Here is a 57,671-nt window from a genome sequence, read left to right as displayed (position 1 = left end):
TTTAACAAAAAAAATATAAAAATGAACTATTTTTTATAATTATTATTTTTCACAAATTGCACAGCATTAGATTTGAATTAAATAAATTTCTTATTGTATACATTAATACAAATAGCTATTTTTGTATAGAATTTAAAGCAAATTCACAGGTTTTCAGATCATTATACTTTCGTAGAAATATGAAAGCAAATTTTATGATATAAAATAATGATTAATAAACCTTTACACAGTTTTCATATTCCCGTGATGGGATTATCTTACACGATAGACACTCCGATTCGTGTCGCACAATACGGAATTTCCTCAGTAATATCAATCATTGATGACGAAATTGTAGAAAAAATGAAAAATTTCTACAGCAAAAAATTTAATCTCAACTATTTTGGAATTTCCGTTAAAACCAACGACTACAGATCCAAAAGAATTACAGATTATCTCGATATGATGGACGACATTGTTAATGAAAAATTTGAATCTTTCAAAGAAGAAATCTCTAAAAATACAGTTGCTCTAAAAAACTTCATAGCGATGCTTCCCAATACATCTGAGCTGAAGATCGGATTGCAGAATATTCTGAATCAAGGTGATTATATAGCTTCAAATATCAGAAATTTTATCGAAAAAAACCTTGTAGCAGGAAGTATAGATGTCAATATTATGACTAAAGTTGATAAAGATAATTATAAAGATAACGAGCAACTTCCGGTAATTTATAATGATGCTCATGCTTCGTTACGTGGTTTTGCCCAAAGTAAAATATCTTCTTCAGTGGTGCTTTCTGCAGGTATGAATCCCCGTTTGTATAGCTATATTGAAGAATTCGAGGACTTTTTTCCTGATTCTAATAATTTTATTAAAAAGAAAATAATTTTAAAGGTTAGTGATTTCCGTTCTGCCATGATTCAGGGAAATTTTTTAGCTAAAAAAGGAATTTGGGTTTCAGAATATCGAATTGAATCTGGCTTAAATTGCGGTGGTCACGCTTTCGCAACGGACGGTTTGTTGCTCGGTCCGATTATGGAAGAATTTAAGGCGAAGAAAAACGAATTAATTTCATCTGCACATCAATTGATGATCAATTCATTAAAACAAAAAGGAAAATATATTCCAAAAAAACCTTTAAAAATGAAAATAAGCGTTCAGGGTGGAGTAGGAACTTCTGAAGAACACAATTTTCTTTTAGAAACTTATCAGGTTGATAGTGTTGGTTGGGGTTCGCCATTTCTACTGGTTCCTGAAGCGACTTCTATGGATGCTGAAACCCGAAATCTTTTAGCAAAATCAAAACAAAATGATTTTTATCTGAGTGCAATTTCTCCGTTGGGAGTTCCTTTTAATACAGTAAAAGGAACTTCAAGTGAAATTTTAAAACATCAAAAAGAAGCCAGAAATAAATACGGAAGTTCCTGCCCGAAAAAACTATTGGCATTAAATAAAGAATATTCTCCACAGGGAATTTGCACAGCTTCCAAAAAATATCAAAAAATAAAATTGGATGAGCTTGAAAGTTTAAAAAGTGAATTTACTGAGGAACAATTTCAATCTAAAAAAAATATAATTACCGATAAAGCCTGTCTTTGTGTGGGTTTGGTAAATTCAGCTTATTTGGAAAACGGAATTGAAATCAAAGGAGAAAAACAAGGTGTTGTAATTTGTCCCGGACCAAATTTAGCGTATTTTGATAAAGAATTATCGCTTTCAGAGATGGTTAGTCATATATACGGAAATGGAAATGTACTTTCGGAAGCTGACCGACCGAATATGTTTCTTAATGAACTAAAAATGTACGTCGATTATTTACAAGAAGAGATTTCAAATTTTTCGGGAGATCGGGTTAATCCGCAAATCAAAAAATGGAATACTTTCAAAGCTAATCTTTTGGAAGGAATAAATTATTATCAGGAACTTTTCAAATCTTCGTCTTTTTTTAAAGATGATATAAAGAAAATTTATACTCAATTACAACATTATAAAATAGAATTAGAGAATATTGAAATCCCTAAATTAAATTAGTTTCTAATACCCTTCGATAATTCAAAGGGTATTTTTTTTGTATAAATTAAAGTTCGGTTAATTTCTTGCCCATATCTTTTAAAAATCTATTGTTCTTAGGCTCACCAATAATCTGACTTTTATAAATGCTGTTTGACCCGGAAAATAAATAAGAAACGACACATGCAATCGCAACATAAACACCACATTCGTTTCCAAATAATTCAATTGCCATAATACTGCACGCAATCGGAGTATTGGTAGCTCCTGCAAAAACGGCAACAAACCCTATTCCCGACAAAAGTGCGATTGGCAAAGGAATAAAATATCCCAAAGCATTACCCAATGTTGCACCAATAAAAAACAAAGGAGTGACTTCACCGCCTTTAAAACCTGCCGCTAAAGTGATAATTGTAAAAATCATTTTCACCACAAAATCGTAAGCCGGAAGTTGTTTTTCAAAAGAATCTATAATTGTTGGAATTCCCAAACCGATATATTTTGTAGTTCCTATTAAAAAAACTGCAGAGGCTACGATAATTCCGCCAGCTAAAGGACGGAGTGGAGGATAACTAATTTTAGATTTAAATAAATTTCCTGTTTTATGGATTGTTTTGCTAAATGTTGCCGCACAGATTCCAAAGAAAACTCCGGCAATTACAGCGTAGAAAATATTTAAAAACGATATTTCAGGAATGAAATTAATTTGATAATGAGTATGACGTGTATTCCATAGTTTGGTAACCAAATCTGCAATTACAGCTGCAGAAATTGCCGGAAATAAAGCATTGTATCTTAATTTTCCTACAAGAAAAACTTCCAGACCGAAAACTGCTCCGGCTAAAGGCGTCCCGAACACCGAGCCAAATCCTGCGGCAATTGCCGAAATAATTAAAATTTTTCTTTCATCAGCAGATAGTCTGAATGGTTTTGAAAATTGGTCAGCAATTGATCCTGCCATTTGCAAAGCCGTTCCTTCGCGACCTGCAGATCCGCCGAAAAAATGAGTAATCATGGTTCCTAAATACACAAAAAAAGCCATTTTAAGAGGAATCTTCTGTTTTGGTTCGTGAATAGTTTCAATTAATAAATTATTCCCGGCTTCAACATCTTCTCCGAAGTAATAGTACAGTAAACCGACTGAAAATCCACCCAGAGGTAAAAAGATAATCAGCCAAATATGATTCTCTCTGAATTGTGTTGCCCACTCTAATGTCTGAAGAAAAAATGCAGAGGCACTACCTATTAAAACTCCCATGATCAAAGTAATCAAAAGCCATTTCAATACAAATAATGCAGAAGGATATTTCCTGAGAAGTAGCTGTAAGAATATGATAAGAATTCTAAAAACTGATTTTTTGTTATTTTTAAACATAATTTCCTGATTAAATGGTAAGACATTCAATTAATCAGGCGCCATCAGCTTTTTTAAGGCGGTTGGGTAAGGAAGACACCATTTCCTTTAAAAAAACAAATTTAATACAAAATTCTGTTAAGTTCATACGATTGCACTTTCAAAGAATGATTTTTTCTTTCAAAATAATTTTAATTCAAATGATTTCCGGCAAATTTTTGACAGAATTTTTCAATCTTTTAAGATATTGGCACTAAACATGCAACAGTAGAAAGAATGCTAAATAAACGCTAAATATTTTATGAAAATTTATAATTAATATTCAAAAAAAGTGTAATTTTAATTTTAGGATAGTGAATTATTTTATTTAACGAAAAGTTTAGATACAGATCATTTATTCTGTTTTTAATGTCCTAAAATATTACCAATTTTAAAAATTTAATGTTTGTTTTGAATCATTTAATGATCATTCTAAATATAAGTTCGTTTTTATTAAGCTAATAAATAGTATTTTTGCACTCTTTGTTTTATAAGAAATACACTGACAAGGAAATAATTTCAGGTTTTTCTACACTTAGTGAAACCGAATGAGAAAAAAAATCGTAAATGAAAAATATGTACTATACAACTCTCACTAAAGAGATGTATATTTGCAACAATAAAAATTCTATAACTGTTTTGTAAACAACATCTTCCATATGAGATTAGAATTTTTAAAATATGATTGAAAAGTTGCTTTTAGCAAATTAAATAGAAAACGATGCCTAGAAAAGTTGTACAAGGTCCTATCAGGGACAAAGAAAAAACAAAACAAAAACTACTCAATGCAGTAGGAAAGATTTTGAAAACCAAAGGATATTCCGGATTAATGGTAAGTAAAATTGCTGCTGTTGCAGGATTTGACAAAAAACTAATCTACGAATATTTTGGTAGCACAGATAAATTAATTGACGAATACATCAAGTCTCAGGATTACTGGAGCAGATTTGAAACAGATGAAAATATTGATTTATCTGATGGAGGAAAAGAAATGTCTAAAATGGCAATAATCAACCAGTTTGACAGTCTTAAAAAGAATAAAGAACTTCAGAAAATTCTTGTTTGGGAAATGTCTGAAAGCAGACCTATCCTTAAAAAACTTTTGGATCAGAGAGAAGAAGTAGGAGAGGAGCTGTTCAAAAACATTACAGACCCGCATTTTGGTGAGAAATCTGAAGATTATCGAGCCATAACTGCACTTCTTGTTGCAGGATGCTATCATCTTAATCTTTACACCGGTCATAATGGAAACACATTCTGCGGATTAGATATGAAGAGTGAAGATGGAAGACAGAAAATAAAAAAAGCAATCGGAGATATCATCGACTTTGCCTACAACAAGTAAATAATCTATTGCCCAGATAAAGCAATATTTTACATGAAATTTGAAGATTTTAATTTTTAAATTAAAACTATATTTCTTACTTTTGGGCAATGGAAAATTTTATCGTATCTGCAAGAAAGTACCGTCCGCAACAGTTTGATACCGTTGTCGGACAATCTCATATTACAGATACGCTGGAACACGCTATTGACGAAAATCAATTAGCGCAGGCTCTTTTGTTTTGCGGACCTCGTGGAGTCGGTAAAACGACTTGTGCCAGAATTTTAGCCAGAAAAATCAACGAAAAAGACGGTTCTGTTTCTGAAGACGGTTTTGCTTATAATATTTATGAGCTCGATGCTGCTTCTAATAACTCTGTTGACGATATTCGTGAATTGATTGATCAGGTGCGTTTTGCGCCACAGGTTGGTCAGTATAAAGTGTATATTATTGACGAGGTTCACATGTTATCTTCTGCAGCATTTAATGCTTTTCTTAAAACTTTGGAAGAGCCACCCACTCATGCAATTTTTATCTTAGCAACAACTGAGAAACATAAAATTATTCCTACAATCTTGTCCCGTTGTCAGATTTATGATTTTAAAAGAATTACGATTCTTGATATTCAAAATCATTTAAGAGGAATTGCAGAAAAGGAAAATGTAAAATATGAAGATGATGCTTTATATTTAATTGCTCAAAAAGCAGACGGAGCGTTGAGAGATGCACTTTCTATTTTTGACAGACTTTCCACCTTTTCTCAGAAAAATATTACCCTTGCAAAAGCGGCTGAAGTTCTTAATATCTTAGATTACGATCAATACCTGAAAATTGTTGATTTAGCTAAAGAAAATAAAATTCCTGAAGTACTTTCTGCTTTTAATGAAATTGTAAAAAAAGGTTTTGATCCACACCTGTTTATTGCCGGATTGGGAAATCATTTCCGAGATTTGATGATGGCGCAGAATCCTTCAACAATGGATTTGATTGAAGTAGGAGAACAAACTAAAGTAAAATTTACAGAACAAGGACAAAAATGGAGTCCGCAGCATTTAATCGACGGAATTGAAATCTGTAATCATGCAGATATCAATTATAAAAATTCAAAGAATCCCAGACTTACTGTTGAGATTGCATTAATGCAGTTGTCTTCTCTTTCTGCCAATGGCGAATTAGCTAAAAAAAAAAGTTTATAATATTAGCTCCGTTTCTTGATGAGAAACAGGAAATAAAATTACCGACACAGATTCAGGAAAAGAAAGTTGAGGAAGTAAAAGTTCAAACTAAAGTTGTTGAACCTGAACCAACTTTACAACCTGTAACTAAAGCTTCAAAACCATTATCAAAACCCAATATTTCTTCTGGTTTCAGTATTAATTCATTCTTAAATCAAGAAGAAAAAACTGAGGAAAAAGAAAATGTTCCTGCTGCTAGTACCGAAAATCTTCCGGAACATCATTTTACAGATACTGATATTCAGACTGAATGGACGATATTTTTAAAACAGCTCCGAACCAAAGATCCTGTAATTTTTAATGCAATAAAAGCATTTAAGCTCATTAAAATTGACGAGAAAATTATTGAGATTTCCTATCCTTCAGATTCTGCTAAAATAGAGTTTGATAAGATCAGCATTGGGTTTTTTAATCATTTTAAACATAAAGTACATAATCATTCTATCGATTTTAGATTTAAAAAAGATCATGAAAATCTGAAAATTGAAGTGATGACTAAGAAGAAAATTTTCGAAAAATTTATTGAGATGAATCCTCTTTTGAAAGATTTAGATGATTTAATGAGGTTTGATTTGTCATAAATTTATATATTTGCTTACGATTTACAAAAACAAAGATAAAACACAGTATACAATTGGAACATTCCAAACTTCCATATACTCCTGATTTTACTCAAACAATCAGTTTTACACCTGCTTATTTTTTAAGCGGTTATCTTTCTTTTGTTACCTTTTATGATAGAAATTTTAGAAGTTATTATCGATTTTATTGGTATAGCTAATTCAATTTCTTTCTAAAAAACCATAGGAATTCTACATCAGATTCCTGATTTCATTACAATTTTTGAACTCCCTTTTTTTTGAAAGAATTATAAAGTAACTTTATAATACATATACTATTGCCTTTAATTTAAAATAAAATTTACAATATGAACTTAAGAGATTTAGAAAACAGCTGGATAAAAGATTTTCAGCAACCTCTCATTATCGCAGGACCATGCAGTGCGGAAAGTGAGCAACAAATGCTTGAAACAGCGAAAAGAATTAAAAATACAAATGCTCAAGTTCCGATTTTTCGTGCAGGAATCTGGAAGCCGAGAACAAAACCGAATGGTTTTGAAGGAGTTGGAGTAATCGGTTTAAACTGGTTAAAAAAAGTAAAAGAAGAGTACGGTTTTAAAACTGCTACCGAAGTCGCAAATGCCCATCACGTTGCTGCAGCGTTAGAAGCAGACGTAGATATTTTATGGATTGGTGCACGTTCTACCGTAAATCCTTTTACGGTTCAGGAAATCGCTGAAGCTTTAAAAGGTACAGAAAAAATAGTTTTAGTTAAAAATCCTGTAAATCCTGATCTGGCTTTATGGATTGGTGCTTTGGAAAGACTTTTAGGACAGGATATTAAAAACTTGGGAGCGATTCACAGAGGTTTTTCTACTTACCAAAAAACAAAATACAGAAATAATCCGAATTGGCAGATTGCTTTAGATTTCAAGAGCCAGTTTCCGAATATTCCGATTTTAATTGATCCTTCACATATTTGTGGAAATCGTACCGGTTTAGCAGATATTACACAGGAGGCTCTAAATGTTGGTTACCAAGGTGCCATTATTGAGTCTCACTGTAATCCGGATGAAGCCTGGAGTGATGCTTCACAGCAAATTACACCGGAAGTTCTGGGTGAAATGATTTCAAATTTAAAAGTCAGAAATTCAGGATTGGCTGGTTTTGATGATGAAATGGGTAGACACAGAACTTTAATTTCAGATTTAGATTTTCAGTTGATTGAATTGCTGTCTCAAAGAATGAAGATTTCAGAGAAAATAGGAAAACTGAAAAAGGAAAATGATATTGCGATTTTTCAGCCGGATCGTTGGAAGGTCATTACAGAATACGCTATTCAAAAAGCTTCTGAGACCGGAATGTCACAGGATTTTATTGAAAAGGTTTTTAAAGCAATTCATGAAGAATCTATTGAGGTTCAAAACAGCATCATGATTAACAGATAATTGGTTTTGGAAAAGTGATAGGATTTAGAATTTGTTTATAGCTAAAACTAAATCCTATACCTAAAACCTAATTCCTTATATTTGCAGTCTATATATGAAAGGAAAAATCATTAAGTCTACAGGAAGCTGGTATCAGGTTTTGGAAACAGAAACCGGAAAAATTTTTGAAGCGAGAATTCGTGGAAAATTTAAACTGATAAAAACCAGACTCACAAATCCTTTGGCTGTTGGTGATTTTGTAGAATTTCAGCTGGAGCAGGATGATGTTGCATGGATTACAAAAATTGAGCCCCGCAAAAATTATCTGATCCGAAAATCTGTAAATCTTTCAAAAGAAGCACACATTATTGCTTCAAATATCGATTTGGCATGTTTTATTTTCACTTTAAAACATCCCGAAACTTCTCTCGGTTTTCTAGACCGATTTTTAGCTTGTTGTGAAGCTTACAATATCACTCCGCTGATTTTATTCAACAAGATGGATGTACTTTCTGAAGAAGAATCTGAAATTGTAAAAGATATTGAATTTCTTTACAATGAAATCGGATATGAAACCTTGGAAATTTCTTCTTATTCAAAATTAAACCTTGATGATTTGGTAGAACTGCTTAAAGATAAAACTTCAGTGTTTTTCGGTCATTCCGGGTGTGGAAAATCTACTTTGGTCAATGCAATGCAGCCCGATCTTAATTTAAGAACTTCTGAAATTTCAGATACTCATTTGAAAGGAAAGCATACAACTACTTTTGCGCAAATGCATTTTTGGGATTTTGGCGGAAATGTAATCGATACTCCCGGAGTACGTGAATTTGCCATGATTGATATTGAAAAAGAAGAAGTACAGCATTATTTCCCTGAGATTTTCAAAAAAAGGGAAGAGTGTAAATATCACAATTGTCTTCATGTGAATGAACCAAAATGTGCCGTTTTGGAATCTTTAGAAACCGGCGAAATTCAATCTTCAAGATATTCTACCTATATCAAACTGATGGATGAGGCTGAAGAAAATTCTAACAGATAAAAAATTTTCATATATTTTAAACATAATTTACTTCATTGCTTTATATTGAAGCAAAAAGCTGTCTTGTTCTTATCCATAAGTAGTTTAAATTGCGAATTTTGCAATTTAAAATACGGATTATTAGCAATAAAAAAACCCAGCCGAAGCTGGGTAAAAACTAATAACCATGAAAACTCAAATTAAACATGAGAATCGAATTAGTAATTGCAATTACTGTGCCAATAGCAAACTTCAATTTCTTAACAAAAGTTATTTTATGTTAAAATTAATTTAAAATTATATTTTAGATATTTTTCGTAATTTTGTGCCATTAAAAAAATATTCAATTATGTCAAACATTACATTCACAATGATTAAGCCAGATGCAGTTGCTGATGGCCACATTGGTTCTATTTTAGGGAAAATTTCAGAAGGTGGTTTTAAAATCAAAGCTTTAAAATTAACTCAGCTTACTGTTGCAGATGCAAAAAAATTCTACGAAGTTCACGCTGAAAGACCTTTTTACGGAGAATTAGTTGATTTTATGAGTTCTGGTCCTATCGTTGCTGCGGTTTTAGAAAAAGACAATGCGGTTGAAGATTTCAGAACTTTAATCGGAGCTACAAATCCGGCAGAAGCAGCTGAAGGAACTATCAGAAAAATGTTTGCCAGAAGCATTGGAGAGAATGCAGTACACGGTTCTGACTCTAATGAAAATGCTTTAATTGAAGCTCAATTTCATTTTTCAGGGAGAGAGATTTTTTAATTAAAACTCCACAAAATAATTAATCCGGAAATTTTTCCGGATTTTTTTTGATCTAATAATTTGATATACATTATCAGACAATAAGTCATTTATTTTAGTGATGACAGATTTCATATTAAATAGAATATTATTTAGATTAAATTTAATTACTATTTTAAAATATATAAATATTACAATTGGTTATTTAATATGTTGAAATGAAAACTATAATAAGCATTTACTTATAAAAATTCCGTGTTTTTACGGATAGGATGGTATACCAGAATTTCTTCATCTTTACATCAAATAAAACAGAGAATCAGATTCCTAGGCATCGAATCTATAAAAACTAATAACCATATAATTTAATGATCTCTTTTACAAGAGAGGAAAGACAGTTTTGTAAGCTGTCTTTTTTAGTTTGTAACAAAAAAGCTGTTTCAGACTTAATGAAACAGCTTTTTTTAGAATTAAACTATAATTCTTAGACCTTTAAGAATTCAATTGTTCTTTCAGGATTTTCTGCTGAAAAAACTGCATTTCCGGCAACTAAAACATCTGCGCCGGCTTCAAATAATTTGGAAGCATTTTCTAAATTAACTCCGCCGTCAATTTCAATGAGAGCGGTAGAATTATTGCTTAAAATAAGATCTTTGGTCTCTGCGATCTTTTTATAGGTGTTTTCGATAAATTTCTGACCTCCAAATCCGGGATTTACGCTCATTAACAGAACCAAATCAACATCTGCAATTATATCTTCAAGCAGTAGAACAGGTGTTGAAGGGTTTAAAACAACTCCAGCTTTCACGCCTTTGCTTTGAATGTGATGAATTGTTCTGTGAAGATGTGTACAAGCTTCATAATGTACTGAAATTAAATCGGCTCCGTGATCGATAAATTCATCAACATATTTATCTGGTTCAACGATCATCAAATGTACATCGACAAACTTTTTTGCATGTTTTTGTACCGTTTTCATCACAGGAAATCCAAAAGAAATGTTCGGAACAAATCTTCCGTCCATCACATCAATATGAAACCAGTCTGCCTGAGAATTATTTACCATCTCAATATCTCTCTGCAGATTCCCAAAGTCTGCGGCTAAAAGGGAAGGAGCAATAAGCTTCGTTTTCATTTTTACTTATATTTAGATTTTAGAACTTAGGTATTAGAAATCAGATTGGAACTAACTTCTAATGTCTAATTTCTAACTTCATTTTAATGATATTTCAGTTTCATTTCAGGTGTAATCCTCAGAAGTGTTTCGTAAATTAACTGAATTACGTTTCCAACATCTTCTTTAGAAACCATTTCCACTGTTGTATGCATGTATCGCAAAGGTAGGGAAATCAATGCACTGGGAACTCCACCGTTTGAATGTGCGAAAGCATCTGTATCTGTTCCTGTTGCGCGACTGGCTGCAGCTCTTTGAAAAGGAATTTTTTTAGTTTTTGCCGTGTCAATAATTACCTCTCTGATGGTGTGATGAACACTCGGAGCAAAAAATACAACCGGACCGTCACCACATTTCTGATCGCCTTCTTTTTTCTTTTCAATCATTGGCGTTGTCGTATCATGAGTAACATCGGTAACAATGGCAATATTTGGTTTAATTGTATCTGCAATCATATCTGCTCCGTACAAGCCAACTTCTTCCTGCACCGAATTGGTAATATACAAACCAAAAGGAATTTGTTTTTTGTTTTCTTTTAAAAGTCTTGCAACTTCAGCAATCATAAATCCACCAATTCTGTTGTCTAAAGCTCTGCAAACAAAATAACGGTTATTCATTTCGAAAAATTCATCAGGATAAGTAATCATGCATCCTACAAAAATTCCCAAATCTTCTACTTCCTGTTTTGAAGTAGCACCACAATCGATGAAGATATTGTCAATTTTCGGAGTAGGTTCATTCTGATTGGCGCTTCTTGTATGAATTGCGGGCCACCCGAAAACTCCTTTTACAATTCCTTTTTCTCCATGAATCTGAACGACCTTTGAAGGAGCGATCGTTTGATCTGAACCTCCGTTTCTGATGACATAAATTAATCCATCATCGGTAATGTAGTTTACATACCAGGAAATTTCATCAGCATGAGCTTCAATTACTACTTTAAATTCTGCTTCAGGATTAATGATTCCGTAGCAGGTTCCGTAATGATCGGCTTCAACTTTATCTACATAAGGAGTGATATAATCCATCCATACTTTTTGACCTTCATGTTCGTAACCGGTTGGTGACGAAGTGTTTAAATATTTCTCTAAAAATTTCAAAGATTTCTTCTCAAATTTCATATAAAAAGGAATGATTTTTGTTATCAAATTTTGTTATAATACGTGTAAAAATAATGAAATTTCATAAAATTGCCTGCCTTTTTCTGTTCTTTTTTGGTCTTACTGTTTTTGGGCAGCAAAGAGATTCTGTCATTGCAAGACCTTTATCACAGTATCCGCAGGATCAGTTGAAAACGGATGAATTCGGAAACAAATTTTTTTACGACGAAAGACAAAAGGCTAAGATTTATGAGATAAACGGTGAAACCGTAGTCGTTATGGATGAGTTAGTTCTATTAAATAAGCCAAAATTCAATAATCAGCTTGATAAGAATTATTATTTCTTTTTAAATAAAAAATTATACAGGGTTTATCCTTTATTTCTAACAGCATTACAGCAGTATAGAGATATTCAGGGGGAAATGAACAATCTTGACAGTGCAGCAAAACGAAAGTACGTAAAAGACAGGCAAAATATGCTGGCTGATCAATACGAGAAACAGTTAAGAGATTTAACAACAACTGAAGGGCAGGTTTTTGCTAAATTACTAAACAGAGCCACCGGAAAAAATGTTTATGAAATCATTAAAGAATTACGTGGCGGATGGAGTGCTTTTTGGTGGAATGTGAAAGGAAAAATGGCAGATATTGATTTGAAAGACAGATATAATCCTCATAAAAACAGAACCGATGAGTTTTTAGAATCACTTCTTCAATCCAACTGGAATTCAGGATATTTACAACCTTATCCCGGAGCAAAAGATTTCAAAATTTCAAAATAATAAAAATTTCTGTAAAATATTTTACAGGAATTTTTCTTTCAATTTATCGAAAACAATTTTATCAATAGGCAACGAGAAGGGGTTTTCGGGAGTATCAATCGGAATCCAATTTATTTTTTCAATACAAGGATCGAGAATGATAAAATCTTCTTCGTTGATAATATTTACCATATAATATATAGTAAGCAATTGCTCATTAGATTTAAACCTTGAAACCAAAAAATCTTCCTGAGTATAAAGGTGCTCTACAATTTCAATATGAACATTTAGCTCTTCTTCAAATTCACGTTTTAAACAATCTGTCAATCCTTCACCATATTCCAAACCTCCGCCAGGAAATTTCATCAAATGTTCACCTGCGTATTCTTCAAAAAGCGTCAGAACTTTTTTATCTTTTACAACACAAGCATACACTCTTACATTAATATTGTCGATCATAATAATAATTTGCTAAGCTAAAATAAGGAAAAAAATTGAAGTTGGAGGTTGAATGCTGGAAGTTAGAAGTTTGCTATAACTGTTTATTTTCATTATTTTTAAATATAACTTCCATCACCAGTCATCAAGCTTTCCGCCTATAATTTCACAGCATTTATCATTTCCCGCTTTCCGGGAGGGCCTTGTTTTTTTTCAACTTTAAATTGAAGTTCTTCCAAAATTCTCCTTACACTTCCTTTAGATGAATAGGTTGTTAACAATCCGTTGACAGACATTTTGTCGGAAACCATCTCAAATAAAGGTTTTTCCCAAAGATCGGGCTGAACTCTCGCTCCGAAGCAATCATAATAAACCAAGTTAATCTTCGGTAAATCAATGGTTTTTAAATCAAAAAAATCACATTGAATCTTATGTAAATTGAAGCCTTTAATAATTTCTGCCGGTTTTTCCCAATCAGACTGATGAATTTTTTGATAAATATTTTTTAATTCTGGGTTATCAAACAGCTCGAAATAAGCTAAATTTTCTATTTCTGACTGTTTTATTGGATATTTTTCGAGTGTAAAATAGTTGATGACATGATTTTTATCAGTTTTTAAATATTCATTAATTGTTACCAAAACATTCAAACCTGTTCCAAAACCGAGTTCTAAAATGTTAATTTCACAATCATTTATTAAATTTAGTCCGTTTTTGATAAACACATGTTCTGCTTCCTGAAGTGCACCATGATGAGAATGATAGTTTTCATTTAATTCATTGATAAACAGTGTTTTACTACCGTCTTTTGTGGTTTTAATCTCTCTTTCCAAAGTAATTTTTTTCAAATTTAATCTAAAATTTTTATATTTGAAAAATTATGTTAAATTTGTAGAACATCATAAAAATTTTAAGAAATGATAATTCAAAAAACTGAAAACTCTAGAATTTCTACATTTGATCCCAATAATTTTTCGTTTGGAAATACTTTCAGTGATCACATGATCATCTGTGAATATGAGAACGGTAAATGGGGCGATGTGAAGTTGGTTCCTTATGGTCCTTTATTATTTACGCCTGCAATGATGGGAGTAAATTATGGGCAAGCTTGTTTTGAAGGTATGAAAGCTTACAAAGACAACGACGGACAGGTTTTCCTTTTCAGGCCTGAAAAGAATTTTGAGCGTATCAATAAATCTGCTAAACGTTTGGCAATGCCGGAAGTTACAGAAGAAATGTTTTTGGATGGTTTAAAAGCATTAGTAGATATCGATAGAGAATGGATTCCTAAAGGAGAAGGCAATTCTTTATATATAAGACCTTTAATTTTTGCTACCGAAGAAGCTTTAAAAGCAAGAGTAGCCAATAAATATATGTTTGCAATCGTTGCTACGCCTGCGAAAATGTATTACACAGAGCCGGTTTCTGTGAAAATTTCAGATCATTATTCCAGAGCAGCAAGTGGTGGAGTAGGTTCAGCTAAAGCAGCTGGTAATTATGCCGCTTCTTTCTATCCGACTCAGCTGGCTATTGAAGAAGGATATGATCAAATTATCTGGACAGATGACGCAACTCACGAATATTTCGAAGAAAGCGGAACAATGAATGTTTTTGTAAGAATCAACGATACAATATTTACGCCTCCAACTTCTGAAAAAATATTAGACGGGGTTACAAGAGATAGTTTCATTGCCTTGGCTAAAAAAAGAGGCTTTGAAGTAAAGGTGGAAGCTATTAAAGTAAAAGACGTGGTTGAAGCTCAGAAAAACGGAACTTTGAAAGAAGTTTGGGGAGTAGGAACAGCGGTAGTTACAACGGTTTTCCAGGCGTTAGGTTACAATGGTGAGAAATTGGAATTGCCAAGGCTTTCAGACGAAGAAAGTTTTGCGGTTACATTGAAAAATGACTTGGTTGATTTACAGACAAATCTTTCTGAAGATCCTTTCGGATGGAGAATTTTAGTGGATCATGCTTTAGAAACAGTTTAATTTTAACATTAAATATCAACAAAAGTCGGGAATTTCTCCTGACTTTTTTGTTTGAATTATGATAAAACTTATTTTAAAATAATTTCTCATCAGTTATTATGTAATTTGTGGATGTATTTCATCGAATGAAAGAGTAGTTATCCCTACATTGATTTTATTTTAAATGCAGAATTATTCTAAATGTTTTAAAATTACCCTTCAATATATTTCAACAACTTTTGTTATTGATTCCCGAAATGCTTATTTTCGCAAAAGTTTTATGAAAAAATTAGTCTTCATATCTGTTTTAAGCTTATTCAGCTGTAAAAGAAATAATCCGGTGCATCCTCCGGTTGGTGGTGTTTTGAGCCAAAGTGATCTTGATGTTTCCAAAAACCGTATGAAAAATCTCAATACGATTGAAAGAAATCAAATTCAGGATTGGATTAAAGGTCAAAACATAAAATTCTTCCCCACACAGTTGAATTACTGGACAAATATTGATGGTTTAGATAAAAGAGAAAGAAGACCTGATGATTCTCAGATTTCGTATTCTTACGATCTTTACGATTTTGATCAGACTAAAATTTACGATAAATCTATTAGAAGAAATGATGCCAGATTCGGGCATTTTGATGAGCTTAAAGCCGTTGAAAATGCACTTCGATATATGCAGAAGGGAGAAGAAGTAACGCTTCTTGTTCCATCTTCACTCGCTTACGGTACGTATGGTGACGAAAATAAAATTGATAACGATATTCCTTTAATTATAAAATTAAAAGCATTGTAAAATGAAATTCTTAAACAAAAATATAATCTTAGCAGCGGCGAGCGTTTCGCTTTTAAGCTGTACTCCAATTTATAAAAAGATGAACGTAGACAAAGAAACTTACGAAGGGCTTAAAGACGGACTTTATGCTAATATTCAGACTACAAAAGGTAACATGATTGTAAAGTTTGAAGACAAAAAATCACCGGTAACTGTAGCTAACTTTATTGGTCTTGCAGAAGGTAAAATCGATAATAAATCTAAAGCGAAAGGAGTTCCTTTTTACGACGGAACCATCTTCCACAGAGTAATTAAAGATTTCATGATTCAGGGAGGTGATCCAAAGGGAACCGGAGCCGGAGATCCCGGATATAAATTTGAAGACGAGAAAAACGACCTTAAACATACAGGAAAAGGTATTCTTTCTATGGCGAATTCAGGGCCAAACACAAACGGTTCTCAATTTTTCATCACGGAAGTTGCTACCCCTTGGTTAGACGGAAGACACACTATTTTCGGATCTGTAGTAAACGGAACTGAAACGATTGATGCGATCGCTGCTGTAGAAAAAGGAGCTCAGGATAAACCAAAAACGGATATTGTACTTGAGAAAGTAAGCATTTTCAGCAAAGGTGATGAGTATAAAAACTATGATGCTGCAAAAACCTTCAATGAAGGAAAAGGTAAAATAGCTGCAAACAATAAAGCAATGGCTGAAAAAGCTGAAGCTGAAGCGAAAAAAGCTCTGGAAGATCTTAAAGCAGGAATGCAGGTTACAGAATCTGGTCTTTATTACAAAATTACTAAGAAAACTGACGGAAAAGCTGCAAAAGCAGGCGATAACGTTCAGGTACATTATGCAGGTAGACTTACAAATGGTACCGAATTCGATTCTTCATTCAAAAGAAATGAGCCTCTTGAATTTCCTGTAGGAACCGGTAGAGTAATCAAAGGTTGGGACGAAGGAATCTTATTGTTAAAAGAAGGTGAAACTGCTACTTTATTGATTCCGCCGGCAATGGGTTATGGAGCAAATGGAGCAGGAGGAGTAATTCCACCAAATGCTTGGTTAATTTTTGATGTTGAATTGGTAAAAGTACCTTAATCAGCACTGATAAAAATAATTGAAACCGTCTTGTAAAAGGCGGTTTTTTTATTACTTTTAAATCTTTAAACCTCACAGGTTTTGGAAACTTATGAGGTCTTATATAATTAATTTAAATTTAAAATGAAAGCAAGATTTATCGCAGCGTTATTCATACTTATTTCTCTTTTTTCATTGGCTCAGACGAAAGCTAATGCAGATGATCAGGCAATCCGAAAATCGATGGTCTATTTTGTGAATACAATTAAATATAAAAAGCTGGATCAAACTGTCGACAGTATTTATCCTAAATTTTTCACAGTTGTAAAAAAAGATCAGTTCACTCAAATGTTGAATATGACCTACAATAATCCTTTCGTAAAAATTGATGTTTTGGATATGAAATTTATTTCAGTCGGAAAACCCGAACTGGTTGAAGGAGAAAATTTTTCAATCTCAAGTTACTATTTGAAACTCAAAGCAGATGTAAGCTCAATGAGTGAGGAAATGAAAAAGTCTATCTCTGAAATGCTGACAAAAAAATACGGTAAAGGATCGGTGGAATATTTAGACAAAAAAGGAGCTTATATAATCAACGCACCTATGAAAATGGTTGCAATTTCGGAAGATAAAAAAACATGGAAAGTCGTTTTTGCAGATAAAGAATATAAAAGCCAGTTGACGACAGTGCTTCCGAAAAAGATTTTGGATAAATTGTAAACAGATAGCCAATTCCCGAATTGACTATCTGTTGTTTACATTTTAGGATCAAACTTTAAAAAAATATATTTGAATCGGAGTGCGGCATTTATCCTAAAACCGTCACTCCCTTCTGAATCATTTCATAGATTGCATCTTTTCCATTCTCAGGTTTCACGTTGACCGCACGGGTTCCGTTGAAATGAAGGCAAGTGATGTAACCGTTTGCAACGGCATCGGTACAGGTAAATTTCACACAATAATCCATTGCTAAACCAACAATTTCCACCAATTGAATTTCGTGATATTTTAAAAAATCATCCAATCCTGTTTTCATGAAATGATTGTTGTCCTGAAAACCGCTGTAAGCGTCAATCTCGGTATTTTTTCCTTTTTGAATAATGTGGGTTACTTTATCACGATTCAAATCTTTATGAAATTCTGCCCCGAAAGTTCCTTCCACACAATGATCTGGCCACATAAACTGCGGAACGCCATTTAAAATAATGCTTTCGCCCACTTTTCTTTCGTTATTGCTTGCAAAACTTTTGTGATTCGAAGGATGCCAATCCTGTGTAAGAATAATCTGGTCATAGTCATTTTCTTCCATCAGAAGATTAATGTAAGGAATTACTTCATTCGCTCCCGGAACTGCAAGAGCTCCACCTTCACAAAAATCATTCTGTACATCGACGATTATTAATGCTTTTTTCATATATAGCTGTCTCGTTTATTTGATAAATTTATAAAAATTATTCCTCAAAAATTTATCCAAAATAGAAATATCGGACAAAACGGCATTTTTAAAATAAATTGTATTCTGAAAAGTGTTCAGATCAACAAAACCAAAACGCAATAGCTTATCTTTGCAGTAAATATTTATTTTTATGTCATTTGAATCGTTAGGATTATCACACAATATTATTCGCTCTGTTAGTAAATTGGGTTATTTAAAACCTTTTCCCATTCAGGAGCAGGCTGTTCCTGTCATTTTGCAAGGGAAAGATTTAATGGGAATTGCAGAGACAGGTTCGGGAAAAACCGCTTGTTTTGCAATGCCTATTTTAGAAAAGTTACAGAATGCAGAAGTTAAAAAAGACCGTAATATTCAGGTTTTAATATTGGTTCCTACACGAGAATTGGCAATTCAGATTGATGAAGTTTTCAAAGCTTTTACGGATAATCTGAAACGTGAAATCCGTACGATGGCAGTTTATGGCGGAGTTTCTATCAACCCGCAGATGAAAGGAATGTATGGCGTGGAAGTTCTTATTGCAACTCCCGGTCGTTTATTAGATTTAATTGATCATAATGCATTAAGTATTTCAGGAATTCAGCATTTGGTGATTGATGAAGCAGATAAAATGTTTCAGCTTGGTTTTGGTGAAGAGATGAATAAACTTTTCGCCATGATGCCTGTTGCAAAGCAAACCACTTTATTTTCAGCGACTTTAAATGATAAAGTTTCTGAAATGAAAGAACGTTTATCCATCAATCCCATAATTATTGAAATTAAAAAAGAGGAAGTTGAAATTGATAACATTGAGCAACTAGCATATCATGTTTCTCCCGAAAACAAAGGTCCGTTTTTACGATATTTAATTAAAGAAAAGAAAGTTGAAAAAGCATTGATTTTTGTTTCTTCAACGAGATCTGCAGATAATTTGGTAGAAAAACTGAAGAAAAATAAAATAAAAGCTGTTGCAATTCACAGTCAGAAATCACAGGGTGCTCGTAGAAATAACTTGGAAGAATTTAAAGTAAATGGTGCTCAGATTTTGGTTGCCACCGATTTGATCGGTCGTGGTATTCACATTGAATCTTTGCCTTGCGTAATTAATTACGAATTGCCTCGTTCACCTTTAGATTATATTCACAGAATCGGAAGAACAGGTCGTGCTGGTGAAAAAGGAACGGCGATTAATATTTTGACGGATGATGAATTGCAGCACTTCAGAGTGATTCAAAAGAAAATGGGAAAGAAAATCACTTTACAGAGAACGGAAGGAATTGAATTGCACGGGTATTAATATTTTTTATTTCGCTGATTGAGCAGATTTGTTATTTAAAATTTTTGATAAAAGTTTAAATCAATAATCTTTCATAATTGTATGGTTTTCATTTGCTGATTGAAACGCCATTGCGAACGAAAAAATATGCAGTTTGGATTTAAAAATCTTTGCGAACGTTGTGTTAAAAATAATCTTTTAAGAAAAATCAGAATACAATTCACAAAACTATTTCCGAATATTAAATCATGAAAGAATTTACCATCATAAGAGGTTTGTTTGATACAAGAAAACGTCAACTGATTATTGATGAAGACTTTTTAAAGTTTGAAAACAAAGATCATCTTGAAGATTTATTCACGACAATTTCTAAAAATGAAATTGCAGGGGTTCGCTATGGAATTCATTTCATCAGAGGTTTTGAATTTTATATTGGAAGAGAATATCAGATTTTCATTAAAAATCATTCAGGGAAAGAAATGAAAATTAGTTTTAAACTTTTCTACAGAAGAAAATTGGATGAAAAACATCAGCTCTTTTGTGATATTGTTGATGAATTGTGGAAATGTTATTTTGATGATATTTTAAATCAATACATCCGTCAATACAATAACGACGAAGAATTTAATCTTGGCGGAATTGTTTTCAAAGACACTTGCATACAATTTGATAAAAAAGAAATATCGTATTCAGATTTGGCGATAAAAAAGTACAGTCATTATTTTATGATTTATTCAAAAGAAGATCAATATAAAAACAAAATGCTTTACTTTTTAAAAGATGAAAATGCCGTTTTGGTTTCATCTTTAATTAGCTTAATAACGAACAATGTCGTGAATTAAAACTTACAAAATTGCAGTACAAAAGTCTTCATAATCAAAATGATTTTAACGAAATAAAGCAGAGAATTGCTCAGCTTTCTGAAAATTCAGAGAGAAAATGGGGGAGTATGAATGTTTGTCAAATGATGGTACACTGCGATTTGATTCTGCAGGTTGCTTTAAAGAAAATTACTCTTCCGCCAATCAATTTTGTTTTTAAATCGATCGGAATTTTCGTTAAAAAAGAAATGCAGATTTTCAATAACGGAATTCCCCGAAATATGCCTACTTTTAGAAAAGTAATCGTTAATTTTGATTGTAATTTTAATGAGGCTAAAAATAATCTTTTGAAAAGATTAGATGAATATCAATTGTCTTCAGAAAATCATTTTTTACCGGATCATCACGAGCTTTTCGGTAAAATGACACAAAAAGATTGGGGATTTATGGAATATAAACATCTCGATCATCATTTAAAACAATTTAATGTATGAGTTTTTTAGATAAAATATTTGGCGGAAAACAGGAACAGGAAGAATCAAAATCTTTTTGGAACGTAATAAGATCCGAGGAAGATTTAGAAAAAGCGATCAAACAGTCTCATGAAAGGAGAATAGCAATTTTCAAGCATTCAACAAGCTGTTTTATCAGCAAAACGGTTTTGAAAAATTTTGAAAAAGAAGTTGAAAACTCAGAAGGGCAGAATGTAAGTTTATATTTTTTAGATCTTTTGGCATTCAGGCCAATTTCTAACAAAATTGCTGAAGATTTCAGAATTCGTCATGAAAGTCCACAATTAATTGTTTTTGAAAACGGACAACCCATCAACAATGCATCCCATCAGGATATTTCTTTAAGCCAGATTTTATGAGCAATATAAACGAATATTTAGCCAAAGTTTTTGAAGTTCCTGCCGAAAAATTAAATTTATGCAGCATTCAGTATGAGTTGAAAAAGGTAGGAAAGCACGAAACAATTTTACAGGAAGGTGAGGTTTGCCGCAATACTTTTTTTGTTGAAAAAGGTTTGCTGAGAATGTACTCTATTGACAAAAATGGAAAAGAACACGTTATACAGTTTGCTCCTGAAAACTGGCTTATTGGTGACAGAAGCAGTCTTTATTTCAATGAAAAATCAAAATACTATATCGAAGCTGTAGAAGATTCTGAAGTATTGTTTTTACAGCCTGATTTTTTCAGTAAACTTTTGGGAGAATTTCCCAATACAATTGAAAAGAATGATTTAATTATTCAAAAACATGTAAAAAGTTTACAGGATAGAATTAATTCTTTGTTGGGGGAAACAGCAGAAGAGCGATATTTAAAATTTATAAAAATGTATCCGGATATTCTGCTAAGAGTTCCGCAGTGGATGATAGCTTCTTATTTGGGAATCACTCCCGAAAGTCTGAGTCGTGTGAGGAAAGAATTGGCAAAAAAGAATTTTGTTACTGATAAATAATCAGCTTTATACTGTTGTGCATTTACAAATTTGTTTTACTTCAGTAAGTGAAACGCCTTTGTTTATCTTTAAAAAGTTTTTTTGATTTAAATTCTTTGTTTTTCTTTGCGATAAAATAAACGCAAGGTTAAACAAAAGAAACTCAAAAACTATGCTGAAATAAAGTAAAACAAGGGTGCTTCGCTTATCAAAGAAATACAAGTGATTGATTTTTAGTTTATTTAACATTCCCCCTTAAATGCACAACAGGTAGCTTTATATAAATTATAATCACCGCACCAAACAACTATTCGTTGTTCAGTGTGGTGATTATTCTGTTAAGATATTCCTGTTCCCTTAAAACTTTTTCGTAAGATTGTTTCGCATAAGAAGGTGACAATTGATAACCATCGGAGTGAAATTGATAACTGTCGTTCTCAACATAGCCGTTGAAATTCACTGTATATTCTGTAATAAAGGTATCAATTAATTTCCTTTTGATTTCGCAAATCGTACTGTTTTTTATTTTCTGCAGAGAATTTAAGATAAAAGATTTATCTCCACTGAAATTAATAACCTGTGTAATTTTTGCAAAATTGCTTATCGGCTTATTATTGGTCTCATGAACAACAGAGTGTGTGTCATCTTCGAATATCATGATCTTTCAGTTTTAAGGTTTATAATAAGAATTTTAGATCTAAATGGTAGCCTTCCCTTCTACGCCATCAGAGTTATCTGTTTTGTTTCCTGTAACGGCTGCAGCCACAAAGCTTAGTAAGCTAACCAGTTTTCCGGCTTTTGTATCCCAATAATAAGTATCTTTCGGCTCTACGCGAATGATGGAAACATTGGGATCATCTTTTCCGTCGAACCAGGCATTTGCCATTACAGACCATTTATCTTCGATGGTTGAGCGGTCTTTATAGATAGATGCTTCCCCAAATATAGAAATATATTCTGAATCTGAATTGTTCATAAATAAAAGTTGCACTTTTTTGTCGTCTTTTATTTCAAAATTTTTATTACTTGTTTCGCTACTGATAAACCAAAGATTTCCGTTATCATCGGTTTCCTGCAGACTCATCGGTCTTGTGTTAAGTGGTAAAGTTTCCAGATTGGTGCAAAACATACAGATTTTTGCTTTTTCTGTAAGTTCTTTAATTTTCTTTACTGCTTCTAAATGATCTAAGTTTTCTGTTGACATAATATAATAATTTGTAATTGTGGGTTTGGTTTTACAAATAGATACTATTTGTATTATTTTGACACTTCAAAAATCTAACCAAAAATATAAATTTGCTAAAAAAAATATTATTTTTATGTGAAAAATACTTTAAATATACATTATTCAGCTGAATCTTATTGTTTTAAGAATAGATTATGATTACAATCATAATCTCTATATGCATTTAATAGTATATTTGTTAGTGAAATAGGAGTAATTGTTTGATAATCAAATTGTAATTATTCAGATTAAAACCAAACCATAAAAATAAGTAGTATGAAAAAATCAACGCTAATCTTAGCTTTGGGAATTTTTGTCCTGAGTTGTTCTAAAAAGGAAGCAGAAATTAAAACCAATACATCAGATTCTTTATCGGCTGACACAATGATTTCGCAATCTCTTCCTCCTGCATCAGATACCACACCCGTTTCTACTATTATAGACAGTTCTTCAATACCAAAAGATTCAGCATCTGTAAAGAGAAAATAATTATCTTGAAAGTAATGTATAATTTATAATTACATACTTTTTATCATTGATTGTATTAAGTTTAATTATTCATTTATAATTAAAACTTTAAAATTTACACCAATAAATGTGTAAATGATTCTGTTATTTAAAAATAAATACTGAAATTCAGTAAAATACTTGAGTTTTAACACTCTTTATTTCAACGAGTTCCCCATTATTTTAAAAATTGTTGCCACCCTATTATTTACTAATATCTTTTGTGAGGATTGCCATCACAATTCATTATAAATATTGAGAAATTATGGTAATCAATCATAAAATCCTCGAAAATGCAGGTGCAATTATAAAAAATTATATTGCATCTGAAAATATCTTCACAGAAGGAGAATCTGCCAATTATTATTTCCAGATTGTCAGCGGAAATGTAAAAATGAATAATTATGACGAATCCGGCAAAGAAAGCATTCAGCATCTTTTAGAAAAAGGTGATTGCATCGGCGAATCTTTACTTTTTGTAGATCGTTCTTACCCTATGAACGCAGTTGCATTGAATTCATGTGAAATTTTAAGCCTTACAAAAGAAAAATTTTTAGCCCTGTTAAAAGAAAATCCTAAGATCTGCTTTGAGATGAATAAATCTATTTCTGAAAAGCTTTATTATAAACAAATTATGGCACAAAATATGTGTACACAAAGTCCTACGGTGAAATTGAAAACTCTTATGGATTACATGAAGAGTTTTGGGTGTGTAGAAAAGAGATTCACCTTTCAGATTCCATTGACGAGACAGCAAATGGCAAATCTTACCGGGCTTTGTGTAGAAACTGTAATCAGAGCATTAAAAAAAATGGAAAGAGACGGCAAATTGCTGACCGAAAATGGTAAAATTTTGTATTAAATTTAAAATACTATACCATGAAAACGATTAGTTGCATGAAGATTGACGAGCAATTGCTGAAATCTTACAGTGCCGAAATTAAAATCTACAAAGAAAAAGAATCTATTTTCCGTGAAGGTGACTCACCTTCCTATTATTTCCAAATTATGGAAGGCTCTGTAAAAGTGAATAATTATAATGAAGAGGGGAAGGAGTTTATTCACAATATTTTAGGAAACGGGCAAAGTTTTGGTGATCCTCTGCTATTTATTGATAAAAGATATCCCGTAAATGCTATTGCCCTAAAACCGACAACGGTTATTCGTCTGCCCAGAAAAAATTTTATCAACTTAATTAAAGAACATCCCCATGTTTCAATGGAAATGAATGCGTGTCTGTCGCACAGACTTTATTTTAAGATGATTATGATCCAAAATATGGCGTCGCATAATCCAACAGCGAGAATTACCGGGCTTTTTGATTACCTCAAAAGTTATTCAGATTGTAATGACAGTCATTCTTTTTATGTAAAACTTACAAGACAACAAATTGCAGATCTTACCGGACTGCGTGTGGAAACCATTATCCGAACCATAAAAAAAATGGAAAAAGAAGAGATTCTCAAAATTCACGAACGTAAGATTTGTTATTAAAGTTATGATTTAAGTCATAAGTTAGCCAGTGTTTTGAGTGTTATATTTGAATATTATATTGAATAATAATTCACAAATTTAATGGGAGAATTATTTTGAAATAGTATACCAGAAATCACCTAAATACACCATCTACATGAAACTAAAGCAACCCAAGTCTGACGCTGAAATTTTTAAAAGGCACTTTCTCTTTTTTAATTTATCCTGATCCAACTTCATTCATAATTTACTTTCTTTTGATTACCTCTTTCGTAGAGGGAGAGGTAATCTTTTTTAAATCGACTTATTGCAAGCCAATAATCAACGCTACCCAACACCACACAAAAATATGAACATCAATAAAATTTTAAAACTTTTAAAGCAAGACGATTTTGCCGAAATACCCAATCATGGAAAATGGATTGAAAACAATTCTGTAATCTATGCAAAGGAAATTAAAGATGATGTTTTCCTGCTTTTTGTTATCAACAGCGAACAGCAAAATGATGCTGTAAGAGCTATGATTGCCAAATTTGATTCTATAGAAAATATAAGCAGAAAAGAACCCAATCAGCTGATGTTTTATCTGACACTTCAAAAAAATGAAGACCTGCATTATTTTGAAAAATACATGAATATCTCACAACTTCATTAAAAACATTATGGTATTTCAACAAAATTTACTCAACTATATCAGTGAAGCATTAATCACCACCAATGAAACGATTTCTATCGCTGAAAGTGTTACTTCCGGGCTTTTCCAGTTGGCTTTTTCCCAAATGCCCAATGCGGGAATGTTTTACAAAGGCGGCATCACGGCTTATGCTTTAGAACAGAAAGTAAAACTTTTAAACGTAGATGAATATGAAGCTGATCTTTGCGACTGCGTCTCCGAAAAAATTTCAGAAACGATGGCCTTGAATGTTGCCAAATTATTTGAAACCGACTGGTCTATCGCTGTTACCGGTTATGCAAACCCAATCAGAAATTCAACGTATAAAATTTATTCTTATTACTCTTTTGCTTACAAAGGTGAAATTATTTTGTCTAAAAAATTAGAGCTTCATCCTAAAACACAGGCTTTGGGAGCTCAAGAATATTATACCGAGTTTATTTTAGGCTGTTTTAAAAGCGAAATCAAGAAACTACTAATTTTGAAATAAAATATAAGCAGAAAGATTATTATTAAATACCTAAACCAAATCAGTATTTCCACAAAATTTAATAAAAAATCTTTCTGTTTTGTATTTTTAAAACACCTTCTTTTTCCATGTTTTTTATTACACGGATTACAGTTTCTACACTTAAACCTGTGAGAGAAGCCAATTGCTGTCTTGTAAGCTGTATTTGAAGTGAAAATTGTTTTTGATCGTGATGAGAATATTTGATATAATTCATCAATGTCATAAGTTTCTCAGAAGGGCTATGAAAAGCCATACTCTGCGTCATCAAAAACTTATAATGCATGTGTTCTGAAAGACAGTGAACAATATCTGTATAATATTCCGGCTGCTTTTTTAAAATTTCAAAATAACTGGCTTTCGGAAGTCTTATGACCTCGCTTTCTTCAATAGCAACAGCATTGACAGGATAAGGTTTACCTGCAAAAAGAGTAGAAAGAGCAATACTATGGCCTTGTAAAAGTATTCCCTGGATAAATTCTTTTCCACCTTCATTGTAGTTGTTCAATTTTACTTTCCCGCTGGAGATCATATAAAAATAATTCGGGGTTTCGCCTTCAGAAAAAATAATATCTTCGGAGTCATACGTTTTTAAATCTGCACCAAAAGAAAATAGTATATCTTCATTTATCATATTTTAGGGATTAATTCTATAAAAAAATTCTATAAAAATTGTGAAAACATATTGCTGACCTAATTTTTAGAATTGTAAAGAAAATGTAAATTTCTACAAAAGTGAATTATTCGTATACCACACAGATACCACATTCAATAGTAACGCTTTATTTTTCCACTTCAAAATAAAAATTTTAATCAAAATTTGATGTATGAATTAATTTTAAGAATGAAAAATCAGGAAATCTTGAGTAGTTGATTAGAATCATAAAAACAAAACTAAAAATTCTGATACATTTGAATCGAGCAACAAGACAAGAATAATTCTGGTTGCGGAAATCTGATTAAAGTGAATTAAATATAAAAATACTTACATTTTAAAAAGAAAAAATAAACGTTTTATAAGAAAGTTAATCGACATTTTAGTTTAAAAATAAAAAACATAATGTTGATACAGAAAAATTCTGCTACATGATGAATAAATACAACGAAAACGGACCAACTTTAAACGCAGAAAATTACAACACAAAAACTGCAGTAGACGAAGAAATTATCAGACTTGCGAAAGAAAATTCGCCACGTTTATTGAGCAAATTCAAATCTGCATATCCTAAGTTTTTTGAGAAATTAGCTGCTATCAATGCAAACCTGCAAAACTCTGAAATTATTTTCTGTATCTATCTCAAGTTGAGATTAAGTACAAAAGAAGTTGCAACTTACACCTTTGTGACTCCCAAAGCGATCCAGAACAGAAAAAACAGACTTAGAAAAAAGCTCAATATCTCATCAGATACTGATATTTATAAATGGTTTGATCAAATATAAAAATCAAATCTCATAAATCTCAGCATCTGTAAAAACAAAAAATCTTCCTTTTTTAGGGAGATTTTTTGTATCTAAACCTGTAAACTCACTGAAAGCAGGAAGCAACAATTGATAGTCTGACAAAGCGAAACAAGGCAGTTTTATTTTCTTAACGAAAGAATTCAGCATGATTCCGGGATGAATATGACCCGTAATCTGAAATTTAGGATTGGTTTTTTCAAAATCGTGAACAAATGTAATTTCGTCTATTTCCAGCTCACTTGATTTAAAATTTAGACACAATTTAGCTTCGAGTTTTTTAGAAATCCTGTCGTGATTACCTTCTATAAGATGAAATTCTATCTCCGGGAACTGATTTTTCCATTCACAGAATCTATCAACATCAGAATTATCTCCGGCGTGAAGCAAATCTCCGACTACGATAAATTTTTCCGGCTGAAAATATTCAATCAAAACGGATAATCTCTGCAAATCATTTTCAAAAATCTGATTAGAAAGCGCAATTCCGTTTTTGCGGAAATGTGCAGTTTTTCCGATATGTAAATCTGATAGAATTAATGCTTTTTCCTTTTTCCAAAACAATGCACGCTGATTAGTTAATGTAAAAACGTGTTCTTGAATATTGATATTTTTTGTTACTATTTTCATTCTATAATTAATAAAACATACTGTTTGTCATCCCGGAGGAATCTAGACTTTGAGATACCTCCGGAACGACAAAGACTACTAAACTACAAACAAATTACTTATTTTCTCTTCGATTGTTGAATCAATTTTTGAATTCTTGCATCCAAACCTTCACTGGAAAGCGTTTGTCGTAAACTATCAACTTTTATAGGGAAACTCAAAGGCGTAAAAGTATTCGCAAATTTTAGAATTATTTTTGATTTTTCGATTCTTTTAAAAGCTTCCACCAAACGTTGCTCCTGCAATTGTGCATTAAAAACTTCGGTGTAAGCTTGTCGTACTAAAAAATGATTCGGGTCATAATCCTCCAATACTTTAAAAATCAGACCTGCAGAACTTTGCAAAGATTTATTGGAACGTTGTTTTCCTGCATAATTCTGAATCACCATTCCGGAAATCACCGCAATATCACGGAATTTTCTCCTCGCCATTTCAGCAGAATTGATACTCGAAATCACATCATTCATCAGATTTTCCCGGGATAGTATTTTGTGTAAATTTTCTTCATTTAAAGGAATTTCTTTGTCACTAAACAATTCAAAACCATAGTCATTCATCGCCATTGAAAACGAAATCGGAGCTAGTTTTGAAATTCGGAAGGCAATCAAAGCCGACATTACTTCGTGTACTAAACGGCCTTCAAAAGGATACATAAACAAATGATAACCTTCCCGGTTTTTGATTAATTCCACCAAAAATTCATCTTCCCTCGGAATATGCGACCGCTCTTCCTGATTGGCTAAAAGTGGGTGCAAAAACCTCAATTCTTTTTCTGAAGCTTTCGGATTTAAAGCTCCCGATAATTTTTCTCTTAAAAAATGACCAAGATTGGAGCTCAATGGCAATCTTCCACCCAAATAACTTGGCGCAAATGCTTTACCTTTTGAAGCTCGAACAAAAACCGTCATATCCTTTATCATGGCAACTTCCAAAACTCTTCCTGCCAAAATAAATTTGTCTTCTTTTTTGAGTTTTGAAATAAAATATTCTTCCACCATCCCGATATATCCACCGGAAATAAATTTCACTTTCAGCATTGCATCGCTTACGATCACCCCCATATTCATCCGGTGAAGCATGGCTATTTTTCGGGAGATGACCTTATGCAAACCGTCTTCCATTACCACGATTTTATGAAATTCTTCATAGCTTTTCAGAACGCTTCCTCCAATTGTCAAAAAGTCGATCATGCTTTTCCATTCTTCTTCAGTCATCTCCTGAAAAGCGAAAATCTGTTTGATTCTGGGATATAATTTTTCAGGAAAAAATCCGTCGCCAACTGCCAAAGTCATCAGAAATTGCACCAAAACATCAAAGCATAAAACTTGCGGCTCACGAGGTTCAATCACTTTTTGTTTTACCGCTTCTTTCAGCGCAGAAACCTCAATTAATTCTAAAGAATGTGTGGGAACACAGAAGATTTTCGATGTCTCAAAAGGGGAGTGTCCACTTCGTCCTGCTCGTTGTAAAAATCTCGCAACACCTTTTGCAGAACCAATCTGAATAACGGTATCAACAGGTTTAAAATCTATTCCTAAATCTAAAGATGATGTTGAAACCACCGCTTTTAGTTTCCCATTACTTAAATTTTCTTCAATCCAAATTCTCAAATGCGCATCAATTGAACTGTGATGAATGGCGATTTGCCCGGCAAAATCGGGATATGCATTCAGCAAAAGCTGATACCACATTTCGCTCTGACTTCTCGTATTTGTAAAAACAATTGTGGATTTAGATTCTAAAATTATCGGAACGACTTTATCAGCCAATTTTTGTCCAAGATGTCCCGCCCAAGGTAACAGTTCAACTTCGTCGGGAAAGACTGAAAGAATATCAATTTTTTTCTGTTCTTTGGCTGTTATTTTTGTTTTTTTGACGTCATAAGGAATCAAAACATCCATCGCTTCCTCAAGATTTCCAATGGTTGCAGTAATTCCCCAAATTTTAATTTTAGGAACATAATAAACGAGTTGAGAAATTCCCAATTCTACCATCACACCACGTTTTGAACCTAACAATTCGTGCCATTCATCCACCGCAACGCAATGCATATTATTAAAAAACCTCAGGTTATTTTTTTGACCTAAAAGAAGATGTAAACTTTCCGGCGTTACAACCAGAATTTCCGGCATATTTTTTACCTGTTGCTGACGGACTTTCGGGTCGGTATCACCATTTCTGACACCAACTTCCCAATCTAAACCAATTTCATCAATTGCTTCCTGCATCGCTTTGGCAATATCTTTGGAAAGCGAACGAAGAGGCGTTATCCAAATCATTTTTAAGCCTTTTTTGAACTTGTCAGGATTCGTCAGAAAATCTGAAATCAAAGCTAAAAATACAGAGAAAGTTTTCCCAAAACCAGTTGGTGCTACAACCATTCCACTATATCCATTCCCAAATTTCTGCCAAGTATCGACCTGAAATTTGAATGGAGAATTGCCTTTTTCAGTCATCCAGTTCTGAATGATTTTGTAGCCTTCTGTATTTTCGTAATTGCTCATTTATTTACTAAAAATTTTTTACCACAAAAGTCATAGAAGTGAAGTTTTGATAATTTCTGATTAAAGCACAAAAAAATGCCGGTAAACATTCCTTAATATTTGCAAAACCTTTTTTGAACTTCTCATATTCATTAATAACAACACTAAAAGCTTTTGTGCCTTTTGTGGCTAAATATTTACTGTATCAATTTCTTTATCTCTTCAATATCATCAATCTCATTCACAGTTTTATCTTTTCGCCATCTTAAAATCCTTGGGAAACGCAATGCAACACCGCTTTTGTGACGGTTACTAAAACCAATTCCTTCGAACGCAATTTCAAAAACAAGTTCAGGTTTTACCGTTCGAACCGGACCGAATTTCTCAATAGCATTTTTGTTCACGAATTTGCTGACTTCCATAATTTCTTTATCGGTTAAACCGGAGTAGGCTTTGGCAATGGTGACCAATTTATCACCGCTTTTAACGGCAAAACTATAATCGGTGTAATAAGCGCTTCGTCTTCCGCTTCCTTTTTGGGCGTAAATAAGAACGGCATCAATTGTTAACGGATTGATTTTCCATTTCCACCAATCACCTTTTTTTCGTCCGGAATGATAATGTGAACTCTTCTGTTTCAACATTAAACCTTCACTGTTGATGTCTCTCGAATTTTCTCTGATTGGATCTAAATCTTCCCACTTTTCAAACTGGATGACCTGAGAAAGCTTTATTTTTTCCGGATTTTCATTTAATAATAATTCCTCCAACATTGCCCGTCTTGCGAAGATTGGTTTTTCACGCAAATCATTCCCTTCCAATTCTAATAAATCATAGGCAAAAACCTCAATCGGAATTTCGGAAAGCATTTTTTTAGTTAAAGTTTTTCTATTCAGGCGTTTTTGTAATTCATTAAAATTTAAAACCTGATCCTCTTTTACCGCAAGTATTTCTCCATCCAAAACAAAATTTCCTTTCATCGATTCAATAACTTCCACAATTTCCGGAAATTGGTCAGAAACCAGTTCTTCACCTCGTGACCAGATAAAAACTTCATCGTTTCGTCTGATAATTTGTCCACGAATGCCATCCCATTTATACTCAACCTGCCATTCGTCCGGTGTTCCCAGTTCTTCTAAATCTTTTTCCAGCGGATAAGCCAGGCAGAAAGGATATGGTTTTGAATTATCAGGATTAATATTTTCAGCTGAAATTAATTCTTTAAAACTCACTTCGTCAGGTTGCCATTTTCCCATTAAACTGTGCATTAATGTACTCGCTTCCTGACCGGAAAACTTGGTCAGAGAATTAATCAAAGTCTTGGAAGAAACCCCAATTCTGAAACTTCCACCTAATAATTTATTGAAAATCAATCGTTCAGTATAATCCAGACCGTTCCAGGAATTCAAAACAAATTCTTTCTTTTCTGCATCAGTTTTTGATTTTAAACTGATAATTTCGTTCATCCATTCCGACAAAGTTTTCTCAATCTTCTCAGTTGGTGGCGGAAGAATCAGCGAAATCGTTTCACCCAAATCGCCAACAGAAGAATAACTTTCCTGAAACAGCCAAAAAGGAAGTTTTGTAATCTCCAACGCCCATTCTTTCATATAATTGGTATTCACATTCCGCTTCGGTCTTTTCCCTGTAAACAGGGCGATAAACCACAACTTATCATCATCCGGGGCACGCTCAAGATAATCGATAATGGCATCGATTTTAGCATTCGTTTTGTTGGTGCTTTCTAAAGCGTTGATGAGTTCTGCGAAATTTTTCATTTCTAATTTATTTTAATTTGACTGCGTCGAACCACTTTGTTAGGTTTGGGCAGCTTTGAACTTCGTTCGTGGATTTTGATAAAAACCTTTGCTTTTCCTCATCTATTTCTTCCGCTCCCGCTTTTTGTTCAGTGTAACTCCTCACAAAAGAGCTCCGTTCAAGTCGGGCTGCATGCAATTCGATGTATAAATTTTACAAAGGTATCGCTCCTACGGAGCTTCTTACAAGATTATTAACTTGTGCTACAAAGTTGTAGTTCCTGCAGAACTTTAAAAATTATTGATATTATAAACGTTGTTTTCTTACTACACTTTTACTAAACTCTTACTAAATCATGTCAACTTGACACGGTTGATTTTTCAACACTGATTTTCAAGGTCAATCCTTATCTTTCACGATTTCTTTTTCAACTACTTCGTCATCATCGTCACCGTAAAGCGTTTCCACAACATCAGATTCAATCCCGATTTCGTTTAAATATTTCGAAAATACTTCAGTTTGTCCGTGTGTAACGTGAACGATTTCGGCTTCTGTAGCTTTTACAGCCTGTAAAAGACCTTTCCAATCGGCGTGATCGCTCATCGGGAAACCGGCATCCATACTTCGCCATCGTCTTGCACCGCGAACCTGCATCCAGCCTGAGCAAATTGCTGTTGCTGCATCCGGAATCTTTTTAATCACATTAGAATCCAATAAAGCTGGCGGAACAATTACAATGTCGCCCGCAACGTGTTTGATATTTTCCCTAAAATCTGGAGTTTCGTAATCGGGAAGCACAATTCCGACTTCTTCAAAAGCCTGATTGAGCTTGCCGATAGAGTAGTGCACGTGGATTTTCCCCATTCCTTCCACAGCTTTCATTACTCTTTGAGCTTTCCCCAAAGAATAACCGATAAACACAGACGTTTTTTGATTTTCCTGATTTCTTAAAACCCAGCTCTGCATTTTTTTATTTAAATCATCTACTTCCAGCCAATTGTAGATGGGAAGTCCAAACGTACTTTCTGTGACAAATTCATTGCATCTCACCAATTCAAAAGGGGTACTCAAGCCATCATCCTGAACTTTATAATCTCCTGAAATCACGCTCACGTATCCTTTATATTCCAAACGTATTTGCGCTGAACCGATAATATGACCGGCAGGATGCATAGAAAGTTTAACACCATTAATATCTAAAACTTCGCCATACTGCAAAGTCTGACATTCGATATCTTCTGCAATTCTTTTCTTTAAAATTGGTTTGGTAAAATGATGACAAAGGTATTTTTTCATTCCCCAACGAGCATGGTCGGCGTGTCCGTGAGTAATGACCGCTAAATCAACCGGTCGCCAAGGATCAATATAAAATTTCCCTTGCGGACAATAAATGCCTTTATTTGTAAATGTGATGAGTTTCAAAAGATTTTAGGTTTCTTTTGAATATTCAAAAAGCTGACCAATTTATTTTAAGTTTAAGCTTTTCTGCAAATCGCTCCAGACTTCGACATTGTCGATATTTTTAAACCCTTTTTCTTTTAAAATATTCTCTATTTTCACAGTGACAATCATTGTTCTAATTTTTGGCTTAATGATCTGAACCTTTGTCTGTAGTTTCATATTCATAATCCTATAATTGGATGTGCATAATGAGAATAATTCCCAAAAATCAAAATATTTTCAAAGTTTTGTTTTTTCATTTTTAAAATCAATAAATCTTACGGAAGTTTGCAAAAATTAAATTAATGAGGATAATAGATATTGAAAGCTGGAACAGAAAGGAGCATTTTGAATTTTTCTCTAAAATGAAAAGCCCTTATTTCGGATTCACAACTGAGGTAGATTGTACGGAAGCTTATGAAAATGCAAAAGAAAACGGACATTCTTTCTTTGCTCATTATCTTTACAAATCGATGGTTGCAATAAATACTGTTGATGAACTGAAACTGAGAATAGTTGATGATAAGATTATTTTATTTGATGAAGTACATGTAGGAAGTACGATCGGAAGAGAAGACGGGACGTTTGGATTTTCTTTTTTTCAGTATTCGGAAAATTTTGAAAATTTTAATAAAGAATTGCAAAATCAGGTCAGGATTGTTCAGAATTCGACGGGTTTGGGAATAAGCAATGATGCTCTGCCGATTAATCATATAAGGCACACCACAATTCCCTGGAATTCATTTACAACAATTCTGCATCCCACAAACTTTGATCCCAAAGAATGTATTCCAAAAATAGCATTCGGGAAATTTAATATTCGTGAAGGACGAAAATATCTTCCTGTTTCCATTGAAGCGCATCACGGTTTGGCAGACGGAATTCATCTGGCAAAATATATTTCAGAATTTCAAAAACAACTGAATTTACCCTAAAAAAAACATCCTGAATTCAGGATGTTTTCGTCTACCAACTTGTTAAGCCATTTTCCAAAGCTTTGGCGTAGTTTTCTTCATCAAAAGTATAAAGATCGGGTGATTTGTGAGCACCACCACGTCTTTGTTCGTCTAATTTTTTAAGAATTCCCAGATTTTTTATTTTCCTGTAAAAATTTCCTCGGTTAAGCTCTTTTCCTAAAATTGCTTCATATAATTTCTGCAGTTCCGAGAGTGTAAACTTTTCTGGAAGAAGATTATAACCGATGGGTTTATGTGAAATTTTTTCTCGTAAGGTAAGCAAAGCTTTTTCAATAATTTCTCGGTGATCCATCGCCAATTCAATTTCCGATAGCTGGCTTAGATAAATCCATTCGCATTTTTCACTAAATTCATCGATAATAAGATTAGCATTATCAGGATTGTACAGAGCATAATATCCGATAGAAATAAATCTCTGTTTATGCCATAAAGAGTCATCAAAATCTTCAAAGTAAAATTCACTTCTGTTTTTCTTACCAAAAACCGCAAATTCCTCCAAATAGACATCCGAAATTCCGGCTCTTTCTCTCAACACTCTTTCAGCAGCAGCATCCAAATCTTCATCTTTCTTTACATATCCACCTGGTAAAAGCCATTGTTTACGATAAGTCATTTGAAGGAGTAATACTTTAAGCTCACTCTGATCAAACCCAAAAACAACGGGATCGGTTGATAAATGCGGAATAAATAAATCTTTAGCCTCTTCGGACTTTTTTAGAAATTGCTTTTGTGGATTCATACTGATAATAAGAAATTCTTAATAAGACAAATTTAACATTAAAATTTAAGTGTTTTGCTAAATTTCATGATTTGACACCGATTTTGGGAGATTTGTGTAATGATTTTTATCATTGTTTCTATTGGAATCAATGGTTTTTAGCTTTTTTAGTAACATATAAATAATTAAATATCAATTATTTATATCTAAAATTAAATTTTATTAACATTTTTTTGTTCATTTTATATTTTTAATGTAGACTTGTAATGATTCATAATGAAGCATTGAAGAACAAAATAGTCATGGATGTATTAATTCATTTTTAACATCTGATTAATATTTAAGAAAAATTTTTAAAAGCTGATTGTTTACTTAAAAATTAAAGTTTTTAAAATTTATCTCTTTCAAATTTAATTTAAAAAAAACCTAAAAGTAACAGCTAAAAAAGTTCAGCTGCAGGATAAATTATGTCTTATAACAACAGAAAAACTATATAAAAAAACATGAGAAAATCGACTTTGAAATTATCAGCCCTTGGTTTGATGCTTTCCTTCACCACAGTATTTGGACAGGAAAAGACGGATACCCTTGCTGTAAAAAATGCATTAAATGCAGTTAAAACTCAGGAAGGCGTAAAAACGGTTACATCCAAAGAAGATAACAACAGAAACGTAATGCTGAATGCAGCCAACAACACCAGTCCGAGAGATGTGAATATCGGTTTGCCGTCGACAGTTGGAGGAATCACGATTCTCGAAAATGATCTTCCAGCCGTTTACTTTTTCTGGCCGGAGCTTCCAAACAAAACCTGGAGACAAAGTGTAGGTTTGGAAAAAACCGGACTTTTGAAAATGGACCAATTGGCAAACACAATGGGTGACCTTGGTTTTGCGGTCAATTCTTATTCTCAAACAGGAACGAAAGATTTGAAAGTTAAAGGTAAATTCACCACAAGTACTTTCGGTTGGCTACAAGGTGACGCAAATGTTTCGGGACCGATTTCTAAAAATGGCTGGACGTACACTGTTGGTGCTTTCGCAAACTACGACCCAAGTACTTTCAAGTTAGGTTTTGCCAGAAATGCCGATGAAACCAAGATTTTCAGAGCGGGTGTTAGCAAATATTTTAGTGATGATAAAGGTAAAATATCCATTTTATACAAATATTCAGATTCTTACAACGTTGGAAACTATGCCGTTTTCCAATATGGCGAAAATGGAAAAGTAACGGAGCTTGATAACTTCAAAATCGGTAGAGATTCTTACGTAGTAAATGACGGAAATATGAAGTTTAAAGACATTCTTTCCGGACAGACCTATTTCGCAAACCTTGCAGGAAACGACAACAGGTCAAGTGCTCACAACATCGATATTTTGGGGAATTATTTATTGAATAATGGCTGGAATTTCAAATTCTCCACAAGAGCGCATTTCTCAAAAGTAAAAATGGCAAACAGTATTCCTTTAAGTATTTTCAATGCAGATTCTTCGGCTGGCTATACTTTGGCTTCAAACGGTCAGGCTTATTCAGGTCCCGTTGGAACACAATTGGCAATGCACACGCCGGAAACGCCAATTACCAATATTGCAGGACGTTTTTCTTTAAACAAACAAATTGGAAATCACAATGCGACGGTCGGCGTTTTAGAACAATTTTATAATATTGATAAATTCACTTCAAACCGTTCTTTCTTCTTCCAGACTGTAGGAGCGCAACCTCAGAGGTTGATTGGTCCCAACACAGATTCTGATGGTTTTTACAATTATAATGCCGGTGGAGAATACCACAGCGGGACAGAAAATAAACTATCCGTTTACGCAACAGATGAATGGAGAGTTTCTGAAGATTTGAATTTGAGCTACGGTTTACATTTAAAAAATCACATTCTTGACGGTGAATTTTCTATGACGCCGAGAACGGTCGGTTTTAATTTTACAGACCCAGGTCAATTCAATCAAATTAATAAAAGTTTCTATCAGATTGGAGGAAGTTTGAATGCGACCTATAACATCAATAAAAACTTCGGTGTCATCGCCAATTTGCTTTACACAGAGGAAAACAGAAGGTTAGAAAGTTATTCTCAGGCTTTCGACCCAAATACTAAGAAAATCAAAAGTCCGTTAGGTGCTTTCGGAATTTTCTGGAATACCGATTATATCCAATTGATTTCTCAGGCAACATATCTTAAAAAGAATAACAATCTTAACAGATATAACCTTGTAAACCCGGCAAATACTACGCAATCACAAAACGTGACGGTGTATTATGACATCGAAACGATTGGTTGGACAACCGATTTTGTTGTAAAACCTTTCAAAGGATTTAACCTTCACTATTTGATTACTTTACAGAATCCGGTTTATAAGAAATTTAATTTTGATGCCTTTGGAACCGCTTACAATTACAGTGATAATAATGTATTGGGCGTTGCAAAAACTTTGATGGAAATCGACCCGAGTTATACAACGGGAAAATTGAGATTCTGGGCAAGTTTCAGATATTTCTCAAAACAATATGCGAATTTGACCAACGCATTATATTTCGCTCCAAGATGGGAAACTTTCGGAGGTGTGAATTATACGGTTAACAAAAATATCAATGTTGGCGCAACGGTTATCAATTTCTTAAATCAAAGAGGAGCGAGCGGAACGATCAACGGTGCCGAACTGATTACCGACGCAAGTCCATACTACGGAAAACTGTTGACCGGAACGTACATTATGCCGTTAACAGGTCAGTTTTCTGTAAGCTTTAACTTCTAAAATTTAAAATAATGAAAAAATCAGTTTTAAATATTGCCGCATTATTTTTAGGAATAACAGCGTTTGCACAAAACATTCAGACCGTAACCAATTCCAAAGGTCCGGTTTTAGGATATTCTGCAGATTCAGGTGTGAAAATCCTGACGATTGGCGGGAATAAATTCAAAGATTTAAACCGAAACGGTACGCTCGATAAATACGAAGACTGGAGACTTCCGGTGGATGAAAGAGCAAAAGATTTAGCTTCAAAAATGTCAGTTGAGCAGATTGCAGGATTGATGTTATACAGCGGTCACCAATCGGTTCCCGCTCCCGCAGATGGCTTCAGAGCAGGAAAATACAACGGATTATTCTACAAAGAAAGTGGCGCAAAAGCTTCTGATTTAACAGACCAGCAAAAGAAATTTCTTAAGGAAGACAATCTTCGTCACGTTCTCGTAACTACAGTTGAATCACCTGTAATTGCAGCGCAATGGAGCAACAATATTCAGGCTTATATTGAAGGATTAGGATTGGGAATTCCAGCCAACAACAGCACAGACCCGAGACATTCCGCAACCGTAACGGCAGAATTTAATGAAGGAGCAGGCGGACAGATTTCTCTTTGGCCGGATGGTTTGGCAATGGGCGCAACTTTCGACCCTGAATTGGTGAAAAAATTCGGAAATATTGCCGCTCAAGAATACAGAGCATTAGGAATTTCTACGGCCTTATCGCCTCAAATCGACTTAGGAACAGAACCTCGTTGGTACAGAATCGCTTATGTTTTTTCTGAAAGTCCGGAATTGACGGCAGATATGGCAAGAGGTTATATCGACGGTTTCCAGACCACAATTGAAAATAAAAACGGGTGGGGAAACAAAAGTGTGAACGCAATGGTAAAACACTGGCCGGGAGGCGGACCTGAAGAAGGCGGTCGCGACGGTCACTGGGCGATGGGAAAATATGCGGTTTATCCGGGAAATAATTTTCATAACCACGTAAAACCTTTTACGGAAGGAGCATTTAAGTTGAAAGGCGGGACAAAAGAAGCTGCTGCAGTAATGCCATATTACACGATTAGTTTTAATCAGGATACCAAAAACGGAGAAAATGTTGGAAACGGTTACAGCAAATATCTTATCACCGATTTACTTCGCGGAAAATATAAATACGACGGCGTAGTTTGTACCGACTGGTTAATCACGGCAGACGAACCAAAATCTCCGGGAGGATTTGCCGGAAAACCTTGGGGTGCAGAAAAATTATCAATCGCAGAACGTCATTACAAAGTTTTGGAAGCTGGTGTTGACCAGTTCGGTGGAAACAACGACAAAGGTCCGGTTTTAGAAGCGTATAAAATGGGCGTGAAAGAATACGGTGAAAAAGCATATCGAGCAAAATTCGAGCAGTCAGCCGTTCGATTGCTGAGAAATTTCTTCAGAACAGGATTGTTTGAAAATCCTTACGTCAACATAGAAGAAACCAAGAAAATCGTTGGTAATCCTGAATTTATGAAAGCAGGCTATGAAGCTCAGGTAAAATCTATTGTGATGCTGAAAAACAAAGCGAATATTCTTCCAATCAAAGAAAGGAAAACGGTTTACATTCCGAAGAGATATTCTCCGGCGACTTTCAACTGGTGGGGAATTTACACGGCTCCGTCTTTAGAATATCCTGTGGATATCGAAAAAGTGAAGAAGCATTTTGACGTAACCGAAGACCCTTCAAAAGCCGATTTTGCTTTGGTTTTCGTGAAAAGTCCGCATAGTGAAGAAGGGGGTTACAGCGACATCGATGCAAAAGAAGGCGGAAACGGTTATGTTCCGATTTCTCTTCAGTATAAAACCTACACGGCGACTGAAGCCCGTGAAAAAAGTATTGCAGCAGGCGACCCGGTTGTGGCACCCAATGTTCATGACAGAACCTTCAAGAACAAAACTTCTACGGCCACCAACTTCACAGATTTGCTGGCGATAGAAAATGCGTACAAAGCAATGAACGGAAAACCAGTGATTGTTTCGATTACGGCTTCAAAGCCAATGGTTTTCAACGAATTTGAAAAACATGCAGACGCAATTCTGATGAATTTCAATGTTTCAAATCAGGCAGTTGTGGATATTATCACAGGAAAATACGAACCTTCAGGATTACTTCCGCTTCAGATGCCTGCAAATATGAATACTGTTGAAAAACAAAAAGAAGACATACCATACGATATGGAAACGCACAAAGATTCCGAAGGTCACAACTACGATTTCGGATATGGAATGAACTGGTCGGGTGTGATTAAAGATGCTCGAACTCAGAAATATCATCAATAAGATTCATCATAAAGAATAAAAATAATTGATGTCTTGAGACCGGGTATTTTTGTTCGGTCTCATTTTTTAATCTCAGTTATTTTGGGCAGCTATTTCCGCCTTCCGCTCCCAATCTTTTTTGCAGGACGGTTTCAGATTAAATAGAAATTTAGTACAAGCAAAAAAGGATTTCCGCTCAAGTCGGGCTGCGTGAGATTCGCTGTCAATATTGAGAATAAAATCAGCGAAATTTTTGTCATTCAGAGCGAAACGAAGTGTAGCGTGGAATCTAACTCGAGATTCCTACGGAATGACAAACTAAACTTTAAAAAATTAGAAAAAAATGAAAAAATTAATCATAGCAAGCATATTTCTTTTTGGTTTAAACGAAATCAATGCACAAAAATCAATTCCTTTATACCAAGGAAAAGCACCGGGAACAGAAAACTGGATGCAAAAAGAAGCACAGCAATTCAACGAATTATTTAAAACCGAAGTTGTATTTAATGTATCACAACCGTCAATTTTGGTTTTTGAGGCCGATAAGTCAAAAGCCAACGGAACAGTTGTGGTTATCGCTCCCGGAGGTGGTTTTCAAAGTTTATCCATCAACCGGGAAGGAATTGATTTTGCTAAAAAATTAGCAGAAAACGGAATTGCAGCAGTGGTTTTAAAATACAGATTGTTAGAAACAAAATCCAACGATCCTGCAAAAGAAATGATGGAAAACATCAAAGACAGAAAAGCTTTCGATGCGAAGACTGCGCCGATTAAAGTAATGGCAGGTGATGACATTAAAACGGCGATCAACTACATCAGAACCCATTCAAAAGAATTAAAAATCAATCCTGAAAAACTCGGTGTTATAGGATTTTCAGCAGGAGCAAGTGTCATTCTGGAAAGCGTTCTCCACAGCAAAGATGCTTCAACGATTCCGAATTTCGCCGCTTCGATTTATGGCGGACCAAGTCAGGAAATTTTAGATACAGAAATCCCAAAATATTCGCTTCCATTATTCATCTGTGCAGCAAGTGACGACCAATTGAAACTCGCTCCAAAATCAGTTTTATTGTACAGTAAATGGCTTGAAGCAGGACAGCCAACCGAACTGCACCTTTACGAAAAAGGAGGTCACGGTTTCGGAATGGGAAAACAAAATTTGCCCGTTGACAAATGGTCTGATGTTTATTTGGATTGGCTGAGATTCCATAAGTTTTTATAAACATTTAAACTCAAAATATTAACCACAAAAGTCACAAAAGTATTTGCATTATAAAGATGAAAATCAAACTTTTTAAAGTTCATTAAAGAAGCCCGAAAAACTTTGATTTTCAAAACTAATGTGCTCTGTTATTTTCAAAGTTTTTAAAACTTAAAACTAATGTGACTATTATGTAAAAAAACTTTTGTGCCTTTTGTGGTTAAAAAGAACATTATAATATCAAAAATTAATTATGAAGAAGAATATATCTACATTACTTGGATTTTCTCAGAAAGCAAAATATGCAGGGATGTTCGTAGCTTTATTGGCGACAACGACTTTTGCCAAAGCTCAAACTCAACTAACTGTAACCGTTGGCGGAAAAACTTTTAAAGACCTCAACAAAAATGGGAAACTGGATGTTTGGGAAGATACGAGATTGTCGGTTGACAAAAGAATAGAAGCGATTATCAAGCAAATGACGAACACCGAAAAAGTGGATTTGCTCATCGGAACAGGAATGCCCGGAATTGAAGTTCTGACAGGGCCTGTCGGAGATTCAAAGCAAGGTTTGGTTCCCGGCGCGGCTGGAGGAACAGCCAGTTTTGACAGATTCGGGATTCCTGCGACTGTTGTTGCGGATGGTCCTGCAGGTTTGAGAATCGCACCAATAAGAGAAAACGATTCTAAAACCTATTATGCGACGGCTTTTCCGGTGGGAACTGCTTTAGCTTCGACCTGGAACAAAACGCTTTTGGAACAGGTTGGAAAAGCAATGGGAAATGAAGTGAAAGAATATGGCGTAGATGTCCTTTTAGCGCCAGCTTTAAACATTCAAAGAAATCCACTGAATGGAAGAAACTTTGAATATTATTCTGAAGACCCTTTAATTTCAGGAAAAACAGCCGCTGCGATTGTTAATGGAATTCAGTCTCAAGGTGTAGGAACTTCTATCAAACATTTTGCTGCGAATAATGAAGAATCCAACCGTTTGACGATTAATGCGCACGTTTCCGAAAGAGCAATGAGAGAATTGTATCTGAGAAATTTTGAAATTACGGTTAAAGAATCTCAGCCTTGGACGGTAATGTCTTCTTACAACAAAGTAAACGGCGTTTATACTTCAGATTCTAAAGATTTATTAACTCAGGTTTTGAGAAACGAATGGGGTTTCAAAGGAATTGTAATGACCGACTGGTTCGGAGGTTTTCCAGGATTTGAATCCATCAGAGACGGCGGAATTTCTGATGTCGTAAAACAGATGAATGCAGGAAACGACCTTTTGATGCCGGGAATTCCGGCGCAGAAAAAAGTATTGTTAGCCGCATTGGATTCAGGGAAATTATCTCAGAAAGTGGCGAATCTTAATGTAAAAAGAATTTTAGAATACATTTTCAAAACACCCACTTTTGCACAATACAAATACAGCGACAAACCAAACTTAACGGAACATGCAGCAGTTACAAGAAGCGCGGCAACAGAAGGAATGGTTTTGCTTAAAAATGAAAATAATGCTTTACCTTTTGCCAACAAACAGAAAGAAGTTTCCTTATTCGGAGTGACATCTTACGCGTGGATTACGGGCGGAACAGGAAGTGGAAGTGTGAACAATAAACACACGGTTTCTTTGTTGGAAGGTTTAACTGCAGCAGGTTATAAATTAGACAAGGAATTGGTTGATTTGTACAAACCTCACGCAGAAAAAGAAGCCGCTGCCGAAAAAGAAAACAGAAAGAAAAGAGGAATTTTAGCTTTACCGGAAAGATTGGCTGAAATGAAATTAGACGATGCTTTCTATGCTAAAAAAGCAGAAACTTCTGAAATTGCTTTCGTGACTTTGGGAAGGAATTCCGGTGAAGGCGGCGATAGAGTAGTTGATAATGATTTCAATCTCGCAACAGAAGAAATCGAAATGTTGGATAAAATATCAAAAAATTTCCACGCAAAAGGGAAAAAAGTAGTTGTTATTTTAAATATCGGTGGCGTAATTGAAACCGCTTCCTGGAAAGATAAAGTGGATGCGATTTTATTAGCGTGGCAACCTGGTCAGGAAGGCGGACATTCCGTTGCAGATGTGGTTTCCGGAAAGGTAAACCCTTCCGGAAAACTGACGATGACATTCCCTGTGAATTACGTAGACCACGCTTCGGCGAAGAATTTCCCGGGAGTTCCTGCGGATAATCCGAAAGATGTTACTTATCAGGAAGGTGTGTATGTCGGATACCGTTATTTCAGTACTTTTGGGATGAAACCTTCGTATGAATTCGGGTATGGAAAATCTTATACGGATTTTGCGTATTTAAATATCAAAACCAATTCTAAAACTTTTAATAATCAATTAGAAGTTACCGTTGAAGTTAAAAATACAGGAAAAGTAGCCGGAAAAGAAGTGGTAGAATTGTATCTTTCTGCTCCGAATCAATCCATCGACAAACCAAAATCTGAGTTGAAAGCCTACGCCAAAACCAAAGATTTAAAACCTGGAGAATCTCAAACAATTATTTTAACTTTAAATCCAAAAGATTTAGCATCATTCGAAACGGCAAAATCTGCTTGGGTTGCAGAAGCCGGAACTTATAAAATTTCTGTTGGAGCATCTTCTCTTGACATTAAACAAACAACTGAATTTTCTTTAGCTAAAGAATTGGTGGTTGAAAAAGTACCGCACATTCTTCCTGCAGATGAGAAGTTTACAGATTTAAAACCTTAAAATAATAATCTCTCGCAGATTCTGCAGATAGAGCAGATTTATAAAATAAAAATCTGCAAAATTTGCTATATCTGCGAGAAACAAAATTCATTGTCTCAAATTAAGATAATATCAACAAAAGAGGCTATCTTTAGCCTCTTTTAAAATTTAATGTATATGATCAAAAATGAAGTACAATCTAAAAGGAATTATACAATTCCTTTGATTACTATTACACTTTTATTTTTTATGTGGGGATTTATTACCTGTATGAATGACATCCTTATTCCATATCTGAAACAGCTTTTCCAACTTACTTTTTTCGAATCGATGCTGGTGCAGTTCTGTTTCTTTGGAGCTTATTTTATTGGTTCGCTTATTTATTTTTTAGTTTCTACGTCGAGCGGAGATCCCATTAACAAAGTAGGGTACAAGAAAGGAATTCTCTTTGGGATTTTCCTGGCTGCTTTTGGATGTATTTTGTTCTATCCGGCGGCAACTTTTTCTTCTTACGGATTATTTTTAGGCGCTTTATTCGTTCTCGGATTAGGATTTACAGTTCTTCAAATCACTGCAAATGCTTACGTATCGCTTTTAGGTTCAGAAGATTCTGCATCGAGCCGACTGAATATGACGCAGGCTTTCAACGCTTTCGGAACAACGATTGCACCGGTTTTGGGCGGACATTTAATTTTCGAATTTTTCTCAGCCGATGATGGTTCATTCTCTGCAGTGGCAACAAGAATTCCTTATTTAATATTTGCAGGTATTTTATTATTGGTTGCTTTATTAATTTCACGAGTGAAACTTCCGTCATTTCAAACGGCGGAGGAAGAAATCGAAAAAGGTTTCGGTGCTTTCAGGTTTACTCATCTGAAGTTCGGGGTTTTTGCGATGTTCTGTTATGTAGGTGGGGAAGTGGCTGTAGGAAGTTTTATCATCAGCTTTCTGGAGCAGCCTCAGATTATGAATCTTAGTGAAGTTGTGAGTAAAAATTATCTATCTCTTTATTGGGGCGGTGCAATGATTGGGCGTTTCTTAGGAGCAATTTCTCTGAATCATTCGATCAGTCAGACCAAAAAAGCTTTGTATATGTTGGGAGCGGCAATCGCTGTGTTCTTGGTAATTTTCAGTATTGTTGATCTTTCGTTCTCACAAATCTCTTTCTTTTTGGTTTTTATTGCTTTAAATTTCGTTGCCTTCTTCATCGGTAAATCTGCTCCGGCAAGAACCTTATCTATTTTTGCAGGAATCAACGTTCTGTTATTGATTTCAGCGATGCTGAATCAAGGTGAAATGGCAATGTACAGCATTTTAGGAATTGGAATTTTCAACTCGATTATGTTCTCTAATATTTATACACTGGCAATTTCAGGATTAGGAAAATATACGAGCCAGGGTTCTTCATTGGTAGTAATGGCAATTTTGGGTGGTGCGATTGTACCTATTTTCCAGGGTTATTTGGCAGATAATTTTGGAGTACAGAATTCGTTTATCATCCCTGTGTTCTGTTATGTTGTTATTTTAGTTTTTGGTGCGTATTGTACTAAATATCTGAGTCATGTAAAACAGGATGCTGATGCAAAATCGGGACATTAAGATTTTTAATTTTATATATGTGAAAAACCTGCTGTTGAGCAGGTTTTTTGTTTGAAAATTGCATCATTAAAGTTGAATACCAAAGAATCATCAACTCGTCAGAATCAAGAAATTTTCCTTTTATTAATGATCATTTTAAAGCAAACCTGTCAATAAATAAGTATTAACCTGTTGTTGGGAAAATATTAAACAAACTGAAAATCAAAAACTTGTATTTCTTTGATAAGCGAAGCGCCCTTGTTTTACTTTATTTCAGCATAGTTTTTGAGTTTCTTTTGTTTAACCTTGCGTTTATTTTTATCGCAAAGGGAAAACAAAGAATTTAAATCAAAAAGTTTTTTTTAAAGGTAAACAAAGGCGTTGTTCTTAATCTTCCGAATAAATTTCTTTTTCAGATTTTCTGGATTTTAAGATCATTAAAGCTAACCCTAATCCAAGTCCGGTAATCAAAGCTACTTTAGTTTTCTTTCCGGGAACAGGAAGAATGGTTTCACCATAAATCTGATGTGGCTCTGAAGAGGGTTCAAGAACGTTACCTGAAGTTGGCTCACCATTCTTTAATTTCATCATCAATCGCATTCCGGCAGAAGCAGTATTAATGATTACTTTTGGAAACATTTCGTAAAGATTTACTAAAACTCTTGATCTCACATCCGGGAAAAGATCTTTTTGCGGTTCTTTTGCCAACTGTACTATTTTCTGAGCAGTATCTCTCGGATCTGATGCAAATGGCGGAATTTTAAAATCTAATCCTGAAAATTTTGCAGAATGAGAATTCCCTGTTGAACGCTGAATTTGTGGATATAAATTGGCTATGTAAATGTCTGCATAATCTGAAATTTCACCATGTAGACATTCCATCATTCCACGAATTCCGAATTTTGTGGAAGAATAAACCGCACTGTACGGAGCGGGCATAAATCCGCCGATAGAAATATTATTAATCAAAATCCCTTCATTTTGTTCTTTAAATAAAGGTAAAACAGAATATGCACCATGCATATATCCGAAAAGATTGGTTTTGATAACCTGCTCATGAAGATCCATTGGGATTTCTTCAAATTTTCCGCTTGCCATTACTCCTGCATTATTTACCCATATATCGATTCTGCCAAATTCATTTACCGCAGCTTTAAGCAAATTATCTACATCTTCAGCTTTGGAAACATCGGTAGAAACAGCAATGGCATTTACACCGAGATCATTGCAGATTTTTAAAGTTTCATCTAAAGCTTCCTGACCTCTTGCTGCAATAACGATATTGCAGCCTTCAAAAGCAAAAGCTTCAACCGCAGCTCTTCCTACACCGCTGCTTCCACCTGTAATTACGACGGTTTTACCTCGAAGGCTTCTTTTTTCTAAACTGTTTCGTGATTTCATATGATGATATTTTATATATTTAAGACTCAATGTTATTAATTAGCTATCTATTTTTACACCAAATAAGAATTTTGAAGGATTAATTTTAAGTGAAATTGTCATAAATAAAAAAACACGGACAAAAATTGTTCGTGTTCGATTTGAAATAATATTTAAATTGAAGGTTCTATTTATATAAGTCGAGTTCCAGAAAGTTGTTTTTTTTCTGCAGTTCTTCTCTTCTTTCTTTTTCAACAAGTTTTAACATATCATCCTGAGAATACTTTTTTCCGTCAATAGTCATTGATACGGATACCGGAGCTGAAATATCGGATGAGGCTGAAATCTGACGCATATCTTTTGCCGGATCTTTCTTGTAATCTGCCCAAAGCTTTTTAAACTTATCTTCAGTTACAGCAATTTCTCTGTTTTTCTTGTTCAGAATTTCATCAGAATCAACTACTACTTTTTTTGTTCCGATGAGCATGAATTGATGATCACCTTTAGAATCTTCAGCCTTAACAATTAAGCCGGGAAGACCGCATAATTCGTGTGGACCATCCTGAATGGGAATTTCAGGAGCAAACCATACATTCCAAGTTCTTCCGTGAAAAGTGGTGGTTGCTTTTTGAACATCATAACCCAAAACTTTAGATTTTTCTTTACTGATTTTCCAGTTTAGTTTTTGATCATTGATAATCAAAAGTCGATTTGAACTGATACTCCTTTTTAATGTTCTTTTATAATCCGGATATGTTTTTATAACTTCTGTACTTACTTTCGACTGCTTAAGATTTGTAAAATCAAAATGAGTCTGCTGTGTTGCTTTTGCATTTTTAAATGTTGCGGTCATCATAGAATCATATTCCTGTTTTACCTGACTGTAAAATTTAGAACCTTTCGGTGTAGTCTGCAAAACCATGTTTTCAGAATCAGATTGATCGCGGTTTAAAGAATCAATTTTAAATTTGTATTCATAGATAAACTGATTAGACTGAGCTAGGCAGAATCCTGTAATCAGAAATAATAAAATGGACAAATTAATTTTCATATAAATTGATTTGTATTTTAATTATTGAAAAGTAATACTTTCTTCTTTAGAATCATAGACCAAAATATTTTTACTATTTCCGTTGGCTTTAGACAATGTTTTTGCTGATATTAGCTTGAAATCTTTCGGATTATAAATAGTGATCGTATGATTTTTTTCATCAACTAATGCTTTGTCTGCGTTGTTTACAATGAAATTTTTTGTTTTAATCATTACATTTCCATTCAGAGTAACTGTGTCTTCTTTTAAATTTCTTTTTATTTGATCACCCTTATAGCCTATTTTTTCTTCAGTTTGTTTTTCCTGAGCTGCTGCATTTTGAGAAAATAAGAAGAGCATAAAAATGCCTGAGACTGTAAATAATTTTTTCATCTATTTAATTTTAATGAAACGAAAATACAGATAAATCTCAACGCTGTGTAAAGTTTAATATTTCTTTAAGAATTATAAAGATACTTTAACTATAATTGTCGTGATAATTTTAAAATTGGTATATGAAACAACAAAATATCAGAAATACTTTATCTTATTTTTGGCTACAACAATCTTTGATCTGGTCACATTCTTCTTATCACGATTTTCCAACTTTGTACTGTAAAAATTAATCAATTAAAATTATTTAAAAATGGACACAAAAAAAGTATGGTTCGTGACCGGAGCGTCAAAAGGTTTAGGTTTAACTTTAGTAAGAAGATTATTGAATGAAGGATACTCTGTAGCCGCAACGTCAAGAAATTTGTCTGAACTAAAAACTGCTGTAAATTCTGAAAGCGAATCTTTTCTTCCTTTGGAAATGGATTTAATTAATGAAAAAAATGTTGGTGAAGCGATCCAAAAAACGGTAGACTATTTCGGTAAAATCGATGTGATTGTGAACAACGCAGGTTACGGACAATTAGGAACTTTAGAAGAATTAACCGACGAAGAAAGCCGTAAAAATTTCGATACCAATGTTTTCGGTTCTTTGAATGTTATCAGAAAAGTAATGCCCCATTTGAGAGCTCAGAAAAGGGGATCGATCATTAATATTGCCTCAATTGGCGGTCTTACGGGTGAATTCGCAGGTTGGGGAGTGTATTGCTCAACTAAATTTGCTGTTGTAGGATTCACAGAAGCTTTAGCTGCGGAAGTAAAAGAATTTGGTATCAATACGACGGTTGTTTTTCCTGGATATTTTAGAACAGATTTCCTTACCGGAGGCTCTCTTCGAACTCCTGAAAACGAAATTTCTGATTACACAACAGCAAGAAAGCTTCAAATTGCCCACGAACAGGAAATCAATGGAAATCAGCCGGGAGATCCTGAAAAAGCTGCTTTAGCAATGATAGAATTAGCAGAAATGGAAAATCCACCGGTTCATTTAGTTTTAGGTTCTGATGCATTTCAAATTGCAGGAAATAAATTAAATGCACTTCAAAATGAGATTTCAGATTTTAAAACTTTGAGTGTTTCAACAGATTATTAAATTTGTATAGGCAACAGTTTCTTGCTGTTGCCTTATTTCCAAAATTATGGCGAACAGAAAATTATACAGCATCGATACGGTATCTGAACTTCACAAAATTTCGGGATTGCCGCAACCGCAACATCCGTTAATCAGCCTTGTCGATTACAGTTTGGTAGAATATCAGATTGAAGAATCGGAAATTAGTTGGATTCAGGATTTGTACTTCATCGGTTTCAAAAGAGATTTGCAGGGGAAATTGCACTACGGTCAAAGTCAGTATGATTTCGATGGTGGTCTGCTTTGTTTTATTGCACCGAGACAGCTTGTAAAAATGATTATCGAGAAATATGATAAGAAACCTTCCGGATTTCTTTTGGCATTTCACCCCGATTTTATTTGGAACACGCCTTTAGCAAAGACTATTCACAATTATAAATTTTTCGGTTATGATGTAAACGAAGCATTGTTTCTTTCTGAAAAAGAAGAAGAAACTTTAATCGGACTATTTAAAGGAATTGAAAAAGAATATCAATCCGGAATCGATCAGTTTACCCAAAATATAATCATTTCACAAATTGAAGTTATTCTCAATTACTGTGAACGGTTTTATCAACGGCAGTTTATTACGAGAAAGAAAACCAATCATCAGATTTTAGATAAGCTTGAAGTTTTTCTGGAAGAATATTTCACCAATGAAAATATAATTAACAACGGACTTCCGACTGCTCAATTAATTGCTGAACAATTGAATGTTTCCACCAATTATCTAAGCAGTTTATTAAAATCTCTCACCGGACAAACTACACAGCAACATATTCACGGAAAATTGATTGAAAAAGCCAAAGAAAAACTGTCTACAACTGAACTTTCTGTAAGTGAAATAGCTTATGAATTAGGGTTTGAGCATTCACAATCTTTCAGCAAGTTATTTAAAGCTAAAACAGATATTTCGCCTTTGGAATTCAGAAAATCTTTTAATTAAATATTTATAAGCTCGCTTTCAAAAACGATATTTTAATCAGACTTTTAAAATTATTTTCTTGCGAATTTTCACGATTCCAAAATATATTTTTGAGAGATTATCTAAATCCTGATATTAATTTTATTTATTTTTATTATCTGAAAAATACTGTGTTAATGACTATCTTTACCTAAGTTTTTTCATCAGAGAAATTGTTCAAACTTACATTTTCATGCTCAATTCTACTCAATCAACTATTTCCAGAACGGTAATTTGGTCAATGTCAATCATTTCAGGTCTCGTTGTTGCCAACAATTATTATAATCAGCCTTTATTAGGTTTAATTTCAAAAGATTTGAATGTTACCGAAAGTGCAGCAGGAAAAATCTCAGTTTTAACACAGATTGGTTATGCTTTTGGACTATTGTTGATTGTTCCTTTGGGTGATAAATTTTTTAGAAAAAGACTGATTTTAATTGATTTAATTTTAGTTTTTTTAGCCCTTTTATGGATGACTTTCGCTACAGAACTTTGGATGTTGTATGCAGCAAGTTTACTCATCGGAACAACATCTGTAATTCCTCAGTTATTTGTACCGATTGCTGCAGAATTATCTTCCGAAAAGGAGAAGGCAGCCAATATCGGATTAGTAGTTTCAGGATTATTACTGGGAATTTTACTGTCCCGTTTTATCGGTGGAATCGTCGGTGAAATGTGGGGTTGGAGATCAATGTTCGGAATTGCAGCAGGATTAATGCTTTTAGTATGGGTTTTCGTCTACAAAATGCTTCCCGAAATGAAACACAACTTCAAAGGAACTTATTTTGAACTAATGAATTCCGTCTGGAGTCTCGCAAAAACACAGCCTGTTTTACAATTGGCATCCTTTCGCGGAGCAATGGCATTCGGATCGATGTGTGCATTATTTACAACATTAGTTTTTCACATGGAAAGACCCCCTTTTGAAGTCGGAGCTTCCGTAGTAGGAAGTTTTGGTTTGGCAGGTGCAGTGGGAGCTTTAGCGGCAGCAAAAGTTGGAAGTTTGCAGAATAGAATGAGCATCAACCGAATTATTTTATATGCTCTTTTAATTCTCATTGGAAGTTGGGGATTTACCTATTTTGCAGGAAATACTTATTGGGGGCTGATTACAGGTGTCATTCTCGTTGATTTAGGAGTGCAATCGAGTCACATAATGAATCAAACCAATTATTTTCTATTAAAAACTACTGCAGTAAACCGATTAAATACAGTTTATATGGTGTCCTATTTTATCGGAGGTTCATTGGGAACTTATACTGCTTCTGTTGCATGGCAATATGCACAGTGGGAAGGCGTCTGCTTTGTGGGAATTACGATGGGATTGCTGGCTTTGGTTACGCATGTTTTATTTGCGAGAAAAGTGAATGCCTAAAATAAAAATACCTTTAAATAAAAGTAAAAAATAAAATGAAAATAGAAATCTGGTCAGATGTAATGTGTCCGTTTTGTTACATCGGGAAAAAAAATTTTGAAGAGGCATTGGGAAATTTGCCGTTCAAACATGAAATAAAAGTAGAGTGGAAGAGCTTTCAGCTTGATCCGACTTTAGATTCGTCTGAAACAAAAACTACGGCTGAATATTTCAGAGAGAAGAAAGGTTTTCCAGAAGAGCAGGCGAAACAAATGACCAATCAGGTGATTCAGATGGGAAAAGCTTCAGGAATTGATTTTAATTTTGAAAAAGCTTTGATTACCAATACTTTTACCGCTCATAAACTTCTTCATTTGGCAAAAAAGTACAATAAATCTTCAGAAATGGAAGAGGTGCTATTCAAAGCTCATTTTTTAGACGGAAAAAATGTTGGCAATATCGAAACTCTGATTTCTTTAGCAGTTTCTTTGGGGATTGATGCTGAAGAAGTGAAGAATTCTTTAGAATCAGAGAAATTTGATTACGAAATTAATCAGGATATTTTAGAAGCAAGAAACAATGGAATTACTGGTGTTCCATTTTTTATTCTGAATGGAAAATACGGCATTTCAGGAGCTCAACCCGCCGAAGTTTTACGAAATGCTTTGATTCAAACTTATGAGGAAACAGTTGTTCCTTTTAAAGATAATTCTGCTCAGGAGAATCTTTCGTGTGATGCAGATGGTTGTCCAATTTAACATAATATATTCATGATAACTTTAAATAAAGAATTAACATATCCGATTTCAGAAACACTTTTTGTTTTTGCTTTAGATGATGAGGCCGGAAAAGTTTTTGATCACACCAGAAAACTGATAACAGGAATAGGCAAAGTAAACGCAGCAATTGCGCTTACAAAATCAATTCAGGAAAAGAAACCAAAACTGATTGTCAATCTCGGTTCAGCAGGAGGTTTTGGTTTTTCAAAAGGAGGAGTAATTTGTTGTACGAAATTTATTCAGCGGGATATGGATGCACAAGGTTTGGGTTTTAAAAAATTTGAAACGCCGCTTTCAGGAATTCCAATTATTTTGGAAAACGGACTGAAAATGGATAATTTACCAGAGGGAATTTGCGGAACAGGAGATAGTTTTGAGATGAATCACATCAATACAGAATATAATGTTATCGACATGGAAGCTTATTCTTTAGCATTGATTGCAATGCAGGAAAATATTCCTTTTTTGTGTTTAAAATATATTTCTGATGATGCAGGAAGTGACGCAACCAACGATTGGTCGGTTCAGGTTCATTTGGCATCTGAAGCTTTTAAACAAATATTATTTACAGAAGTTTAAAAAATTCAACCAAAAATCAAAATATGAAAGCAATTATCTTAGAAAACTCTGGCGGAACAGAAAATTTAAAGCTTAAAGAAATCGAAAAATCATCGATTAAAAATGGTGAAGTTTTAGTTCAGGTAAAATCTGTAAGTATCAATCCCATAGATGTAAAAACACGTTCAGGTAAAGGAGCTTTTCAAAAATTAAAAGATGAAAATCCTCTGATCTTGGGTTGGGATATTTCCGGAATTGTTATTGAAACAAATTCTTCAAAATTTAAAATTAATGACGAAGTTTTCGGAATGATCAACTTTCCCGGACATGGAAAAACTTATTCAGAATTTGTAGCTGCTTCCGAAAATCATTTGGCTTTAAAACCAAAAAATATCAACTTTGAAGAAGCTGCTGCGACAACTTTAGCAGCTTTAACGGCTTTACAGGCGATTCAAAAAGGTGAAGTAAAAGAAGGGCAGAATGTTTTAATTCATGCGGCTTCGGGCGGAGTTGGGCATTTCGCTGTTCAGATTTCAAAATATTTAGGTGCCTCCGTGACAGGAACTTCATCTGAAAAGAACAGAGATTTTGTTCTGAGCTTAGGAGCTGATCAACACATCGATTACAAAAAATATAATTGGGAAAAATCTGATGAAAAATTTGATTTTATTTTGGACACAATTGGCGGTGAAAATATAGATAATTCCATAAAAGTCTTAAAAAAAGGCGGAACAATTATTAGTATTCCAAGTGGTTTGAATGATGATATAGAAGAAAAAGCAGCTTCGGTGAATGCAAAAGGGTTTAAAATGCTTGTTCAATCTGATGGAACAGATATGGAAAAACTGGCCGGGCTTTTAGAAAAAGGAGATTTGAAACCTTATATTTATAAAACTTTTAAGTTTGAAGACATGGCAAATGCACATCAGGAATTGGAAAAAGGAAGAAGCGTTGGTAAAATTGTAATTAATTTTTAAATTTATTTGTTTTTTATGAATGTCTGTCTATAATAATGCTAAAATCAACAGTTTTCAGTTCCATTTTTATCATTCTGAAAGAATCTCAACACACTGAAATAAAGTGATTTAGATTCCTTCAGAAAGATAATAAGACTGTCGATTTTGATATAATGATTAAAAACAGACGGGCATTAATTTTAAATCTGAGAAAATATCCAATTTAACATAATATAAATTATAGGACTTTTTATTTATTGAAAATGGATTATCATTAGATAATGTTTTAGCATAATAATTGTTACTAACTTACTCAAGTTACAATAGCTAACAGATAACGATTTTAGCTCTAAGTTGTGGTTTCTGATTTCCTTTTAAATTGGAAAACTATTCAACGAAAAATTTTTAACCGATTCTCAGCGATTAGAAATTTATTGTAAAATTGAAATTTAGAAAACTTTTATTCATGAAATTATCATCTGTACATTAATAATTAAATTTAACAAACTATTGAAATTATGAAAAAATATATTTTTCTCAGTGTATTTTCTGTGTTGCTGATGAACTGTAATAAAAAAACAGAAACCGTAAACCCTGTAACAGCCACAGATTCTGTAGAAACTCCTAAAGAGCCTGAAATAGATTCTTTAGGCTCAAAAACTTTGTGTTATTTAGGTGTTACCGGAAAAGACAGTGTTTTTGTAAGTCTGGATGATAATCTTGGAACTTTTTCCGGAAAAATGGCTTATAAAAATCATGAAAAAGACAGTTCGAAAGGTGAATTATCCGGCTTCAAATCTGGTGATACTTTAAAATTAACTTACGAATTTGCTTCTGAAGGAACTACAAGCAAAAGAGATATTTTCTTTATTCAGAAAGGAAATACTTTAACGGAAGGAATTGGAAATCAAAAAGATGAAAACGGCGCAATGCGTTATTCAGATGAAAAGAAAATTTCTTATAAAGACGGTCAAAAATTGCAGACGGTGGATTGTAAAGTTGTTTCAAATGCTGTAAAATAAATTCAATTAAATATTCTTATTGAATGACTAAAAAAAATCGATACCAATCTTAATAAATTTTAATGAAAAAGCAACTAACTTGAGTTGCTTTTTCAATTATAATTCACTTTTAAAAGTGTTAATAAAATCTTCAACAGATTTATTGTCAGTATTCCAGGAAGTTATTAATCGAACAGCAGAAAAATTTTCATCAATATTTTTCCATACGTAAAATTCAAACTTTTCAGATAAAGCTTCAATCGTTTTATTGCTTAAAATCGGAAAAATCTGATTGGTAAAAGTTTCAGACAAAAACCGCACTCCCCTTTCAGACAAAGCATTTTTGATCTTCATCGCTTGTTGATTGGCATTTTTGGCTAATTCAAAATACAGATCATTCTGCATCAACTCCAAAAACTGTATTCCCAAAAGCCTTCCTTTTGCCAGTAAAGCTCCTTTTTGTTTAATGTTAAATGCAAAATCAGGCTGTAAATCTTTATTATTGATGACGATTGCTTCACCCAGTAAGGCTCCGTTTTTAGTTCCTCCCAAATAAAAAACATCGGTTAATTCCGCAATATCTTTTAAAGTTAAATCACTTATTTCAGAAGTTAAAGCGTGTCCCAGTCTTGCTCCGTCCATAAAAAGAAAAAGATCGTTTTCTCTGCAGAATTCTGAAAGATTTTGTAATTCATTTTTAGAATAAACTGTTCCCAATTCTGTCGAATTTGAAATATAAACCAGCTTCGGCATTACCTGATGCGGAACGTTTCTATGACTCTCCAAAACAGGAATAATATCGTAAGGATTTAATTTGCCATCTTCTTTTTCTATGCTTAAAACTTTATGTCCGGTTGCTTCAATTGCCCCGGTTTCATTATTTAAAATATGTCCGGTTGCAGCAGAAATTACACACTGATAAGGTCTTAAAATTGAAGAAATAACAATCAGATTTGCCTGAGTTCCGCCAGAAACAAAATAAATTTCAGAATCCTGGTTTTCAATTTTATTTTTAATTAAGATTTTTGCTTTTTGAGAATATTTGTCTTCACCATATCCAGCTTGCTGATCGAGATTATTTTGAAGAAGCGATTCTAGAATTTTAGGATGACAACCTTCTGAATAATCATTTTTAAAGGAAAATTTCATACTGTAAAATTAAAAAATCTTAAAATAACAAGACCAAAATTTAAAAAATATTTTGTTAGATTTGTAATGAAAATCATCTAACATTTTGAAAACAACATTAACAGAAGAAAATTATCTGAAAGCTTTGTTTCATGTAGTTGACCATGAAGGAAAGGTAACGATTAACGAACTGAGCAAATTTCTAAATGTAAAAATGCCGAGCGTTAATAACATGATGAAAAAATTTGCAGAGAAAAATTGGGTAATTTATGAGACCTACAAACCCCTCAAAGTTACCGAAAAAGGCAGACGTGAAGCTGCTTTAGTTGTCAGAAAGCATCGTTTAACAGAAATGTTTCTGGTAAAAAAAATGAATTTCGGCTGGGAAAATGTACACGAAATTGCAGAACAATTGGAGCATGTACATTCACAGGTTTTCTTTGACAAAATGGATGAAATTTTAAACTATCCTAAATTTGATCCGCATGGTGAACCTATTCCTGATAAAGATGGAAATATCATTTCACAGGATTTACAAAAGTTGAGCAATTGTAAAGTTGGAGAAACCGTTGTTTTTGCATCTGTCACATTATCAGATGATGCTTTTCTGAATTATCTTACCGAAAGAAATCTTCTCTTAAATACTAAAATCAAGAT

Annotated in this window: 55 protein-coding genes and 1 riboswitch (1 of these 56 only partly in view); of the genes, 36 read left to right on the top strand and 19 right to left on the bottom strand. The window is 33.7% G+C overall.

Translation table 11 applies throughout. From position 1 onward, the window contains the following. Positions 1–207: 207 nt before the first annotated feature. Positions 208–2,013, top strand: a complete 1,806-nt coding sequence (locus tag ACOOWA_RS06905; protein WP_421374126.1) for a hypothetical protein — start codon at positions 208–210, stop codon at positions 2,011–2,013. Positions 2,014–2,059: 46 nt separating this feature from the next. On the opposite strand, the gene ACOOWA_RS06900 is transcribed toward ACOOWA_RS06905, so the two are convergent. Next, positions 2,060–3,367, bottom strand: a complete 1,308-nt coding sequence (locus ACOOWA_RS06900) for a voltage-gated chloride channel family protein (protein ID WP_421374124.1) — start codon at positions 3,365–3,367, stop codon at positions 2,060–2,062. A 28-nt stretch (positions 3,368–3,395) separates the two neighbouring features. Then, a riboswitch (Fluoride riboswitch) is annotated at positions 3,396–3,462 on the bottom strand. Between the two features lie 644 nt (positions 3,463–4,106). On the opposite strand from ACOOWA_RS06900, the gene ACOOWA_RS06895 reads away from it, so the two are divergent. From ACOOWA_RS06895 to ACOOWA_RS06875, 5 genes are all read left to right on the top strand, one after another. Next, positions 4,107–4,730: a TetR/AcrR family transcriptional regulator gene (locus ACOOWA_RS06895; RefSeq protein WP_421374123.1), complete on the top strand. Its 624-nt coding sequence runs from the start codon at positions 4,107–4,109 to the stop codon at positions 4,728–4,730. Positions 4,731–4,819: 89 nt separating this feature from the next. Continuing rightward, positions 4,820–5,905: a DNA polymerase III subunit gamma/tau gene (gene dnaX, locus ACOOWA_RS06890; RefSeq protein ID WP_421374122.1), complete on the top strand. Its 1,086-nt coding sequence runs from the start codon at positions 4,820–4,822 to the stop codon at positions 5,903–5,905. Positions 5,906–6,872: 967 nt separating this feature from the next. Then, entirely contained in the window at positions 6,873–7,952 is a 1,080-nt protein-coding gene (locus tag ACOOWA_RS06885) for a chorismate mutase (RefSeq protein WP_421374121.1), read from the top strand. A 94-nt stretch (positions 7,953–8,046) separates the two neighbouring features. After that, positions 8,047–8,973: a ribosome small subunit-dependent GTPase A gene (gene rsgA / locus ACOOWA_RS06880; RefSeq protein WP_421374120.1), complete on the top strand. Its 927-nt coding sequence runs from the start codon at positions 8,047–8,049 to the stop codon at positions 8,971–8,973. A gap of 325 nt (positions 8,974–9,298) precedes the next feature. Further along, positions 9,299–9,718 carry a nucleoside-diphosphate kinase gene (locus ACOOWA_RS06875; protein WP_421374664.1) on the top strand — a complete coding sequence of 140 codons (420 nt, stop codon included), beginning with the start codon at positions 9,299–9,301 and terminating at the stop codon, positions 9,716–9,718. Between the two features lie 463 nt (positions 9,719–10,181). Here the strand turns inward: ACOOWA_RS06875 and rpe are convergent, their stop codons facing one another. Next, positions 10,182–10,832, bottom strand: coding sequence for a ribulose-phosphate 3-epimerase (gene rpe / locus ACOOWA_RS06870; RefSeq protein ID WP_421374119.1), 651 nt, complete (start codon positions 10,830–10,832; stop codon positions 10,182–10,184). A gap of 83 nt (positions 10,833–10,915) precedes the next feature. Continuing rightward, positions 10,916–11,992 (bottom strand): M28 family peptidase, encoded by a 1,077-nt coding sequence (locus ACOOWA_RS06865; protein ID WP_421374118.1) that lies wholly within the window; start codon positions 11,990–11,992, stop codon positions 10,916–10,918. A gap of 53 nt (positions 11,993–12,045) precedes the next feature. Between ACOOWA_RS06865 and ACOOWA_RS06860 the strand changes: the two genes are divergently transcribed. Beyond that, entirely contained in the window at positions 12,046–12,753 is a 708-nt protein-coding gene (locus ACOOWA_RS06860) for a DUF4294 domain-containing protein (RefSeq protein ID WP_421374117.1), read from the top strand. A gap of 21 nt (positions 12,754–12,774) precedes the next feature. Here ACOOWA_RS06860 and ACOOWA_RS06855 read toward each other — a convergent pair whose 3' ends face one another. Continuing rightward, a complete protein-coding gene (locus ACOOWA_RS06855; protein WP_421374116.1) occupies positions 12,775–13,191 on the bottom strand; it encodes an NUDIX hydrolase in 417 nt (138 codons plus the stop codon). A 137-nt stretch (positions 13,192–13,328) separates the two neighbouring features. Then, positions 13,329–14,003, bottom strand: coding sequence for a tRNA (5-methylaminomethyl-2-thiouridine)(34)-methyltransferase MnmD (gene mnmD, locus ACOOWA_RS06850; RefSeq protein WP_421374662.1), 675 nt, complete (start codon positions 14,001–14,003; stop codon positions 13,329–13,331). A gap of 84 nt (positions 14,004–14,087) precedes the next feature. Between mnmD and ACOOWA_RS06845 the strand changes: the two genes are divergently transcribed. The 4 genes from ACOOWA_RS06845 (at position 14,088) to ACOOWA_RS06830 (ending at position 17,710) form a co-directional block, all read left to right on the top strand. Beyond that, positions 14,088–15,158, top strand: coding sequence for a branched-chain amino acid aminotransferase (locus ACOOWA_RS06845; protein ID WP_421374115.1), 1,071 nt, complete (start codon positions 14,088–14,090; stop codon positions 15,156–15,158). A 259-nt stretch (positions 15,159–15,417) separates the two neighbouring features. Then, the gene (locus ACOOWA_RS06840) at positions 15,418–15,927 is read left to right on the top strand and encodes an FKBP-type peptidyl-prolyl cis-trans isomerase (RefSeq protein WP_421374114.1); all 510 of its coding nucleotides are present in this window, start codon (positions 15,418–15,420) and stop codon (positions 15,925–15,927) included. Positions 15,928–16,006: 79 nt separating this feature from the next. Continuing rightward, entirely contained in the window at positions 16,007–17,011 is a 1,005-nt protein-coding gene (locus ACOOWA_RS06835) for a peptidylprolyl isomerase (RefSeq protein WP_421374660.1), read from the top strand. Positions 17,012–17,134: 123 nt separating this feature from the next. Continuing rightward, entirely contained in the window at positions 17,135–17,710 is a 576-nt protein-coding gene (locus ACOOWA_RS06830) for a hypothetical protein (protein ID WP_421374113.1), read from the top strand. An 88-nt stretch (positions 17,711–17,798) separates the two neighbouring features. On the opposite strand, the gene pncA is transcribed toward ACOOWA_RS06830, so the two are convergent. Then, positions 17,799–18,404 (bottom strand): bifunctional nicotinamidase/pyrazinamidase, encoded by a 606-nt coding sequence (gene pncA, locus ACOOWA_RS06825; RefSeq protein WP_421374112.1) that lies wholly within the window; start codon positions 18,402–18,404, stop codon positions 17,799–17,801. Between the two features lie 172 nt (positions 18,405–18,576). Here pncA and ACOOWA_RS06820 point away from each other — a divergent pair, with 172 nt between their 5' ends. The 5 genes from ACOOWA_RS06820 (at position 18,577) to ACOOWA_RS06800 (ending at position 21,980) form a co-directional block, all read left to right on the top strand. After that, positions 18,577–19,719 (top strand): DEAD/DEAH box helicase, encoded by a 1,143-nt coding sequence (locus ACOOWA_RS06820; RefSeq protein ID WP_421374111.1) that lies wholly within the window; start codon positions 18,577–18,579, stop codon positions 19,717–19,719. 227 nt (positions 19,720–19,946) lie between these two features. After that, positions 19,947–20,540 carry a hypothetical protein gene (locus tag ACOOWA_RS06815; protein ID WP_421374109.1) on the top strand — a complete coding sequence of 198 codons (594 nt, stop codon included), beginning with the start codon at positions 19,947–19,949 and terminating at the stop codon, positions 20,538–20,540. Between the two features lie 11 nt (positions 20,541–20,551). Continuing rightward, positions 20,552–21,013 (top strand): DUF1569 domain-containing protein, encoded by a 462-nt coding sequence (locus ACOOWA_RS06810; RefSeq protein ID WP_421374107.1) that lies wholly within the window; start codon positions 20,552–20,554, stop codon positions 21,011–21,013. Beyond that, positions 21,010–21,390 carry a bacillithiol system redox-active protein YtxJ gene (ytxJ, locus tag ACOOWA_RS06805; RefSeq protein ID WP_421374106.1) on the top strand — a complete coding sequence of 127 codons (381 nt, stop codon included), beginning with the start codon at positions 21,010–21,012 and terminating at the stop codon, positions 21,388–21,390. Before ACOOWA_RS06810 ends, ytxJ begins: the two co-directional genes overlap by 4 nt. Continuing rightward, the gene (locus ACOOWA_RS06800; RefSeq protein ID WP_421374105.1) at positions 21,387–21,980 is read left to right on the top strand and encodes a Crp/Fnr family transcriptional regulator; all 594 of its coding nucleotides are present in this window, start codon (positions 21,387–21,389) and stop codon (positions 21,978–21,980) included. Before ytxJ ends, ACOOWA_RS06800 begins: the two co-directional genes overlap by 4 nt. A 286-nt stretch (positions 21,981–22,266) precedes the next feature. On the opposite strand, the gene ACOOWA_RS06795 is transcribed toward ACOOWA_RS06800, so the two are convergent. Together ACOOWA_RS06795 and ACOOWA_RS06790 are read right to left on the bottom strand one after the other, a co-directional pair. After that, positions 22,267–22,617 (bottom strand): hypothetical protein, encoded by a 351-nt coding sequence (locus ACOOWA_RS06795; RefSeq protein WP_421374104.1) that lies wholly within the window; start codon positions 22,615–22,617, stop codon positions 22,267–22,269. A gap of 39 nt (positions 22,618–22,656) precedes the next feature. After that, on the bottom strand, positions 22,657–23,163 hold the full coding sequence (locus ACOOWA_RS06790) for a pyridoxamine 5'-phosphate oxidase family protein (RefSeq protein WP_421374102.1): 507 nt from the start codon (positions 23,161–23,163) through the stop codon (positions 22,657–22,659). A gap of 297 nt (positions 23,164–23,460) precedes the next feature. Here ACOOWA_RS06790 and ACOOWA_RS06785 point away from each other — a divergent pair, with 297 nt between their 5' ends. The 5 genes from ACOOWA_RS06785 (at position 23,461) to ACOOWA_RS06765 (ending at position 26,327) form a co-directional block, all read left to right on the top strand. Beyond that, positions 23,461–23,673: a hypothetical protein gene (locus ACOOWA_RS06785; protein WP_421374101.1), complete on the top strand. Its 213-nt coding sequence runs from the start codon at positions 23,461–23,463 to the stop codon at positions 23,671–23,673. A 283-nt stretch (positions 23,674–23,956) separates the two neighbouring features. Continuing rightward, positions 23,957–24,553 carry a Crp/Fnr family transcriptional regulator gene (locus ACOOWA_RS06780; RefSeq protein ID WP_421374100.1) on the top strand — a complete coding sequence of 199 codons (597 nt, stop codon included), beginning with the start codon at positions 23,957–23,959 and terminating at the stop codon, positions 24,551–24,553. Positions 24,554–24,570: 17 nt separating this feature from the next. Further along, positions 24,571–25,185 carry a Crp/Fnr family transcriptional regulator gene (locus tag ACOOWA_RS06775; protein ID WP_421374099.1) on the top strand — a complete coding sequence of 205 codons (615 nt, stop codon included), beginning with the start codon at positions 24,571–24,573 and terminating at the stop codon, positions 25,183–25,185. Between the two features lie 328 nt (positions 25,186–25,513). Beyond that, positions 25,514–25,819 carry a hypothetical protein gene (locus ACOOWA_RS06770; RefSeq protein WP_421374098.1) on the top strand — a complete coding sequence of 102 codons (306 nt, stop codon included), beginning with the start codon at positions 25,514–25,516 and terminating at the stop codon, positions 25,817–25,819. A gap of 7 nt (positions 25,820–25,826) precedes the next feature. Continuing rightward, positions 25,827–26,327, top strand: a complete 501-nt coding sequence (locus ACOOWA_RS06765) for a CinA family protein (protein WP_421374096.1) — start codon at positions 25,827–25,829, stop codon at positions 26,325–26,327. A gap of 58 nt (positions 26,328–26,385) precedes the next feature. On the opposite strand, the gene ACOOWA_RS06760 is transcribed toward ACOOWA_RS06765, so the two are convergent. Continuing rightward, positions 26,386–26,979, bottom strand: a complete 594-nt coding sequence (locus ACOOWA_RS06760; protein WP_421374094.1) for a Crp/Fnr family transcriptional regulator — start codon at positions 26,977–26,979, stop codon at positions 26,386–26,388. Positions 26,980–27,431: 452 nt separating this feature from the next. Between ACOOWA_RS06760 and ACOOWA_RS06755 the strand changes: the two genes are divergently transcribed. Beyond that, positions 27,432–27,785, top strand: a complete 354-nt coding sequence (locus ACOOWA_RS06755; protein WP_421374092.1) for a hypothetical protein — start codon at positions 27,432–27,434, stop codon at positions 27,783–27,785. A gap of 3 nt (positions 27,786–27,788) precedes the next feature. Here ACOOWA_RS06755 and pdeM read toward each other — a convergent pair whose 3' ends face one another. The 5 genes from pdeM to ACOOWA_RS06730 all read right to left on the bottom strand — a co-directional run bounded on the left by pdeM (position 27,789) and on the right by ACOOWA_RS06730 (position 34,333). Beyond that, positions 27,789–28,433, bottom strand: a complete 645-nt coding sequence (gene pdeM / locus ACOOWA_RS06750; RefSeq protein ID WP_421374091.1) for a ligase-associated DNA damage response endonuclease PdeM — start codon at positions 28,431–28,433, stop codon at positions 27,789–27,791. 98 nt (positions 28,434–28,531) lie between these two features. After that, complete coding sequence (locus ACOOWA_RS06745; RefSeq protein ID WP_421374089.1) at positions 28,532–30,976, bottom strand: ligase-associated DNA damage response DEXH box helicase; 2,445 nt, start codon at positions 30,974–30,976, stop codon at positions 28,532–28,534. 176 nt (positions 30,977–31,152) lie between these two features. Then, positions 31,153–32,733 carry an ATP-dependent DNA ligase gene (locus ACOOWA_RS06740; RefSeq protein ID WP_421374088.1) on the bottom strand — a complete coding sequence of 527 codons (1,581 nt, stop codon included), beginning with the start codon at positions 32,731–32,733 and terminating at the stop codon, positions 31,153–31,155. A 379-nt stretch (positions 32,734–33,112) separates the two neighbouring features. Further along, complete coding sequence (locus ACOOWA_RS06735; RefSeq protein ID WP_421374087.1) at positions 33,113–34,135, bottom strand: ligase-associated DNA damage response exonuclease; 1,023 nt, start codon at positions 34,133–34,135, stop codon at positions 33,113–33,115. Between the two features lie 42 nt (positions 34,136–34,177). Next, positions 34,178–34,333, bottom strand: coding sequence for a hypothetical protein (locus ACOOWA_RS06730; RefSeq protein WP_421374086.1), 156 nt, complete (start codon positions 34,331–34,333; stop codon positions 34,178–34,180). 125 nt (positions 34,334–34,458) lie between these two features. On the opposite strand from ACOOWA_RS06730, the gene ACOOWA_RS06725 reads away from it, so the two are divergent. Beyond that, on the top strand, positions 34,459–35,088 hold the full coding sequence (locus ACOOWA_RS06725) for a CatA-like O-acetyltransferase (RefSeq protein ID WP_421374085.1): 630 nt from the start codon (positions 34,459–34,461) through the stop codon (positions 35,086–35,088). A gap of 31 nt (positions 35,089–35,119) precedes the next feature. Here the strand turns inward: ACOOWA_RS06725 and ACOOWA_RS06720 are convergent, their stop codons facing one another. Then, entirely contained in the window at positions 35,120–35,869 is a 750-nt protein-coding gene (locus ACOOWA_RS06720; RefSeq protein ID WP_421374084.1) for an NUDIX hydrolase, read from the bottom strand. Positions 35,870–36,351: 482 nt separating this feature from the next. Between ACOOWA_RS06720 and ACOOWA_RS06715 the strand changes: the two genes are divergently transcribed. The 5 genes from ACOOWA_RS06715 (at position 36,352) to ACOOWA_RS06695 (ending at position 46,381) form a co-directional block, all read left to right on the top strand. Then, positions 36,352–38,610: a TonB-dependent receptor gene (locus ACOOWA_RS06715; RefSeq protein WP_421374083.1), complete on the top strand. Its 2,259-nt coding sequence runs from the start codon at positions 36,352–36,354 to the stop codon at positions 38,608–38,610. Positions 38,611–38,621: 11 nt separating this feature from the next. After that, positions 38,622–40,913: a glycoside hydrolase family 3 protein gene (locus ACOOWA_RS06710; protein ID WP_421374081.1), complete on the top strand. Its 2,292-nt coding sequence runs from the start codon at positions 38,622–38,624 to the stop codon at positions 40,911–40,913. Positions 40,914–41,235: 322 nt separating this feature from the next. Next, entirely contained in the window at positions 41,236–42,114 is an 879-nt protein-coding gene (locus ACOOWA_RS06705) for an alpha/beta hydrolase (protein WP_421374079.1), read from the top strand. Between the two features lie 232 nt (positions 42,115–42,346). Then, the gene (locus ACOOWA_RS06700) at positions 42,347–44,803 is read left to right on the top strand and encodes a glycoside hydrolase family 3 N-terminal domain-containing protein (RefSeq protein WP_421374078.1); all 2,457 of its coding nucleotides are present in this window, start codon (positions 42,347–42,349) and stop codon (positions 44,801–44,803) included. Between the two features lie 156 nt (positions 44,804–44,959). Then, positions 44,960–46,381 (top strand): sugar MFS transporter, encoded by a 1,422-nt coding sequence (locus tag ACOOWA_RS06695; RefSeq protein ID WP_421374077.1) that lies wholly within the window; start codon positions 44,960–44,962, stop codon positions 46,379–46,381. 366 nt (positions 46,382–46,747) lie between these two features. Here ACOOWA_RS06695 and ACOOWA_RS06690 read toward each other — a convergent pair whose 3' ends face one another. The 3 genes from ACOOWA_RS06690 to ACOOWA_RS06680 form a co-directional block, all read right to left on the bottom strand. Then, the gene (locus tag ACOOWA_RS06690; protein ID WP_421374075.1) at positions 46,748–47,761 is read right to left on the bottom strand and encodes an SDR family NAD(P)-dependent oxidoreductase; all 1,014 of its coding nucleotides are present in this window, start codon (positions 47,759–47,761) and stop codon (positions 46,748–46,750) included. Between the two features lie 166 nt (positions 47,762–47,927). Then, on the bottom strand, positions 47,928–48,791 hold the full coding sequence (locus tag ACOOWA_RS06685; RefSeq protein ID WP_421374074.1) for a GLPGLI family protein: 864 nt from the start codon (positions 48,789–48,791) through the stop codon (positions 47,928–47,930). A 21-nt stretch (positions 48,792–48,812) separates the two neighbouring features. Beyond that, positions 48,813–49,163 carry a hypothetical protein gene (locus tag ACOOWA_RS06680; protein ID WP_421374072.1) on the bottom strand — a complete coding sequence of 117 codons (351 nt, stop codon included), beginning with the start codon at positions 49,161–49,163 and terminating at the stop codon, positions 48,813–48,815. Positions 49,164–49,416: 253 nt separating this feature from the next. Between ACOOWA_RS06680 and ACOOWA_RS06675 the strand changes: the two genes are divergently transcribed. From ACOOWA_RS06675 to ACOOWA_RS06645, 7 genes are all read left to right on the top strand, one after another. Further along, entirely contained in the window at positions 49,417–50,256 is an 840-nt protein-coding gene (locus ACOOWA_RS06675; RefSeq protein ID WP_421374071.1) for an oxidoreductase, read from the top strand. Positions 50,257–50,302: 46 nt separating this feature from the next. Next, entirely contained in the window at positions 50,303–51,220 is a 918-nt protein-coding gene (locus ACOOWA_RS06670; protein ID WP_421374070.1) for a helix-turn-helix domain-containing protein, read from the top strand. A 211-nt stretch (positions 51,221–51,431) separates the two neighbouring features. Beyond that, positions 51,432–52,613 carry an MFS transporter gene (locus ACOOWA_RS06665; RefSeq protein WP_421374069.1) on the top strand — a complete coding sequence of 394 codons (1,182 nt, stop codon included), beginning with the start codon at positions 51,432–51,434 and terminating at the stop codon, positions 52,611–52,613. A gap of 35 nt (positions 52,614–52,648) precedes the next feature. After that, entirely contained in the window at positions 52,649–53,350 is a 702-nt protein-coding gene (locus tag ACOOWA_RS06660; protein ID WP_421374067.1) for a DsbA family oxidoreductase, read from the top strand. Between the two features lie 12 nt (positions 53,351–53,362). Then, positions 53,363–53,950, top strand: a complete 588-nt coding sequence (locus ACOOWA_RS06655; RefSeq protein ID WP_421374065.1) for a nucleosidase — start codon at positions 53,363–53,365, stop codon at positions 53,948–53,950. A gap of 23 nt (positions 53,951–53,973) precedes the next feature. After that, a complete protein-coding gene (locus tag ACOOWA_RS06650) occupies positions 53,974–54,906 on the top strand; it encodes an NADP-dependent oxidoreductase (protein ID WP_421374064.1) in 933 nt (310 codons plus the stop codon). A 497-nt stretch (positions 54,907–55,403) separates the two neighbouring features. Next, positions 55,404–55,907, top strand: coding sequence for a hypothetical protein (locus tag ACOOWA_RS06645; protein WP_421374062.1), 504 nt, complete (start codon positions 55,404–55,406; stop codon positions 55,905–55,907). Between the two features lie 96 nt (positions 55,908–56,003). Here ACOOWA_RS06645 and ACOOWA_RS06640 read toward each other — a convergent pair whose 3' ends face one another. Beyond that, positions 56,004–57,035 (bottom strand): threonine aldolase family protein, encoded by a 1,032-nt coding sequence (locus tag ACOOWA_RS06640; RefSeq protein ID WP_421374060.1) that lies wholly within the window; start codon positions 57,033–57,035, stop codon positions 56,004–56,006. Between the two features lie 85 nt (positions 57,036–57,120). On the opposite strand from ACOOWA_RS06640, the gene ACOOWA_RS06635 reads away from it, so the two are divergent. Beyond that, positions 57,121–57,671: the 5' portion of a metal-dependent transcriptional regulator gene (locus tag ACOOWA_RS06635; RefSeq protein WP_421374059.1), read on the top strand. The gene runs 103 nt beyond the window's last position; 551 of the gene's 654 nt are visible here — the first part of the coding sequence; the start codon lies at positions 57,121–57,123; its stop codon lies off the right edge, out of view.

Source organism: Chryseobacterium sp. GP-SGM7, assembly GCF_049166575.1.
Classification (GTDB): domain Bacteria; phylum Bacteroidota; class Bacteroidia; order Flavobacteriales; family Weeksellaceae; genus Chryseobacterium.
Note: the sequence above shows the minus strand (reverse complement) of the source record. Positions and strands in the feature narration are given on the sequence as shown.

Bases quoted from the DNA above. Each gene is read 5' to 3' on its own strand.
- ACOOWA_RS06860 (WP_421374117.1), top strand. From the start codon at position 12,046: ATGAAATTTCATAAAATTGCCTGCCTTTTTCTGTTCTTTTTTGGTCTT.
- ACOOWA_RS06835 (WP_421374660.1), top strand. From the start codon at position 16,007: ATGAACGTAGACAAAGAAACTTACGAAGGGCTTAAAGACGGACTTTAT.
- ACOOWA_RS06720 (WP_421374084.1), bottom strand. From the start codon at position 35,869: ATGAATCCACAAAAGCAATTTCTAAAAAAGTCCGAAGAGGCTAAAGAT.
- ACOOWA_RS06640 (WP_421374060.1), bottom strand. From the start codon at position 57,035: ATGAAATTTTCCTTTAAAAATGATTATTCAGAAGGTTGTCATCCTAAA.
- ACOOWA_RS06775 (WP_421374099.1), top strand. From the start codon at position 24,571: ATGAAAACGATTAGTTGCATGAAGATTGACGAGCAATTGCTGAAATCT.
- ACOOWA_RS06680 (WP_421374072.1), bottom strand. From the start codon at position 49,163: ATGAAAAAATTATTTACAGTCTCAGGCATTTTTATGCTCTTCTTATTT.
- ACOOWA_RS06905 (WP_421374126.1), top strand. From the start codon at position 208: ATGATTAATAAACCTTTACACAGTTTTCATATTCCCGTGATGGGATTA.
- ACOOWA_RS06845 (WP_421374115.1), top strand. From the start codon at position 14,088: ATGATAATTCAAAAAACTGAAAACTCTAGAATTTCTACATTTGATCCC.
- ACOOWA_RS06745 (WP_421374089.1), bottom strand. From the start codon at position 30,976: ATGAGCAATTACGAAAATACAGAAGGCTACAAAATCATTCAGAACTGG.
- ACOOWA_RS06760 (WP_421374094.1), bottom strand. From the start codon at position 26,979: ATGATAAATGAAGATATACTATTTTCTTTTGGTGCAGATTTAAAAACG.
- ACOOWA_RS06840 (WP_421374114.1), top strand. From the start codon at position 15,418: ATGAAAAAATTAGTCTTCATATCTGTTTTAAGCTTATTCAGCTGTAAA.
- rpe (WP_421374119.1), bottom strand. From the start codon at position 10,832: ATGAAAACGAAGCTTATTGCTCCTTCCCTTTTAGCCGCAGACTTTGGG.
- ACOOWA_RS06655 (WP_421374065.1), top strand. From the start codon at position 53,363: ATGATAACTTTAAATAAAGAATTAACATATCCGATTTCAGAAACACTT.
- ACOOWA_RS06695 (WP_421374077.1), top strand. From the start codon at position 44,960: ATGATCAAAAATGAAGTACAATCTAAAAGGAATTATACAATTCCTTTG.
- ACOOWA_RS06700 (WP_421374078.1), top strand. From the start codon at position 42,347: ATGAAGAAGAATATATCTACATTACTTGGATTTTCTCAGAAAGCAAAA.
- ACOOWA_RS06780 (WP_421374100.1), top strand. From the start codon at position 23,957: ATGGTAATCAATCATAAAATCCTCGAAAATGCAGGTGCAATTATAAAA.
- ACOOWA_RS06885 (WP_421374121.1), top strand. From the start codon at position 6,873: ATGAACTTAAGAGATTTAGAAAACAGCTGGATAAAAGATTTTCAGCAA.
- ACOOWA_RS06685 (WP_421374074.1), bottom strand. From the start codon at position 48,791: ATGAAAATTAATTTGTCCATTTTATTATTTCTGATTACAGGATTCTGC.
- ACOOWA_RS06725 (WP_421374085.1), top strand. From the start codon at position 34,459: ATGAGGATAATAGATATTGAAAGCTGGAACAGAAAGGAGCATTTTGAA.
- ACOOWA_RS06670 (WP_421374070.1), top strand. From the start codon at position 50,303: ATGGCGAACAGAAAATTATACAGCATCGATACGGTATCTGAACTTCAC.
- ACOOWA_RS06665 (WP_421374069.1), top strand. From the start codon at position 51,432: ATGCTCAATTCTACTCAATCAACTATTTCCAGAACGGTAATTTGGTCA.
- ACOOWA_RS06705 (WP_421374079.1), top strand. From the start codon at position 41,236: ATGAAAAAATTAATCATAGCAAGCATATTTCTTTTTGGTTTAAACGAA.
- ACOOWA_RS06770 (WP_421374098.1), top strand. From the start codon at position 25,514: ATGAACATCAATAAAATTTTAAAACTTTTAAAGCAAGACGATTTTGCC.
- pdeM (WP_421374091.1), bottom strand. From the start codon at position 28,433: ATGAAAATAGTAACAAAAAATATCAATATTCAAGAACACGTTTTTACA.
- ACOOWA_RS06800 (WP_421374105.1), top strand. From the start codon at position 21,387: ATGAGCAATATAAACGAATATTTAGCCAAAGTTTTTGAAGTTCCTGCC.
- pncA (WP_421374112.1), bottom strand. From the start codon at position 18,404: ATGAAAAAAGCATTAATAATCGTCGATGTACAGAATGATTTTTGTGAA.
- ACOOWA_RS06730 (WP_421374086.1), bottom strand. From the start codon at position 34,333: ATGAAACTACAGACAAAGGTTCAGATCATTAAGCCAAAAATTAGAACA.
- ACOOWA_RS06650 (WP_421374064.1), top strand. From the start codon at position 53,974: ATGAAAGCAATTATCTTAGAAAACTCTGGCGGAACAGAAAATTTAAAG.
- ACOOWA_RS06900 (WP_421374124.1), bottom strand. From the start codon at position 3,367: ATGTTTAAAAATAACAAAAAATCAGTTTTTAGAATTCTTATCATATTC.
- ACOOWA_RS06740 (WP_421374088.1), bottom strand. From the start codon at position 32,733: ATGAAAAATTTCGCAGAACTCATCAACGCTTTAGAAAGCACCAACAAA.
- ACOOWA_RS06690 (WP_421374075.1), bottom strand. From the start codon at position 47,761: ATGAAATCACGAAACAGTTTAGAAAAAAGAAGCCTTCGAGGTAAAACC.
- ACOOWA_RS06895 (WP_421374123.1), top strand. From the start codon at position 4,107: ATGCCTAGAAAAGTTGTACAAGGTCCTATCAGGGACAAAGAAAAAACA.
- ACOOWA_RS06855 (WP_421374116.1), bottom strand. From the start codon at position 13,191: ATGATCGACAATATTAATGTAAGAGTGTATGCTTGTGTTGTAAAAGAT.
- ACOOWA_RS06675 (WP_421374071.1), top strand. From the start codon at position 49,417: ATGGACACAAAAAAAGTATGGTTCGTGACCGGAGCGTCAAAAGGTTTA.
- ACOOWA_RS06820 (WP_421374111.1), top strand. From the start codon at position 18,577: ATGTCATTTGAATCGTTAGGATTATCACACAATATTATTCGCTCTGTT.
- ACOOWA_RS06710 (WP_421374081.1), top strand. From the start codon at position 38,622: ATGAAAAAATCAGTTTTAAATATTGCCGCATTATTTTTAGGAATAACA.
- dnaX (WP_421374122.1), top strand. From the start codon at position 4,820: ATGGAAAATTTTATCGTATCTGCAAGAAAGTACCGTCCGCAACAGTTT.
- ACOOWA_RS06815 (WP_421374109.1), top strand. From the start codon at position 19,947: ATGAAAGAATTTACCATCATAAGAGGTTTGTTTGATACAAGAAAACGT.
- ACOOWA_RS06865 (WP_421374118.1), bottom strand. From the start codon at position 11,992: ATGAAATTTGAGAAGAAATCTTTGAAATTTTTAGAGAAATATTTAAAC.
- ACOOWA_RS06715 (WP_421374083.1), top strand. From the start codon at position 36,352: ATGAGAAAATCGACTTTGAAATTATCAGCCCTTGGTTTGATGCTTTCC.
- ACOOWA_RS06755 (WP_421374092.1), top strand. From the start codon at position 27,432: ATGATGAATAAATACAACGAAAACGGACCAACTTTAAACGCAGAAAAT.
- ACOOWA_RS06645 (WP_421374062.1), top strand. From the start codon at position 55,404: ATGAAAAAATATATTTTTCTCAGTGTATTTTCTGTGTTGCTGATGAAC.
- ACOOWA_RS06765 (WP_421374096.1), top strand. From the start codon at position 25,827: ATGGTATTTCAACAAAATTTACTCAACTATATCAGTGAAGCATTAATC.
- ACOOWA_RS06785 (WP_421374101.1), top strand. From the start codon at position 23,461: ATGAAAAAATCAACGCTAATCTTAGCTTTGGGAATTTTTGTCCTGAGT.
- rsgA (WP_421374120.1), top strand. From the start codon at position 8,047: ATGAAAGGAAAAATCATTAAGTCTACAGGAAGCTGGTATCAGGTTTTG.
- ACOOWA_RS06830 (WP_421374113.1), top strand. From the start codon at position 17,135: ATGAAAGCAAGATTTATCGCAGCGTTATTCATACTTATTTCTCTTTTT.
- ACOOWA_RS06790 (WP_421374102.1), bottom strand. From the start codon at position 23,163: ATGTCAACAGAAAACTTAGATCATTTAGAAGCAGTAAAGAAAATTAAA.
- ACOOWA_RS06795 (WP_421374104.1), bottom strand. From the start codon at position 22,617: ATGATATTCGAAGATGACACACACTCTGTTGTTCATGAGACCAATAAT.
- ytxJ (WP_421374106.1), top strand. From the start codon at position 21,010: ATGAGTTTTTTAGATAAAATATTTGGCGGAAAACAGGAACAGGAAGAA.
- ACOOWA_RS06660 (WP_421374067.1), top strand. From the start codon at position 52,649: ATGAAAATAGAAATCTGGTCAGATGTAATGTGTCCGTTTTGTTACATC.